49 protein-coding genes (1 of these 49 only partly in view) are annotated in these 55856 nt (G+C 75.5%); 22 read left to right on the top strand and 27 right to left on the bottom strand.

What is annotated here, in order from left to right; all coding sequences use genetic code 11:
- Positions 1–94 precede the first annotated feature (94 nt).
- On the top strand, positions 95–796 hold the full coding sequence (locus ACIQBJ_RS31755; protein WP_400717560.1) for a DUF899 domain-containing protein: 702 nt from the start codon (positions 95–97) through the stop codon (positions 794–796).
- A gap of 101 nt (positions 797–897) precedes the next feature.
- Here ACIQBJ_RS31755 and ACIQBJ_RS31750 read toward each other — a convergent pair whose 3' ends face one another.
- The gene (locus ACIQBJ_RS31750) at positions 898–1779 is read right to left on the bottom strand and encodes an alpha/beta fold hydrolase (RefSeq protein WP_400717557.1); all 882 of its coding nucleotides are present in this window, start codon (positions 1777–1779) and stop codon (positions 898–900) included.
- Between the two features lie 243 nt (positions 1780–2022).
- Positions 2023–3429 (bottom strand): MFS transporter, encoded by a 1407-nt coding sequence (locus ACIQBJ_RS31745; RefSeq protein WP_400717554.1) that lies wholly within the window; start codon positions 3427–3429, stop codon positions 2023–2025.
- Positions 3430–3532: 103 nt separating this feature from the next.
- Here ACIQBJ_RS31745 and ACIQBJ_RS31740 point away from each other — a divergent pair, with 103 nt between their 5' ends.
- From ACIQBJ_RS31740 to ACIQBJ_RS31730, 3 genes are all read left to right on the top strand, one after another.
- The gene (locus ACIQBJ_RS31740; protein WP_400717551.1) at positions 3533–4378 is read left to right on the top strand and encodes a helix-turn-helix transcriptional regulator; all 846 of its coding nucleotides are present in this window, start codon (positions 3533–3535) and stop codon (positions 4376–4378) included.
- A 223-nt stretch (positions 4379–4601) separates the two neighbouring features.
- Complete coding sequence (locus ACIQBJ_RS31735) at positions 4602–5900, top strand: cytochrome P450 (RefSeq protein ID WP_400717626.1); 1299 nt, start codon at positions 4602–4604, stop codon at positions 5898–5900.
- A 421-nt stretch (positions 5901–6321) separates the two neighbouring features.
- Positions 6322–6726 carry a hypothetical protein gene (locus ACIQBJ_RS31730; RefSeq protein WP_400717548.1) on the top strand — a complete coding sequence of 135 codons (405 nt, stop codon included), beginning with the start codon at positions 6322–6324 and terminating at the stop codon, positions 6724–6726.
- 41 nt (positions 6727–6767) lie between these two features.
- On the opposite strand, the gene ACIQBJ_RS31725 is transcribed toward ACIQBJ_RS31730, so the two are convergent.
- Positions 6768–7961, bottom strand: coding sequence for an aminotransferase class V-fold PLP-dependent enzyme (locus tag ACIQBJ_RS31725; RefSeq protein WP_400717546.1), 1194 nt, complete (start codon positions 7959–7961; stop codon positions 6768–6770).
- Between the two features lie 143 nt (positions 7962–8104).
- On the opposite strand from ACIQBJ_RS31725, the gene ACIQBJ_RS31720 reads away from it, so the two are divergent.
- Positions 8105–8326, top strand: coding sequence for a hypothetical protein (locus ACIQBJ_RS31720; protein ID WP_400717544.1), 222 nt, complete (start codon positions 8105–8107; stop codon positions 8324–8326).
- 13 nt (positions 8327–8339) lie between these two features.
- On the opposite strand, the gene ACIQBJ_RS31715 is transcribed toward ACIQBJ_RS31720, so the two are convergent.
- Positions 8340–9506, bottom strand: coding sequence for a hypothetical protein (locus tag ACIQBJ_RS31715; protein WP_400717541.1), 1167 nt, complete (start codon positions 9504–9506; stop codon positions 8340–8342).
- A 226-nt stretch (positions 9507–9732) separates the two neighbouring features.
- On the opposite strand from ACIQBJ_RS31715, the gene ACIQBJ_RS31710 reads away from it, so the two are divergent.
- From ACIQBJ_RS31710 to ACIQBJ_RS31695, 4 genes are read left to right on the top strand one after another with little or no spacing between them, the layout of a single operon-like run.
- The gene (locus tag ACIQBJ_RS31710; protein WP_400717539.1) at positions 9733–12333 is read left to right on the top strand and encodes a HAMP domain-containing protein; all 2601 of its coding nucleotides are present in this window, start codon (positions 9733–9735) and stop codon (positions 12331–12333) included.
- Positions 12334–12352: 19 nt separating this feature from the next.
- The gene (pgsB, locus tag ACIQBJ_RS31705; protein WP_400717536.1) at positions 12353–13753 is read left to right on the top strand and encodes a poly-gamma-glutamate synthase PgsB; all 1401 of its coding nucleotides are present in this window, start codon (positions 12353–12355) and stop codon (positions 13751–13753) included.
- Entirely contained in the window at positions 13750–14232 is a 483-nt protein-coding gene (locus ACIQBJ_RS31700) for a poly-gamma-glutamate biosynthesis protein PgsC/CapC (RefSeq protein WP_400717534.1), read from the top strand. The genes pgsB and ACIQBJ_RS31700 overlap by 4 nt, the downstream gene beginning before the upstream one ends.
- A gap of 49 nt (positions 14233–14281) precedes the next feature.
- Positions 14282–15361 (top strand): C40 family peptidase, encoded by a 1080-nt coding sequence (locus tag ACIQBJ_RS31695; protein ID WP_400717532.1) that lies wholly within the window; start codon positions 14282–14284, stop codon positions 15359–15361.
- A 33-nt stretch (positions 15362–15394) separates the two neighbouring features.
- Here the strand turns inward: ACIQBJ_RS31695 and ACIQBJ_RS31690 are convergent, their stop codons facing one another.
- Genes ACIQBJ_RS31690 through ACIQBJ_RS31680 form a run of 3 tightly spaced genes read right to left on the bottom strand, consistent with a single transcriptional unit; the run spans position 15395 to position 17927 of the window.
- On the bottom strand, positions 15395–17062 hold the full coding sequence (locus ACIQBJ_RS31690; RefSeq protein WP_400717529.1) for a dolichyl-phosphate-mannose--protein mannosyltransferase: 1668 nt from the start codon (positions 17060–17062) through the stop codon (positions 15395–15397).
- The gene (locus tag ACIQBJ_RS31685; RefSeq protein ID WP_400717527.1) at positions 17059–17400 is read right to left on the bottom strand and encodes a hypothetical protein; all 342 of its coding nucleotides are present in this window, start codon (positions 17398–17400) and stop codon (positions 17059–17061) included. The genes ACIQBJ_RS31690 and ACIQBJ_RS31685 overlap by 4 nt, the downstream gene beginning before the upstream one ends.
- A gap of 11 nt (positions 17401–17411) precedes the next feature.
- Positions 17412–17927, bottom strand: coding sequence for a SigE family RNA polymerase sigma factor (locus ACIQBJ_RS31680; protein ID WP_400717524.1), 516 nt, complete (start codon positions 17925–17927; stop codon positions 17412–17414).
- Positions 17928–18220: 293 nt separating this feature from the next.
- On the opposite strand from ACIQBJ_RS31680, the gene ACIQBJ_RS31675 reads away from it, so the two are divergent.
- Positions 18221–19498, top strand: a complete 1278-nt coding sequence (locus tag ACIQBJ_RS31675) for an MFS transporter (protein WP_400717522.1) — start codon at positions 18221–18223, stop codon at positions 19496–19498.
- Between the two features lie 53 nt (positions 19499–19551).
- Here ACIQBJ_RS31675 and ACIQBJ_RS31670 read toward each other — a convergent pair whose 3' ends face one another.
- The 3 genes from ACIQBJ_RS31670 to ACIQBJ_RS31660 all read right to left on the bottom strand — a co-directional run bounded on the left by ACIQBJ_RS31670 (position 19552) and on the right by ACIQBJ_RS31660 (position 22734).
- Positions 19552–20322: an NPP1 family protein gene (locus ACIQBJ_RS31670; protein WP_400717519.1), complete on the bottom strand. Its 771-nt coding sequence runs from the start codon at positions 20320–20322 to the stop codon at positions 19552–19554.
- 110 nt (positions 20323–20432) lie between these two features.
- On the bottom strand, positions 20433–21362 hold the full coding sequence (locus ACIQBJ_RS31665; protein WP_400717516.1) for a hypothetical protein: 930 nt from the start codon (positions 21360–21362) through the stop codon (positions 20433–20435).
- 79 nt (positions 21363–21441) lie between these two features.
- On the bottom strand, positions 21442–22734 hold the full coding sequence (locus ACIQBJ_RS31660) for a YncE family protein (RefSeq protein WP_400717514.1): 1293 nt from the start codon (positions 22732–22734) through the stop codon (positions 21442–21444).
- Between the two features lie 188 nt (positions 22735–22922).
- Between ACIQBJ_RS31660 and ACIQBJ_RS31655 the strand changes: the two genes are divergently transcribed.
- The 3 genes from ACIQBJ_RS31655 to ACIQBJ_RS31645 all read left to right on the top strand — a co-directional run bounded on the left by ACIQBJ_RS31655 (position 22923) and on the right by ACIQBJ_RS31645 (position 27453).
- On the top strand, positions 22923–23582 hold the full coding sequence (locus tag ACIQBJ_RS31655) for a TetR/AcrR family transcriptional regulator (RefSeq protein ID WP_400717511.1): 660 nt from the start codon (positions 22923–22925) through the stop codon (positions 23580–23582).
- Positions 23583–23752: 170 nt separating this feature from the next.
- A complete protein-coding gene (locus ACIQBJ_RS31650) occupies positions 23753–24385 on the top strand; it encodes a hypothetical protein (protein WP_400717508.1) in 633 nt (210 codons plus the stop codon).
- A 140-nt stretch (positions 24386–24525) separates the two neighbouring features.
- The gene (locus tag ACIQBJ_RS31645; protein WP_400717506.1) at positions 24526–27453 is read left to right on the top strand and encodes a hypothetical protein; all 2928 of its coding nucleotides are present in this window, start codon (positions 24526–24528) and stop codon (positions 27451–27453) included.
- Positions 27454–27460: 7 nt separating this feature from the next.
- Here ACIQBJ_RS31645 and ACIQBJ_RS31640 read toward each other — a convergent pair whose 3' ends face one another.
- A complete protein-coding gene (locus ACIQBJ_RS31640) occupies positions 27461–27871 on the bottom strand; it encodes an SSI family serine proteinase inhibitor (RefSeq protein WP_400717502.1) in 411 nt (136 codons plus the stop codon).
- 158 nt (positions 27872–28029) lie between these two features.
- On the opposite strand from ACIQBJ_RS31640, the gene ACIQBJ_RS31635 reads away from it, so the two are divergent.
- On the top strand, positions 28030–28725 hold the full coding sequence (locus ACIQBJ_RS31635; RefSeq protein WP_400717500.1) for a 2-phosphosulfolactate phosphatase: 696 nt from the start codon (positions 28030–28032) through the stop codon (positions 28723–28725).
- A 7-nt stretch (positions 28726–28732) separates the two neighbouring features.
- On the opposite strand, the gene ACIQBJ_RS31630 is transcribed toward ACIQBJ_RS31635, so the two are convergent.
- Together ACIQBJ_RS31630 and ACIQBJ_RS31625 are read right to left on the bottom strand one after the other, a co-directional pair.
- A complete protein-coding gene (locus tag ACIQBJ_RS31630; RefSeq protein ID WP_400717498.1) occupies positions 28733–30049 on the bottom strand; it encodes an MFS transporter in 1317 nt (438 codons plus the stop codon).
- Positions 30050–30139: 90 nt separating this feature from the next.
- Positions 30140–30805 (bottom strand): peptidylprolyl isomerase, encoded by a 666-nt coding sequence (locus ACIQBJ_RS31625; protein WP_400717496.1) that lies wholly within the window; start codon positions 30803–30805, stop codon positions 30140–30142.
- A 255-nt stretch (positions 30806–31060) separates the two neighbouring features.
- Between ACIQBJ_RS31625 and ACIQBJ_RS31620 the strand changes: the two genes are divergently transcribed.
- The 3 genes from ACIQBJ_RS31620 (at position 31061) to ACIQBJ_RS31610 (ending at position 38104) form a co-directional block, all read left to right on the top strand.
- Positions 31061–34330 (top strand): FtsX-like permease family protein, encoded by a 3270-nt coding sequence (locus tag ACIQBJ_RS31620; protein ID WP_400717494.1) that lies wholly within the window; start codon positions 31061–31063, stop codon positions 34328–34330.
- Positions 34327–37044 (top strand): hypothetical protein, encoded by a 2718-nt coding sequence (locus tag ACIQBJ_RS31615; RefSeq protein WP_400717492.1) that lies wholly within the window; start codon positions 34327–34329, stop codon positions 37042–37044. Before ACIQBJ_RS31620 ends, ACIQBJ_RS31615 begins: the two co-directional genes overlap by 4 nt.
- Before the next feature lie 76 nt (positions 37045–37120).
- Positions 37121–38104, top strand: a complete 984-nt coding sequence (locus ACIQBJ_RS31610; RefSeq protein WP_400717489.1) for an ABC transporter ATP-binding protein — start codon at positions 37121–37123, stop codon at positions 38102–38104.
- 55 nt (positions 38105–38159) lie between these two features.
- Here ACIQBJ_RS31610 and ACIQBJ_RS31605 read toward each other — a convergent pair whose 3' ends face one another.
- The 3 genes from ACIQBJ_RS31605 to ACIQBJ_RS31595 all read right to left on the bottom strand — a co-directional run bounded on the left by ACIQBJ_RS31605 (position 38160) and on the right by ACIQBJ_RS31595 (position 39947).
- Positions 38160–38732: a hypothetical protein gene (locus ACIQBJ_RS31605; RefSeq protein ID WP_400717488.1), complete on the bottom strand. Its 573-nt coding sequence runs from the start codon at positions 38730–38732 to the stop codon at positions 38160–38162.
- Positions 38733–38937: 205 nt separating this feature from the next.
- Complete coding sequence (locus tag ACIQBJ_RS31600; protein WP_400717486.1) at positions 38938–39468, bottom strand: peptidase inhibitor family I36 protein; 531 nt, start codon at positions 39466–39468, stop codon at positions 38938–38940.
- Positions 39456–39947, bottom strand: a complete 492-nt coding sequence (locus ACIQBJ_RS31595) for a hypothetical protein (protein WP_400717484.1) — start codon at positions 39945–39947, stop codon at positions 39456–39458. Before ACIQBJ_RS31595 ends, ACIQBJ_RS31600 begins: the two co-directional genes overlap by 13 nt.
- A gap of 392 nt (positions 39948–40339) precedes the next feature.
- Here ACIQBJ_RS31595 and ACIQBJ_RS31590 point away from each other — a divergent pair, with 392 nt between their 5' ends.
- Positions 40340–40792 (top strand): hypothetical protein, encoded by a 453-nt coding sequence (locus tag ACIQBJ_RS31590; RefSeq protein WP_400717481.1) that lies wholly within the window; start codon positions 40340–40342, stop codon positions 40790–40792.
- An 80-nt stretch (positions 40793–40872) separates the two neighbouring features.
- Here ACIQBJ_RS31590 and ACIQBJ_RS31585 read toward each other — a convergent pair whose 3' ends face one another.
- The 6 genes from ACIQBJ_RS31585 to ACIQBJ_RS31560 form a co-directional block, all read right to left on the bottom strand.
- A complete protein-coding gene (locus ACIQBJ_RS31585; protein ID WP_400717479.1) occupies positions 40873–41151 on the bottom strand; it encodes an NUDIX domain-containing protein in 279 nt (92 codons plus the stop codon).
- Between the two features lie 113 nt (positions 41152–41264).
- The gene (locus tag ACIQBJ_RS31580) at positions 41265–42722 is read right to left on the bottom strand and encodes a cellulose binding domain-containing protein (protein WP_400717477.1); all 1458 of its coding nucleotides are present in this window, start codon (positions 42720–42722) and stop codon (positions 41265–41267) included.
- 101 nt (positions 42723–42823) lie between these two features.
- Entirely contained in the window at positions 42824–44344 is a 1521-nt protein-coding gene (locus ACIQBJ_RS31575; RefSeq protein WP_400717475.1) for a beta-N-acetylhexosaminidase, read from the bottom strand.
- Between the two features lie 81 nt (positions 44345–44425).
- On the bottom strand, positions 44426–45286 hold the full coding sequence (locus ACIQBJ_RS31570; protein ID WP_400717473.1) for a carbohydrate ABC transporter permease: 861 nt from the start codon (positions 45284–45286) through the stop codon (positions 44426–44428).
- Positions 45283–46200, bottom strand: a complete 918-nt coding sequence (locus ACIQBJ_RS31565) for a carbohydrate ABC transporter permease (protein WP_400717471.1) — start codon at positions 46198–46200, stop codon at positions 45283–45285. The genes ACIQBJ_RS31570 and ACIQBJ_RS31565 overlap by 4 nt, the downstream gene beginning before the upstream one ends.
- 50 nt (positions 46201–46250) lie before the next feature.
- Positions 46251–47525: an extracellular solute-binding protein gene (locus ACIQBJ_RS31560; RefSeq protein ID WP_400717469.1), complete on the bottom strand. Its 1275-nt coding sequence runs from the start codon at positions 47523–47525 to the stop codon at positions 46251–46253.
- A 255-nt stretch (positions 47526–47780) separates the two neighbouring features.
- Here ACIQBJ_RS31560 and ACIQBJ_RS31555 point away from each other — a divergent pair, with 255 nt between their 5' ends.
- Positions 47781–48620 (top strand): GntR family transcriptional regulator, encoded by an 840-nt coding sequence (locus ACIQBJ_RS31555; protein WP_400717467.1) that lies wholly within the window; start codon positions 47781–47783, stop codon positions 48618–48620.
- A 178-nt stretch (positions 48621–48798) separates the two neighbouring features.
- Here ACIQBJ_RS31555 and ACIQBJ_RS31550 read toward each other — a convergent pair whose 3' ends face one another.
- Positions 48799–49719, bottom strand: coding sequence for a LysR family transcriptional regulator (locus ACIQBJ_RS31550; protein WP_400717465.1), 921 nt, complete (start codon positions 49717–49719; stop codon positions 48799–48801).
- 147 nt (positions 49720–49866) lie between these two features.
- Here ACIQBJ_RS31550 and ACIQBJ_RS31545 point away from each other — a divergent pair, with 147 nt between their 5' ends.
- Both ACIQBJ_RS31545 and ACIQBJ_RS31540 read left to right on the top strand, forming a co-directional pair.
- Positions 49867–51285 (top strand): MFS transporter, encoded by a 1419-nt coding sequence (locus tag ACIQBJ_RS31545; protein ID WP_400717462.1) that lies wholly within the window; start codon positions 49867–49869, stop codon positions 51283–51285.
- Between the two features lie 117 nt (positions 51286–51402).
- Positions 51403–52746: an MFS transporter gene (locus ACIQBJ_RS31540; protein ID WP_400717460.1), complete on the top strand. Its 1344-nt coding sequence runs from the start codon at positions 51403–51405 to the stop codon at positions 52744–52746.
- Here the strand turns inward: ACIQBJ_RS31540 and ACIQBJ_RS31535 are convergent.
- The 3 genes from ACIQBJ_RS31535 to ACIQBJ_RS31525 all read right to left on the bottom strand — a co-directional run bounded on the left by ACIQBJ_RS31535 (position 52736) and on the right by ACIQBJ_RS31525 (position 55055).
- Entirely contained in the window at positions 52736–53356 is a 621-nt protein-coding gene (locus ACIQBJ_RS31535; protein ID WP_400717457.1) for an isochorismatase family protein, read from the bottom strand. The genes ACIQBJ_RS31540 and ACIQBJ_RS31535 overlap by 11 nt on opposite strands.
- 76 nt (positions 53357–53432) lie before the next feature.
- The gene (locus ACIQBJ_RS31530; RefSeq protein WP_400717454.1) at positions 53433–54419 is read right to left on the bottom strand and encodes a GlxA family transcriptional regulator; all 987 of its coding nucleotides are present in this window, start codon (positions 54417–54419) and stop codon (positions 53433–53435) included.
- A 78-nt stretch (positions 54420–54497) separates the two neighbouring features.
- Positions 54498–55055: a DUF4262 domain-containing protein gene (locus ACIQBJ_RS31525; protein ID WP_400717451.1), complete on the bottom strand. Its 558-nt coding sequence runs from the start codon at positions 55053–55055 to the stop codon at positions 54498–54500.
- A gap of 53 nt (positions 55056–55108) precedes the next feature.
- On the opposite strand from ACIQBJ_RS31525, the gene ACIQBJ_RS31520 reads away from it, so the two are divergent.
- On the top strand, positions 55109–55768 hold the full coding sequence (locus ACIQBJ_RS31520; RefSeq protein WP_400717449.1) for a class I SAM-dependent methyltransferase: 660 nt from the start codon (positions 55109–55111) through the stop codon (positions 55766–55768).
- Positions 55769–55837: 69 nt separating this feature from the next.
- On the opposite strand, the gene ACIQBJ_RS31515 is transcribed toward ACIQBJ_RS31520, so the two are convergent.
- Positions 55838–55856: the final stretch of an arsenate reductase ArsC gene (locus tag ACIQBJ_RS31515; protein WP_400717447.1), read on the bottom strand. Its footprint extends 416 nt past the window's final position; the window shows 19 of its 435 coding nt (coding positions 417–435); its start codon lies beyond the right edge, outside the window — the gene reads right to left on this strand; its stop codon occupies positions 55838–55840.

Below are 55856 nucleotides of genomic sequence, written 5' to 3'. Positions count from 1 at the left end.
AAATCCGCGGCGGCGGCGCGTGCCAGCCTGGCACGAGCACCCTTTCCGCCCGCCGCCGTCCGTGGTGGCGGGCGCCGTACGCCAGGAGGCAAGTGTGGAACTGTCGCCCATCGTGACCAAGGAGGAGTGGCTCGCCGCCCGCAAGGAGCTGCTGGAGCAGGAGAAGGAGGTCACCCGGGCCCGCGACGCGCTCTCGGCGGCCCGGCGGGCCCTGCCGCGGGTGCTGATCCAGAAGGACTACACCTTCGAGTCGCCCCAGGGCACGCTGACCCTGCTGGACCTCTTCCAGGGGCGCCGGCAGCTGATCGTCCGTCACTTCATGTTCGCCCCGGAGGCGGAGGCGGGCTGCCCGGGCTGCTCGATGCAGGCCGACTCGGTGGGGCACCTGGCCCACCTGCACAACCGCGACACCTCGTTCGTGATGGTGGCGCTGGCGCCGATCGCCAAGATCGAGGCGTTCCGGGCCCGGATGGGCTGGGACCTTCCCTTCGTGTCGTCCTTCGGGACGGAGTTCAACCGCGACTTCCAGGTCTCCACCGACCGGGGCGAGATCCCGGGCATCAGCTCCTTCATCCGGGAGGGCGACGCGGTGTACCACACCAACTCGGTGTACGACCGGGGCGGCGAGGTCACCCTGAACACCTACAACTACCTGGAGATGACGCTGCTGGGCCGGCAGGAGGAGGGGCTGGAGCGCCCCTGGGACTGGTGGCGCCTGCACGACAGCTACGAGGACGCGAACGCCAAGGGGCCGGGCGAGAACTGGTGGAACGGGCAGGACAAGTTCCGTTCCTGACGCTCCGTCCGCGCGTACGGAACAGCCCGGGTGGTCGACCACCCGGGCTGTTCCGTACGTGCGGCGGGCTCGGAGCGCGACGGGCCCGGAGCGCGGTGGGCTCAGAGTTCGCCGGCCAGGAAGGCCAGGACGAGGCGGTTGACCTCGGCGGGCCGCTCGACCAGGCCGACGTGGCCGGCGCCGGGGACCACCGCGGCGTGCGAGCCCGCGGGCAGGGTGGCGCGGACGGCGGCCAGCGCCTCGTCGGTGATGACGAAGCTGGGGTCCTCGGAGCCGAACAGGTTGAGGGTGGGGCAGTTCGGCGGGGCGCCCCAGACGGCGGCGTGCTCCTGGGCCCACTCGGGGGTGCCGAAGCGGTCGGGCGGGAAGGCCGTCCGGTAGAGGGCGAGGGCCGCGGCCAGGTTCTCGGGGGCGCGCAGGGCGTCCTTGGCGTGCTTGAGGTCCTCGGTGGCGTCGAAGCCGTCGGCGGTGAACTTCCGGTAGATCCAGTCGAGGTAGGCGAGGTCGTCGGCGGCGACGACCTGTTCGGCCACCGCGGTCTGGAAGAACCAGAAGTGGCTGAGCGCGTCGGTGCCGCGGGGGGTCAGGACCATCGGTCCGAAGACCGCGAACGGCGGCACGTCGCAGATCACGGCCTTCGCCCAGCGCCCGGCGTCCTGGGCGGCGCCCCAGGCGGCGGGGGCGCTGAAGTCGTGGCCGACCAGGACGGCGTCGCCGTCGCCGCCCAGCGCGTCGTGCAGGCCGTTCATGTCGGCCACCAGGTCGGCGATCGCGTAGGAGCCGTCCGGGGCGAGCCCGGAGGGGGCGAAGCCGCGCAGGTGGGGGGCGACGGCGCGGTAGCCGGCGGCGGCGAGCGCGGGCATCAGGTGGCGGTAGGTCGCCGGGGACATCGGGAATCCGTGCATCAGGAGGGCCAGCGGCCCTTCGCCCTGTTCCAGGTAGGCGAATTCGATGCCGTTGACGGTGGTTCTCTTCGCTTCCACTGCCGGGTCCGTTTCTCGGGTCGGGAGGGGGAATGCGCGCGGCGGCCGGATCGGAATTCGGCGGCGCGGCACGGCGACGGTGGAGCGGCCGGCGGGATGTCCCGTCGGCCGCTCCGTCGATCGCTCTCCGATGATCCCGGGGTTGCTCCCGGGCATCTTCTCCCTGGCTGCCGTGTTCGGTCGGCGGCGGTCCGGCGGGCCGTCAGTGGCCGTCAGTGGCCGTCAGTGGCCGCCGACGGGCCGTCAGTGGCTGGCGGCGGCCTGCGGGGCGGGGGCGGCGCTGTCCTCGGGGACCGGCTCGACCCGGGGGCGCAGGCCGATCCAGATCAGGCCGACCGCGACCAGGGTGACGGCCACGTCGACGGCGAGCGCGAGCCGGATGCCGTCGAGCTGGACGGCGCGGGTGGCGGCGACGGCGCTGAGGATCGGGATGCCGATGGTGACGGCGACCTGCTGGCTGAGCGCGGTGAGGCCGGTGGCGAGGCCCTGCTCGGAGTCGGGCAGGCCGGAGGTGGCGGTGACGGTGTAGGCGACGATCGAGGTGACGTGGCCGAAGAAGCTGATGAACAGGGCGGGCAGCAGCACGGCCAGCATGATCCGGTCGGTGCCGAGCAGGATCAGCGGGGCGGTGGCGAGGCCCTGGACGGACAGGCCGACGGTGAGCACGGCGCGGGTGCCGAAGCGGCCGATCATCCGGCCGGCGATGATGCCGGCGGCGACGGCGGCGAGGCCGGGGACGCCGAAGATCAGGCCGGTGATCAGCGGCGCGTAGTGCAGCACGTCCTGCAGGTAGAGGGTCATCAGGAAGATGAGCGCGCTCTCCATGGTGAAGACGACCAGGCCGGCGAAGTTGCCCCACTTGACGGTGGGCCGCTTGAGGATGCGCACCGAGGCGAGCGGGGCGGGGGCGCGCAGTTCGATCGCCCAGAAGACGCCGAGCAGCAGGACGCCGGCGGCGGCGATCAGCAGGCTGCGGTCGATGATGCCGTAGATGAAGGCGAGCAGGCCGGCGGTGACGGAGACGGCGCCGGGGACGTCGAGCCGGACCTTCTCGGGGGCGCGGCTGTCGGCGATCAGCCGGGGCGTGGCGATCAGGATGGCGATGGCCACCGGGACGTTGATCAGGAACGCCCAGCGCCAGCTGAGCAGGCCGACCAGGGTGCCGCCGACCAGCGCGCCGACGGTGAAGCCGCCGGACAGCAGGGCGCCGTTGAGGCCGAGGACCCGGTCGCGCATCGCGCCCTCGGAGAACGAGGTGGTCAGCAGGGAGAGGGCGGCGGGGGCGGCCATCGCGGTCGACAGGCCCTGCAGGACGCGGGCGGTGAGCAGCGGGGCGCCGCTGTCGGCCATGCCGCCGAGCACCGAGGCGAGGGTGAGCAGGGTGATGCCGGCCAGGAAGAGCCGGCGGCGGCCGAAGAGGTCGGCGATCCGGCCGAACAGCAGGGTGAAGCCGGCGGCGGGCAGGGCGTAGGCCGACGCTATCCACGGGAGCTCGTCGGCGGATATCCCGACCCCCGAACCGATCTGGGGCAGTGCGACGTTGAGGATCGAGAAGTCGACGGACAGCATGAACTGGGCGCCGAGCAGGACGAACATGGTCAGTCGCAGCCGGGTGGTCATGCGGTTCGACGCGTCGGGAGGCGTGGTCATGCGAGCAAGGGTGGGAGATCGTCCGCCGGTTAGCCAGACACCTGTTGTTCGTCCCACTGGGAAGGCTAGGCTTGCCAGTGCTCGCTTCAGCATAATGAGGCGCATGGATGAGCTCGGAAAATTCCTCAAGTCCCGTCGGGCCAGGCTTCTTCCGGCGGATGCCGGTCTCGGGCACTACGGGGAGCGCCGGCGGGTTCCGGGGCTGCGCCGGGAGGAGCTCGCCCAGTTGGCCGGGGTCAGTGCCTCCTACTACGCCCGGCTGGAGCAGGGGTTGGGGCAGAACGTGTCGGACGGCGTGCTGGATTCGCTGTCCCGGGCGCTGCGGCTGGACGAGACGGAGCACGCGCACCTGGTCGCGCTGGCCCGGCCGAACCGGGCGGCGGCCGGGCGGGTGCGCCGGGTGCCGCGTCAACTCCCGGTGGGGTTACGTCGGTTGATGGCGATGATGGACGAGGTGCCGGTGATGGCGCTCTCCCCGACGTCGGACGTGCTGGCCTGGAACCCGCTGGCGCGCGCGGTGTTCGGGCAGCAGGTGGAGGGTCTGCCGAACATGACGCGGCTGATCTTCCTCGATCCGCCGACCCGGGCGCTGTTCGCGAACTGGGAGGTGAAGGCGCGCTCGGTGGTGGCGCACCTGCGGATGGTGGCGGCGCGCTTCCCGGCGGACGGCCGGGTGCAGGCGCTGGTGGCCGAACTGTCGGCGGCCAGTGGCGAGTTCGGGGCGCTGTGGGAGGACCACTCGGTGGCGAACTGCGACTCGTTCACCAATGTGCTGCGGCATCCGCAGGTGGGTGAGCTGACGCTGTTCCAGGAGGTGCTGCGGACGGAGGAGCCGGAGCTGATGCTGGTGGCCTTCACGGTGGAGCCCGGTTCGCCCTCGGAGTCGGCGCTGCGGCTGCTGGGGGCGCTGGCCGCGGAGCGGGCGGACCGGCGGGTGGTGGTCTCCTGAGCCTGCCGTTTCCCAACTCGCACTGTTTCGACTGCTGTTGACGGTGTGTCAGGAAGACGGGGGCGCGGCCGGGGGCGCGCCGGGGGCATGCGGGGGCCGGAGCAGTGCGCGGTCGACAAGTGACGGACGGTCACTCATTCTCGAACACACGTGCGTTGCCGTTGTGTCGACCCGTGTGAAGGAGCCTCTCGTGGAGCGTCAGTCGGAGAACCGTCCGGCCCCGCTGAACCGCCCCCTGACGTGCCCGTTCGCCCAGCCCGCGCTCGTCCTGGACCCGACCGGTCGGTCCCGGGGCGCCGAGACCGCCGAACTGATCGCGCGCGGGCCCGTCTCGCCCGTCGACGTCCTGGGCGTGCGGGCCTGGTCCGTGTCCGACCCCGAACTGCTGGAGTCCCTGCTCAAGGACCCGAGGATCGCCAAGAACGCCCCGCTGCACTGGCCCGACTACGAGGCGGTGGCGGCCGGTTGGCCGCTGGCGCTGTGGGTGGCGGCCCGCAACATGTCCACCACCGACGCCGACCACCACCGCCGGCTGCGCCGCCTGGTCAGCGGGGTGCTGACGCCCCGTCGGGTCGCCGCGATGGCCGGGCGGGTGGAGGGGATGACGGCCGGGCTGCTCGACCGGGTCGCCGCCGCCGGGGCCGACGGGGCGCCGGTGGACCTGCGGCGGCTGCTGGCCCGGGCGCTGCCGATCCTGGTCGTCTCGGACCTGCTCGGGCTGCCGGAGGAACTGCGCGAGGACTTCGGCCGATACGTCGAGGGGGTCTTCGACACCACCCTCTCCCCCGAGCGGTCGCAGGCCAACAGCGTGGCCCTGTACACGGTGATCGCGGAACTGGTGGCGGGCCTGCGCGAGCGGCCCGGCGACGACATGACCTCGCTGCTGATCTCCGCCCGCGACACCGAGGGCGACGGCGGCGCCCTCACCGAGGACGAACTGCTCGACACCGTCATGCTGGTGGTCGCCGCCGGCTACGAGACCACCGTCAACCTGATCGACCACACCGTCGCCCTGCTGCTCGCCCACCCCGACCAGCTCGACCTGGTCCGGGCCGGCAAGGCGGACTGGGACGACGCGGTCGAGGAGGCGCTGCGCCTGGAGTCGCCGCTGGCCCACGTGCCGATGCGCTACGCCCTGGCGGACCTCGACCTGCCGGGCGGGGTGACGGTGCACCGGGGCGAGCCGGTGCTGGCCTCCTACGGGGCGGCGGGCCGCCACCCGGACCGGTACGGGGCCGACGCCGCGGAGTTCGACGTCACCCGGGAGGCCAAGGACCACCTCGCCTTCGGCCACGGCCCGCACTTCTGCCTGGGCGCCCCGCTCGCCCGCCTGGAGGCCCGCACCGCGGTGCGGGCCCTGTTCGAGCGCTTCCCGCGCCTGGCCCTCGTCCCGGGCACCGTGCTGGAGCCGGTCGACTCGCTGATCTCCAACGGGCACCGCGCCCTGCCGGTCCTGCTGGACGGCGACGGGGCCGGGGCCGGGGCCGGCGGGGACGGCGGGGACGAGGGCGGGGTCCGCTAGACGCCGCGCAGCACGATGTCCACGGCTGCCCGGCCCGGGGCGGGCGGCGAGACGGGGCAGGCGGGCCTTCCCCCAACCTCGTTGGCCCGCAGGACCGTTGACTGCTCGTGACCGGTCGGGCGGCGGTTTCCGACCGGTTCGGGCGGCGGGCGGGGAGTGGTGGGCGGGGCGGCGTTTGCGGACGGCGGGCGGATGGGTACACGCCCGGTGATCGAGGAGATGAGGTGGCAACCATGGCCGGGACCAGAATCGTCCGACGACCCGCACCGCAGCGCCCGCTTCCGCCGCTCGACCTGCGCACCCCTTCGGGGCGCCCGCTGCCGTACTGACACCGCACCGACGCCGTACCGGGCCGACCGCACCGGGGCGGGCCCCCGCCCCGGTGTCGGGGGGCTCCGCGGGGTGCTGACAGGATGGCCGGATGGACGACGACACCGTTCCCACCAGGGCCGAGCTGGTCCGGTTCTACCTCGACACGCTGGCCGCCCGGATGGAGCCGGAGGAGTTCCGGCTGCTGGGGCGACTGGTCCGGCGGGCCGTCGTCTCGCTGGCCGACCCCGACGAGGAGCACCTGATCGAGGTCCCGGCCGAGGACGCCGCCCGCCTCACCCCCGAGGTGCAGAACGAGCTGCTCGCCGTGCTGTCCATCGTCGCCACCGGCACCATGGAGCACCAGCTGGTGGACCTGGGCGACGGCGCGACCACCGTGCTGGACACGGCCGCCGCCAACGATCCGGAGATGGTCGGGCGGATGCGCGAGTGGAACGCCCGCCGCCGTGCTGCCGGGCGGGCCCGGGCGGAGGAAGCGGCGGCACAGGGCGGGTGATGTCCCGTCGGTGCTGCGGTCCGCTCAGCCTTGCGGTCCGCTCAGCCCTGCGGTCTGCCACCGCCGGGCGCGGGGAGGGCTCCGGCCAGGCGGTCGAGCTCGTCCTCGGTGTTGTAGTAGTGCACGGAGGCGCGGACCACCTGGTCGAGCCCGCGCTCCTCGAAGTCCCAGCGCGCGGAGTGGACGGTGGAGACGGAGACGTTGACGCCGTCGGCCCGGAGGCCGCGGGCGACGTCCTCGCTGCGGTGGCCCTCGACGGTGAAGGTGACGATGCCGCACCGGCGCGCGCCCCGGTCGTGCACCCGTACGCCGGGCAGCGACCGCAGGCGGGTGCGCAGTTCCGTCGCCAGGTGGGTGATCCGCTCCTCGATCGCGTCCAGGCCGAGGGCGAGGGCGTAGTCCGCGGCGACGCCGAGGCCGATCCGGCCGGCGCAGTTGCTCTCCCAGTTCTCGAACCGGCGGGCGTCGGCGCGGACCCGGTAGTCGTCGGCGGCGGTCCAGCTGGCGGCGTGCAGGTCCAGGAACGGGGGTTCGAGTTCGGCGCGGACCCGGGGCGAGCAGTACAGGAAGCCGGTGCCGCGCGGGCCGCGGAGGAACTTGCGGCCGGTCGCGCTGAGCAGGTCGCAGCCGATCTCGCCGACGTCGACCGGGAGTTGGCCGACGGACTGGCAGGCGTCCAGCAGGTAGACCACGCCGGCCTCGCGGGCCACCCGGCCGACCTCGGCGGCGGGGTTGACCAGGCCGCCCTGGGTGGGCACGTGGGTGAGCGCGATCAGCCGGACCCGCTCGTCGACCGCCGCGCGCAGCGCGTCCACGTCGATCTGGCCGTGCGCGTCGTCGGGGACGACCTCGACCCGGACGCCGTGGCGGCGGGCGGCCTGCAGGAAGGAGATGGCGTTGCTGGCGTACTCGGCCCGGGAGGTCAGGATGCGGTCGCCGGCCTGCCAGGGCAGGGAGTGGAAGGCCAGGTCCCAGGCCTGGGTGGCGTTCTCCACCAGCGCGATGTCGTCCCGGCCGGCGCCGATCAGGCGGGCCAGCGCGTCGTAGGTGTGCTCGACCCGCCCGGCCCGGGCGTCCGCGGCCTCGTACCCGCCGGTCTCCTCCTCCAGGCGGAGGTGTTCGATCACGGCCTCGACGACCGGGCGCGGCGGCAGGGCCGCGCCCGCGTTGTTGAGGTGCACCACCTTGGCGACCCCGGCCGTCTCCCGGCGGACCCGCTCGACGTCGATCGGCATGCTCTTCCCTCTCCGGTCGGACCCTGCTGCGGTGTGCGGCACCCCTACTGAGGGAGAGGTTCCGGTGGTAACCATGAACGATGAAGCCGGAATTTCGCACGAGGGACAACCGTACTGTTCGTTTCGGGGACCACGTCTGGGCGGTGAACGGTGACGGTCCGTTCGTCATCACGGGGTGGCTCCCGCACAGCAACCGCAGCCACCTGCAGTTGAACCTGGTGGGCGGCGGGCCGAGCGGCTCCATGATGGTCCACACCCCGGAGGACATCACGTTCTACTACTTCGCGGTCGAGCCCAGCGCGGCCGAGAGCGACAACGCCCTCGCCGAGATCCGGAAGCGGGCGATGCGGAACCTCGGACTGTAGCCCCGGGGCGCGGTCACGGCCGGGGCGGGGCGGCCGTCCAGGAGCGGGCGGTGGCGGCGAGGGTCGCGGCGACCCGGCCGCGCAGGTCGGGTTCGGTGCGCAGCCGGGTGGCGAGTTCGACGTGCAGCCAGGGGACGCCGAGGCCGGCGGCGAACCGGCCCTCCACGTTGGTGGTGCCCTCCAGTTGGCCGCAACTGTCCTTCCAGGCGCGGCAGATGTTCCAGCCGTCGGCGGCCAGGCCGGCGGCGGTCAGTTCGGCGGCCGGGCCGGCCGGGGCGGTGCCGGTGGAGACGACGGAGTCCTGTCCGGCGAGGCTGGCCTCGTCGAAGCCGTGCACCTGGATGCCGGGCAGGCCGCGGGTGGCGAGTCCTTCGAGGACCGCGGCGAAGACGGTGTCGGCGCGGTGCGCCGGGTCGGAGGCGCCGTCCGGGTCGGCCCGGCGGTGGGAGCCGGCCAGCACCATGATCCCGCCGGGGGCGGCCCGGAAGACCTCCACGCCGAGGTTCTCGGTCCGGGAGTCGGCGACGGGGTGCGGCACCTGGAGCGTCCAGGACGGGTGGGGCACGGACAGGTCGATGTAGACCCGGCCCCAGCCGCGCCGGCCCTCGGACTGCGGGGCGGCGTCGGCGATCTCGGCGGTCCGTCGGCCGGTGGCGCTGTCGGTGAGTTCGGTGATCCGGTAGTCGGCCTTGGCCAGTTCGGCGGTGGCCTCCTCGGTCCGGCCCTGGGCGGCGAGGGCGACGCCGTCGGCGACGGCGCGGCGTTGGGCGGCGGTCGGGGCGCGGTACCCCGTGCCCGCGACGAAGGGCGAGGTGAAGGCCGACACCCGGGCTTCGAGGTCGGTGCCCCGGCCGCTCGGCGCGGTGTCGCCGCCGGTGGCGGCGGGGCCGGCCGGGGCGGGTCCGCCGCCCCGGGCGAGCAGGGTGAGCACGAGGGCGAGGGCGACGAGGGCCGCGAGTCCGCCGCCGGCGGCGAGCGCGAACCGCCGGGCGCGGCGCTGTTCCTGCTGCTCCGGCCGCTGTTCCTGCTGCGGGCCCCGGGGGTCGGCGGAGTGGGACGGCGGGAAGGCGGGCGGCGGCGGGTACGCCTGCGGCGGGACCGCGGCGGGGGGCGGGAAGGTGCTGCCGCCATGGCCGGGTCCTGGGCGTGCGCCCCCGACGGGGGTGTCCTCGGCGTCCATGCCGGAGAACCTATCGCGTCCGGTGGCTGGTTCCTGACGGTTCGCCATGCCCAGATCAAGGCTCTTTCCCCGCTCGGGACATCTGCTTTACCCGATCTACACCTTCCTGTAACCGATGAATTTCCGTTCACACGAAAGCAGCACATACGATCATCGGGTTTTCAGACAAGCCAGTGGCCGAGTTACGGGGGTACCTCACGGCCGCGCGACCCCGATATGAGGCCGTGTGAGTGCCCCCAGTCCCCCGCGCCAGCACCGGTACCGCCGACGGGCCGACATGCCGCTGCTCGGTGGCATCCGCCCGCCGATCGTGCTGCTGCTGATCCTGCTCACGGCCGTCTCGGCGGTCACCGCCCTCGCGGTCGGGGGCCTGCGGGTGGACGAGACCCCGCTGGCGGTCCGCGAGGCGCACCAGTACACCGCCGAGGACACCGCGTCGGTGCTGCACTCCCGGGTCCGGGAGAGCGTCGCCGACCTCGGCCGGGCCGCCGCCCGCTACGACGACGAACCCGGCGAGCCGGCCGCCGTCGTGGCCTCGCTCGGCCGGGCGTACCAGAAGTGGCGCGGCCTCGTCCTGGTCCGGCCCGCCGACGGCCGGCTGCTGGCCGCCCGCGGCGAGACCGTGCCGCTGGCCGGGCTCGACCTCGGCACGATCACCGACACCGCCCCCGCGCCGATCGTCGTCCCGTCCGCCAACGGGAACCGGTTGCTGACCTTCGCGCTGGTCTCCACCACCGCCGACGGGGCGTCCGGCGGCACGAAGAACACCGCGACCGGCACCCCGACCGGCGGCGGGACGGGCAGCACCGCGGGGACGGGCGGCACCGCCACCGGCGGCGCGGCGGACGGCCGGGCCGGCGGCAAGGCGCTGCTGATCGCCTCCGACACGCTGCGGCTGTCCGGCACCTCCGCCCGCAAGGACCAGACCGTCGAGGTGCTCGACCGTTCCGGCGCCGTCCTGGACAGCACCGGTACCCCGCTGACCGCTGCCGGCGACAAGCAGATCGTGGCCCTCGCCGTGCACCGGGCCGCCGGGCGGCCCGCCCCCGGCGCGGTCGTCTCCGGCCACCTGGACGGGCCGTCCGAGACCGCCGGGGCCCGCCGCCTGGTCGGCTACGCCTCGCTGACCAGCGCCGACGACCGCGACCCGGTCAACGCGCTCGGCCTCACCGTCGTCTCGACCTCCACCGCGACCGGCAAGCCCGGCACGCTGCGCCACCCCGCCCTCGGCTTCGCCGCCGCGGGGGCGCTGCTGCTGCTCGCCCTGCTGCTGCTCCGGTTCCTGCTGCGCACCGTCCAGCGCCCGCTGCTGCGGCTGTACGGCGAGGCCCGCCGATTGGACCGGGGCGAGCTGGACGCCCCGGTGTCCGGCCCCACCCGCGGCGAGGCCGGGCGGATCGCCCGCGCGCTGGAGGAGGTGCGGCTGCAGCTGCGCGACCCGTCCCGCCCCGCCCCGCCGCGGCCGCCCCGCCGTCGGCGGCCGGGCCTGGCCCTACCGCTGGGGCTCTGCGCCGCACTGATCCTCGGCTGGTGCGTGCCGCTGATGACGCTGGGCGGCGACCGCACCACCGCGCGCGTCCCGGACCAGGTGCTGGAGGGGCAGCGCGACCGCACCGACGACACCGCCGACCGGGTCCGCCAGGCGCTGAACGAGAGCCGGGCCGACCTGCGCGCCGCGGCCCCCGCCGTGGCCGCCGCCCTGGACGCCGGGCAGACCGCCCGGGCGACCGCGCTGCTGCGCGCCACCCTCGACTCGCACGAGCGCTACCGCTCGCTCTACGTCCTCGACGCGCAGGGCCGGGCCCTCGCGGTCGCGGGCGAGGCCCCGCACCGCACCGGCCCCGAGGCGGTCGGCCCCGGCGGCGTGCTGCTGCTGAACAGCTCCGGCAAGGAGCCGCGGGTGGCCGCCCGGGTGCGCCTGGACGGCGCGGACGAGTCCGCGGACGACCCGGCCGCGCCCGCCGCTCCGGCGGGCACCTCGGCGAGCCCCGCCCCCGGGGCCCCGGCCGCCGGCGCCGCCGCGAGCCCGTCGCCCGCCGCCACGGCGCACCCGTCGGCGGGTCCGTCCGCGCACCCGTCCGCCACGGCGGGCGCGACCCCGAACGCGACCGCCGGTGCGGCCACCGGTCCGGCCAACGGCACGGCCAGCGGCACGGCCGCCGACGCGAGCGCCGGTCCGGCCGGGCCGCTGCTGGTCGGCGAGTTGCGTTCCGACGTGCTGACCGGCCTGCTCAGCCGCAACGGGCTGGGCCGGGTCTGGCTGGTCGACGACCGCCGCCGCGTGATCGCCGCGAACGAGGCGTTCGTCTCCTTCGGCGACCTCCCGGACGGCCGGGCCGCCAAGCTGGTGGACCGGGCCGACAAGAAGGGCGTCGGCGACGTGGTCCGGGACGGCGGCGACCCGGTCGTGCTGGCCGCCGCCCCGCTGGCCGCCGCCGGCAACCTGCGGGCGCTGAACTGGTCGGTGGTGACCGCGCACCCGGTCTCCTGGCTGCACCTGGACCAGAACCGGGCCGACCGGCGCGCGGTGCTGTCCGGGATGCTCGGCCTGACCGCGGCCGCGCTCTGCCTGGGCTGGCTGTTCATCGTGGTCGGGCTGCCGCTGCGCCGGCTCGCGGACGGCGCGGAGGCGCTGGCCGCCGGCGACCGCCGCACCGTGCTGTACCCCGTGCACCACGACGAGGTCGGCGCGGTGGCCCGCAGCCTGGAACTGCTCCGCCAGGACCTGGAGTACGCCGCCCGCCGCCCCGCCGGCCCGGCGCCGTCCTCCCCCTCCCCCGTCTCCGCCCCCGCTCCGACCGGCGCCCGCGCCGGGCACGGCCACTGACCCCGCCGAGGGACCACGCGTGCTCTTCCTCTACCTCGTCCTGCTGGCCTGCTGCGCCGTGCTGCTGGTCGCCGGGATCGTCGAACAGCGGCGGCACTTCGCCTCGCTGGAGCAGATCCCCACCCGGGTGCTGGTCAACGGCATCCGCGGCAAGAGTTCCATCACCCGCCTGTGCGCGGGCGCGCTGCGCGGCGGCGGGCTGGTCACGGTCGCCAAGACCACCGGCACCGCGGCCCGGTTCATCCACCCGGACGCCACCGAGGAGCCGGTCTACCGCAAGTTCGGCATCGCCAACGTGGTCGAGCAGATCGGCATCGTCCGGCGGGCCGCCGCGTACCGTCCGCACGCGCTGGTGATCGAGTGCATGGCCGTCATGCCCGCGCTCCAGGAGGTCAACCAGACCAAGCTGATCCGCTCGACCATCGGCGTGCTGTGCAACGTCCGCGAGGACCACCTCGCCGAGATGGGCCCGACCCTGGACGACGTCGCCCGCTCGCTGTCGCGGTCGATGCCGATCGGCGGCGTGGTCGTCACCGCCGAGCAGGAGCGCGCCCACATCCTGCGCGAGGAGGCGGCGAAGCGGAACTGCGAGCTGATCGTGGTCGACCCGGAGACGGTCAGCGACGAGGAGCTGCGCGGCTTCTCCTGGTTCACCTTCAAGGAGAACGTGGCGATCGCGCTGGCCGTCGCCGAACTGGTCGGCATCGACCGGCAGACCGCGCTGCAGGGCATGTGGCAGGCCCCGCCGGACCCCGGTGTGCTCTCGGTCGAGCGCTACCGCACCGAGGACGGCAAGCGGCTGCGCTTCGCCAACGTCTTCGCGGCGAACGACCCGGAGTCGACGCTGATGAACGTCGCCCAGTTGGAGGGCCTCGGCGCGATCCACCGGCCGCTGAACGTCGTCGTCAACTGCCGCCCGGACCGGGTCGAGCGCAACGGGCAGATGGGCCAGATCGTCCCCGACCTGGCCCCGGACACCGTCTTTCTGATCGGGCACCCCACCAAGAGCGCCCGCGACGGGATTCCCGCCGACTGGCGGGGCCGGATCGTCGACCTCGGCGGCGACCGCCGCGACCCGGCCGAGCTGACCGCCGCCCTGCTCGCCGAACTCGGCCCGGACTCCTCGCTGGTGGCGATCGGCAACATCCACGGCCAGGGCGAGCTGTTCCTGGAGGAGCTGGCCCGGCTCGCCCCCGACGACGCCCCCGACGACACCCCCACCCCCGCCGCCGAGGAGTACGGCGAGTACGGCGAGTACCGCGGGCAGCCAGAGCAGCACGTGTACGACGAGCACGGCGGGCGGTTCGTCCAGCAGCAGGACCCGCCGACCGTGGGCCTGCGGGTCCCCCGGCCCGTCCACCCCCAGCACGAGCAGTACCCCCACCAGCAGCAGTACCGGCCCTACGGAGACCAGCCGTGATCCCCACCGTCCTCACCCCGGACATCGCCGCGATCGGCATCGCGCTGGGTCTGGTGTTCTCCCTGGTCTGCTACCTGACCACCAACCTGTCCCCGGGCGGCATGATCACCCCGGGCTGGCTGGCCCTCACCCTGGTCGAGGACCTCACCCGGGTGGCCATCGTGATCGGTGTCACGGTGATCGCCTTCTTCGCCACCAAGCTGCTGCAGAAGCTGGTGATCCTGTACGGGAAGCGGCTGTTCGCGGCGGTCGTGCTGACCGGCGTGCTGCTCCAGGCCACCGCCACCCTGCTGCTGCGCCAGGAGCTGCCGACCCTGTACGCCAACCAGACGCTGGGCTTCATCGTGCCGGGCCTGATCACCTACCAGCTGGTCCGCCAGCCCAAGGCGGCGACCCTGATGTCGACCTCCACGGTGACCCTGGCCACGTACGTGGTGCTCACCGCCGGCGTGCTGCTGGGCGCCCTGCCCGGCACCTGAGCCGACCCGACCCCCGCCTCCGCCCCCACCCCTCGCCAGGACGTCGCCCATGCCCCGTTCGACCGTGCTCAACACCGCGCTCGTCGCGGTGCTGCTGGCCACCAGCACCTACCTGACCGTGGAACTGCGCGCGCAGGGGCGGTCCGAGGGGGCGGGGAAGCTCCCGACCCTCACCCTGGTCCAGCCCCCGGCCGCCGCCGCGGCGGCCGCGCCGACCGCCGCCGCCTATCAGTACGAGCGGCTGACCTCGCCGGGCCGCACCGTGGTCCGCGGGCCGGGCGGCGCGATCCTGGCCACCCTCACCGACGGCGCCCGCACCGCGACCCTGGCCGGTCCGGGCCGGACCTTCAGCGAGCCGGGCACCACGGACGCGAAGGTGGTCACCGACGCCTGGGTCCGGCTGCTGCCGCAGAACTGGCAGGCCGGGGCGGAGTCCCAGGAGTGGTTCCGGACCTGGCTGGGCAAGCAGCTCGGCTCCACCGAGGACGACGTGCTGGCGGTGGCCGTGCAGTACCTGACCGGGGCCCCGGCCGCCAAGGACGGCAAGGGGGTGCGGTTCCGGGGCGACGCCTCGTTCGGACCGCTCAACCCGAACGGCTCGGAGGGCAACGACCTGCGCCTGGAGCAGACCGACTTCTTCGACTACCTCGGCGTGCCGTACACCTTCGCCGACAAGGTCACCCGCAAGCCCGACAAGGTCCGCTACGGGGCCTTCGACTGCTCGGGCTTCGTCCGCATGGTGTACGGCTACCGCTCCGGCTTCCCGATGCTCAGCGCCGACGTCGCGGGCCCGGGCCTGGCCCGCACCGCGAACGGCCTGGCCCGGCTCGGCCCGGGCGTCCCGGTGCTGCCGCTGACCACCCTGCCCGGCTCGGAGACCACCGTGCGCCCGGCCTCGATCGACCCGCTGCTCCCCGGCGACCTGGTGTTCTTCGAGATCGACGCCCGGACCGGCGCCCGGCTCGACCACGTCGGCATCTACCTCGGCCTCGACACCGACGGCCACCCGCGCTACATCTCCAGCCGCGAGGAGGCGGACGGCCCGACCTTCGGCGACAAGGGCGGCACCGCCCGCCTCGACGACAACGGCTACTACGCCCGCGGCCTGCGCAGCGCCAAGCGGCTCTGAGCGCCCCGGCCCGCGGGCGACGGGGCGGGCGGGTCAGAACCAGGTGCCGAGCCAGAGGTGGGAGCGCCAGTCGGTGTAGGGGATCGTCCGCGCCGTCCAGAGCGGGAGGAAGTCGGCGAAGTTCCAGCCGATCAGCAGGACGAGCGCCGCCGCGGCGGCCGTGCCCCGCAGGCGGCGGGTGGCGGTGGCGCCCGGCGGTCCCGGCAGGGCGGCCAGGGCGGCGGTCAGGGCGAGGCAGAGGAAGGGCACCAGGACGACGGCGTAGAAGGAGAAGACCGTCCGGTCCTGGTACAGGAACCAGGGCAGGTAGCCGGCCGCCGCCCCGCACAGGACCGCGCCCGAGCGCCAGTCGCGCCGCAGGGCCCAGCGGTACAGCAGGTAGCCGGACGCGGCGCAGGCCGACCACCACAGCAGCGGCGTCCCGAGGGCCAGGACCGTCTGCACGCAGCCGTCCGGGCCGGGGCAGTCGGCCGTGCCCGCCGGCACCTGGACGTGGTGGAACAGCACGGGGCGGCCGAGGACGGGCCAGCTCCACGGGTTCGACTGGTAGGAGTGCGGGGAGTGCAGGCCGATGTTGAACCGGTACACCTCCGCCTCGTAGTGCCACAGGCTGCGCAGCGGGGCCGGTATCCACGACCAGGGGCCGCCGCGGCCGTCCGCCCAGTGCCGTCCGTAGGCGAGGTCGGAGCGGAACCAGCCGGTCCAGGTCGCCAGGTAGGTCAGCGCGGCGACGGCGAGGAGGGCGGCGGCCGACGGGGTGTCCCGGCGCAGCACGGCCCGGTAGGGGTGGCGGGCGCCCGCGGTGCGGCGGGCTCCGGCGTCCCAGAGCAGGGTGAGGAGCAGGAAGGCGGCGAGGAAGTAGAGGCCGTTCCACTTGACCGAGGCGGACAGGCCGAGGAACGCTCCGGCCGCGAGCCGCCAGGGGCGCGGGCCGGTCCCGGCCCGGTCGGCGGACGGGGGCGAGGGCGGGGAGGCGGTCGGGGCAGCGGGGCGGTCGGCGAGGGTTGCGGCGAGGCGGGCCCGGGTCCGGTCGCGGTCGAGGAGCAGCGAGCCGAACGCCGCGAGGGCGAAGACCATCACGAAGAGGTCGAGCAGCGCGGTCCGGCTGAGCACCAGGTGCAGGCCGTCCACCGCCATCAGCGCCCCGGCCAGGCAGCCCAGCAGGGTGGAGCGGAACAGGCGGCGGCCGATCCGGCAGAGCATCAGGACCGAGAGGGTGCCGAGCGCCGCGGCCGCGAAGCGCCAGCCGAACGGGCCGAGTCCGAACATCCACTCGCCGAGGGCGATCACCCACTTCCCGGCCGGCGGGTGCGCGACGAACGCCCCCGGGTCGGACAGCGGGACGGTCTGCGGGTCGGCGAGGATCTGCGGGTCGGCGACCGTCCGGTCCGGCCAGCTGCCCTCGTAGCCGAGCCGCAGCATCGACCAGGCGTCCTTGGCGTAGTACGTCTCGTCGAAGACCAGTGCGCGCGGGGTGTCCAGCCGCCAGAAGCGCGGCAGCCCGGCGAACAGCGCGACCAGCAGCGCGGGTACCCATCCGGAGCGGCGCGTCGTCCGGTCCGGCCAGGGCGCGACCAGCCGCTCGTGCACGGAGGTCCGCAGGGGCGCGACGTATCCGGCGCGGCGCAGCCGGACGGCCCACGGGAGGGGCGGCTGCCCGGCGGGCGGGCGGGGGGCGGTGGTGGTGTTCTCGCGGCTCACGGGGTGGCACAGCTCCCGGTCGACGGGCAGGGGGTGCGGTGGTCGGGGGCCACCGCCGTAGCCGTGGTCGCCGTGGTGGCGGCCGTCGCTCCGGCGGAGGCGAGCGGGTGGGGGACGGGGGCGGCGGGGGCGCCCGGGGAGAGCGGGCCGGTGGCGAGCAGCAGGGCGGCGCAGAGTCCGGCGGCCGCGAGGCCGGTGCCGACGGCCGCCCGGGTCGCGGCGGTCCGGTGGCGGGCGCGGACCCCGGCGCGCAGCCGGTCCCGGTGGCGGTCCTGGTAGGGCGTGTCCTCCCGGGTGTCGCGCATCATCCGGGCGAGTTCCTGCTCGAAGCGGTCCACGGTTTCCTTCCTCAGCTCTCGACCGGGGCGGCCGTCCCGGCCAGCAGGTGCCGGAGCCGGGCGACGCCGCGGGCCGTCAGTGACCTGGCGGTGCCCAGCGGGCATCCCAGCGCCTCGGCGACCTGACGTTCCGGCAGGTCCTGGTAGTAGCGCAGCACCACGGCGGCGCGCTGCCGGGCCGGGAGCAGGGCGAGTGCCGCCTCCAGCCGGGTCCGCTCGTCGACGGCGGCGGCCTCGTCGGCCGGTCCGGGCGGGTCGGGCAGCCGTTCGACGGGCCGTTCGCCCCACCAGCGCCGCCGGGCCGAGCGGGCGGCGGCCCGGGCCAGCACCGTGCGGAGGTACGCCTCGGGGGCCTGCTCGCCGATCCGGGGCCAGGCGAACCACAGCTTGACCAGGGCTTCCTGCAGCAGGTCCTCGGCCCGGTGGCGGTCGCCGCCGACGAGCAGCCGCGCCAGGTGGAGCAGTGTCGGCCAGCGGTCCGCCACGAAGCGGTCGAACCCGTCGCCGCGTGCCTCTCCTCCCCGCACTCCCGCCCCTCTCCCCCGCCGGTTCCCCGTCGGTCCCGTTGCTCTGCCGCGCCGCGCCGCCGGGGTGCCGGAGCGCCTGCACCCTGTTCAAGGCCCTGGGGTCCGCGCGGCTATCCACTCCACTGCCGTGACCTGTGTCACACCGCGGGCGGGGTGGTGCGGGAACGGTCCTCCCCGCAGCGGATTGACGGCTCGACAGGTGCGGCGGGGGCGGGCATCCTCTCCCGGGGCGATCTTGCCCCCGGCCGTGATCGACCCCCGATCGGCCTCCGATCGACCTCCTGGAGTACCGCGTGAGCCGGAGCAGCACCCTGTCCCCCGACGTCCCTCCGGAGGCCGCCGCCCCGGACGGCCGGTCCTGGGCGGTGCGGCGGGGGCTGCTCCTGGAGTCCGGTCCGCGGCGCCGGCTGGCTCTCGGCGGCTTCGTCAACCAGCTCGGCACCGCGGCCTTCCTGGCGACGGCTCCGCTGTACGCGATGCGGGTGATCGGCCTGTCCGTCGGTCAGGTCGGGGTCGGGCTCGGGGTCGCCGGGCTGGTCGGCCTGCTCGCCGGTCCGCCCGTCGGGCACCTCGCCGACCGGCGCGGCCCGAACGGCGTCTTCCTGGTGACCCTGCTGGTGCAGGCGGCGGCCATGGTGTCGCTGCTGTTCGCCCACTCGTTCGTGGCGTTCATGCCGGCGGTGGCGGTGACCGATCTGGCCGGCGCCTCGGGGGGTGCGGCGCGCGGTCCGATGATCCGCCGGTTCGGCGGTGACGAGGTGCCGAGGTTCCGCGCCTACCTGCGTTCGCTCGCCTTCCTGGCCAGTACTTTCGGCGCGCTGGCCGCCGGTGCGGTGATCCAGTGGGACTCGGCCTCCGTCTACCGGGCGCTGATCCTGGCCAACGCCCTGACCTTCGTCGGCTGCGCGGCCGTCGTGCTCCGGCTGCCCCGGCTGGAGCCGCTGCCCGCCTCGCCCGGGTCGGACCGCCGGCTCGCGCTGAAGGACCGGCCCTACCTGGCGTTCGTCGTGCTGGACGGTTTCCTGTGGGTCCAGGGCGAGGTGATCACCTACGCGCTGCCGCTGTGGGTGGTCCTGCACACCGGTGCGCCGCGCTGGTTCACGGGTGTCGCGCTCGCCGTCAACACCGTGCTGGTGGTGCTCCTCCAGGTCCGCACCGGCCGCGGCGTCACGGGCGGCCGGGCCGCGGGCCGGGCCACCCGCCGCGCCGGGGTGGCCTTCCTGGTCGGCATGGCGGTGATCGCGGTGGCCCCGGGCCTGCCGGGCTGGGCCGCCGCCGCGGTCATGACGGCGGGTGTCGCGGTCCACACGGTGGGCTCGCTCTGGCACGCGGCCGGGTCGATGGAGCTGCGGTTCCGGCTGGCCCCCGCGCACGCGCAGGGGCAGTACTCCGGCGTGTTCGGCGTCGGCATGGGCCTGTGCTACACCGTCGCCCCCGCCCTGCTCGGCCTGCTCTGCCTGGGCTGGGGCGCCCCGGGCTGGCTGGTCGTGGGCGGGCTGTTCGTCGCGGCGGGCGCCGCCATGCCGTTCGTGGTCCGCTGGGCCGGCCGGTCCCGGGAGCTCGGCGGCTGAGCCCCCGTCGGGCGTTTGGGGGTCGGAGCCGTCGGGCGTGGGGATCGGAGCCGTCAGGCGTTGGGGTCGAAGGGGAGGCCCGCGGGCATGGAGTGGGCCAGGGCGTACTGGAAGGGGCCGTCGCCGATCTTGATGGTGGCGGCGCCGAAGTCGGCCGCCAGCAGCTTGTCGCGGTAGCCGGCGGGGTAGCCGTCCCAGCCGACCAGGCGGGGGGAGAACCAGGCGCCGGTGGCGTTCTCGGGCGGTTCGTCGTTGGTGTTGGCGAACCGGAAGTCGTGGGTGGAGACGCCGTCCTTGTGGTAGACGATCTTCGGGTGGGTGCCGTCGAAGCGGATCGCCGAACGGGCGGCCACCTGGTAGCCGCTGTGCTGGGAGACCGAGACGTACTGGACGGTGTCGTCCTTGATCCAGACCACCACGTGCTCCCAGTCGTGGCGGTGCCCGATCGCGGCGGGGCCGAGGGTGGCCTGGTCCTTCTCGAAGTAGCTGGCGTACACGACGGCGCACCAGCCGTTGTTGCACTTGGCCCGCGAGTAGGTGTTGGAGTCGGCGAGCTGGGCGTAGTCGTGGCAGTGGCCGTTGACGTCGCCGCCGAGCTTCAGCCCGGGGTTGAGGGTGCCGTCGAGGCCGATCGCGGCGGTGGCGTAGCAGCCGTCCTTGTCGTAGTCGTAGGCCGGGGAGAAGGTCTGGTCGAGGCCCGGGGCGTTCTGCGGCAGCCTGGTCAGCACGGCGGCGTCGGCGGTGGCGGGGACGGCGACGACGAGTGTCAGGGCGCCGGCCAGGCCGAGCAGGGTCCTGACGGGGGCGCTCGGTGTGCGCTTCATGGTTCCTCACTCGGTCCGGGTGGGGCGGGGAGGGTGGCGCGGGCCCGACGGCCCGGGCGCAATCTAGAAGCGCCGCATGCTCGCGTCAAGCCTGGAAGAAAGTCCCCGGATCACCAGGAGCCCCGGACGTCCTCGAAGCTCTCGAAGTCCTCGAAGCTCTCGAAGAAGTGGCGGTCCGTCAGGTGGCTGGGCTCGAAGCCGAGTCCGACCTCGGTGAGCATCCGGGCGAGGAACTCGGCCGGCCCGCAGTCGAAGCGCCGCCACGCGCCGGTGTGGCCCGCGCGGACCAGCACGGGCCAGTCGGCCGGGTCGGGCGCGCCGGTCCGCCAGGTGAAGTCGGTCTCCTGCTCGGAGGCGCCCCAGCGGAGCAGTCCGCCGGGTGCCGGGAAGGCCGGGTGCGGGGCGAACAGGTCGGCGGGCATCCCGGTGGCCCAGCGCAGGAGGTCCAGGCCGTCGGCGCCCGGGGTGAGCAGGTCGACGTAGCCGTCGAAGCCGCCGGGGCCGAAGGTCTCGACGAGTTCCCGGTAGTCGGGCGGCAGGGCGGTGCCCAGCGCGGCCTCCACCGCCGGCCAGTCGACGGCGGGGCGGGGCCGCGGCGTCCACTCCGTCAGCGCGGCCAGGCACTCGACCCAGCTGCTGGTCTCGGGGAGGCCGGCCCGGGCGGGGTCGGGGCGGTCCGCGACGACCAGCACCGGCCCGCTGCCGGTGGCGGTGGCGGTCCGGCCCAGGCCGATCCAGTGCGCCCGGTGTCCCCAGGCGGAGAGGTCGAGCAGTTCCCCGCCGAACGGTTCCAGCAGCGCGCCGCCCCGTTCCCGGGTGGCGTCCGGGGCGACGGCGCCGTCCCGGGCCAGGCTCCGGGGCCGGCCGGCCCGCTCCCCCAGCGCGTCCCGGAGGGCGGCCAGTTCGGCCGGGTCGGTGTCCGCGGGGAGCGGGTGGGCGACGGGGCGCTCCCGGCGCTCGGTGCGGTGACCGCCCGTCAACTCCTCCAGGAGCGCGAGGAGGTCGACGGGCGGCCCGGCGGGGTGCGGCGGGGTCGGCATCGGGCCAGTCAACCAGGCCCCCTGCCGCCGCGGCCGGTCCGCCCCGGGGCGGGGAGGGCGGCCGAGGGGTGACGGCCCGTCAGCCCGCCTGCGGGCCGGTCCAGTCGGCGGGGACGTGGCCGAGGCGGACCCGCTGGGGGTGGTCGCCGACGGGGACGGAGGAGGTGACCCGGCCGGTGGCGAAGTCGATGGCGGTGACCCGGTCGGCGCCGCTCTCCGAGATGACGCAGGAGGCGCCGTCGCCGCTGACCGTCGCCCAGTAGGGCTTGACGGCGGGTACCAGCGGCCCTTCCTGGAGGGTGGCGCGGTCGACCACGGTGGCGTAGTCGTCCATCGTCCCGGCCACGCAGAGCCGGTCGCCGGCGGGGCTCATCGCCAGGCCGTGGTGGCGGGAGTCGTTGACCCAGGTGGTGCGGTCCTCGCTGGTGGCGGGGTTCTTCGGGAGGGTCTTGACCCGGGTGACGCGGTCGGTGGCGACGTCGTACTCGACGAAGCCGTTGAAGAACGAGACCTGGAAGTACAGCGTCGAGCCGTCGGGGCTGAACGCGGCGGGGCGCACCGCGTTCGACAGGTCGGGGCGGCCGAAGGCGTCCAGCCGTTGGCGCATGTCGATGGTGCGCACCGTCCGGAAGGTGTCGGCGTCGACGACGGTGATGTGCCGGTCGCCCTTGGTCCAGTCGAGCCACGGGGCGTCGAGGGCGGTGGTGACGTCGCCGATCGACATGTTCCAGATCTGCCGGCCGCCGTCGGTGAACAGGTTCTCGTGCGGTTTGTCGCCGGTGGCGAAGGAGCCGAGTGGGCGGCCGGTGGCGACGTCCAGCACGTGCACGGTGTTGGCGGTGGAGGCGGAGACCGCGACCCGGGTGCCGTCGGGCGACAGGGCCATGTGGTCGGAGCGGTAACCGGCCACCGGGAAGCGCCAGTTGATCCGTCCGGTGGCGAGGTCGAGGGAGACCACGTCGGCGAAGCTGGGGCGGGAGACCACCACGGCGGTGCCGTCGGGGGTGGCGTACATGTCGTCGACGAACTGGTCGTGGCCCTCCCCGGGGCCGAGCCGGACGCCGAGGAAGTAGCCGAGCTTGACGGGGTTCAGGTAGATCTCGGCGAGCCGCTGGTCCTTGTCGGGGATCACGTTGATCCGTCCGATCCGGGACAGCGCGCCGCGCGAGGTGATCACGTCGGCGGTGCCGTCCCAGTTGTTGCCGACGAACATCACCTCGCGCAGCGGGGTGGCGGAGGCGGCGGTCGGGGCGGCGGGGGCGGCCTCGGCGCGGGCGGCGCCGGCCGTGCCGGGCAGGGCGAGGGCCAGCACGGCGGCGGTCGCGGCGAGTTGCCGGAGCCGGCGGGTCCGCCCGGCGGGGGTTCGGGGCATCGGGACTCCTTCCCGGGTGCGCGGCGCGGCGCGGCACGGCGCCGGGGCGCACGCAGTCTGAAACGACGGGTAGTCAGATCGGTGCTACTCGACGGTAGGGAGGCTCCGGCGGCCCTGACAAGACGTCGGTGGGCGACAATCGGGGCGCGGGGCACCACCCGCCGTGCCGGGCGGGGCGAGGGGGACGGATGGGGCGGGCCGGAACGGACGGCGACGGCGGCGGGACGTACGGCGGGCGCTCGGCGCGGGAGCGGCGGGAGGAGCGGCGCGAGCGCTTCCTGGCGGCCGGGCTCGCCCAGTTCGGCGACCGCCCGGGCTACCGGCGCGCCTCGGTGGCGGGGCTGTGCGAGGCGGCGGGGCTGTCGACCCGTCAGTTCTACGAGGAGTTCCGCAACCTGGAGGAGGTGCTGGCCCGGCTGCACCTGGCGGTGAACGACCAGCAGGAGCAGGCCGTGCTGCGCGCCCTGGCCGGGGCCGCCGGGCTCCCCTTCGAGCAGCGGATCGCGGCCGTGCTGCGCGGCTACGTCACGGCCGTCGCCGAGGACCCGCGCCGGCTGCGGATCACCTTCGTCGAGATCGTCGGCGTCAGCGCGGAGCTGGAGCGGCAGCGGCTGGTCCGCCGGGCCCGCTGGGTGGACCTGCTGCTGGCCGAGGCGGCGGCGGCGGCCGACCGGGGCGAGCTGGCCCCGCGCGACTTCCGGATCGCCGCGACCGCCTTCATCGGCGCCGTCAACGGCCTGCTCCACGACTGGATCGCCGGCCAGGTCGAGGCCACCCCGGACCGGATCGTCGCCGAACTCACCGCCCTCCTGCTCGGCGCCGTCCGCCGGCCCGGGCCCGCTTCCTGATCCCGCGCCGACCCGCACCGGGCCCGCTGCCGGATGCCGAATGCCCGCTGCCCGCTGCCCGGCGCCGCCCATCGCGCCGCCGCCTTCCTGATGTCTCGTCAACTCACCCTGAAAAAAGGAGGGTTGATCAAGCCGGGCGGCGGACATGGACGGTGAGGGGGTGGTGGTCCGTGGATTTCGTGGACGTCCTCGGTCAGGTGGCGGTGGCGTTGTTGGCCGGGTCGTCGGTGGTGCGGGTGTGGGTGCGGGAGGGGCCCCGGCCGGGTGACGTGTTCTCGGGTTTCCTGTGGTCGGCCGCGGCCGTGGCGCTGGGGTGGGGCGACGGGCCGCTCTGGCTGTCGGTGCTGGGGTGGACGGGGGCGGGGCTGACCGTGCTGGCGCTGCTGGTGCCGGTGATCGGGGCGGCGGTGAGCCGGCCGCTGGTCGAGGTGGACCCGGTGGAGTTCCGGGCCCGGCTGCTGGCGCTCGGGGACGGGGCGGGGCCGCCGGACGCGGTGCTGCTGGGGGTCGGGCCGGACGGCACGGTGACGGTGTGGGGGCTGGAGGCGCACGGTGTGCCGCGCCACCGGCACCGGCCGGGGCCGGGGTGCGCGACCTGCTTCCTGGAGGGCGTGGTGGCCGAGCTCGCGGACAACGGCCCGGAGGTGGTCGAGGAGTACCGCGTCCTGCTGCGGCACCGCGCGAACCAGCTGTTCCTGCTGGAGCGCGGCGTCATCTCGGGCCGGTGGACGGCGGGGCTGCGCCCGGTGCGGGGGCTCAGGGCCCCGTTCGAGCACTCCCCCTGCTCCGTGCACCGGCTCTGACGGCGCCCCGGAACCCCCAACGGTCCTTCCGCGTCCCTGTGTTCGGTGTCGGGACGCGGGTCTACACTCGCGGTCTGACGTCGGATCAGGCCCGGCGCGGCGCCTGCCGCGGGGGTGGTGGCTGCTGCGGGGGGTGGCTGGTGACTTCGGGCTCGGTGCGGGGCGGCGCGGGGATCGGCGGGGTGCGGACCACCGCCAAGTACGAGGTGGACGCGCTGGTGCAGGACCTGGTGGCGCAGTTCAGCGGCGCCCGGCTGCCGATGCCGGTGGTGGTGCTGTACGCGGAGGACGACGACCCGGTGCTGGACGCCGAGGTGCGGGCGGTGGTCCGCTCGGTCCAGGAGGCGCAGGAGGCCGGCGACCTGCCGCACCGGACGGTGCCGCACACGGCGGGCGGCGATCCGCACGAGAACGCGGTCGGCATCCTGGACGGGCTGGCGAAGGGCCCGTGGGCGCGGCGCGGCCCGTCCTGGTACCGGGGGTACCCGGCGCCGCGGTCCCGGCTGGTGGCGGCGATCGAGGCGGCGGTCCGGCACGTGCTGGACGATCCGGCGGCCGGTCCGGCGGCGGGGCGGGCGCCGGAGGACCTGGTGGAGCCGGTGCTGGCCCGGCTGCGCGACCTGCACTGGCGGCCGGAGCCGCGGACGGCGGGCGGCGAGTTGCAGCGGCTGCTGTCGCCGGTGCTGAACTCGACCACGCTGATCGGCGCGTTCGTGCTGGCGGCGCTCACCAGCCTGCTGACGCAGGCGACCTGGCAGCTCGTCACGGCGGTGCTGCTGGTCGCGCTGGCGGTGCTGGGCGCCAGCGGCTGGGTGCGGCGCAACACGGCGCCGCTGTCCTGGCTGGGGTCGGCCAGCCGCTGGTTCGCCACCACGACCTTCCTGGCGGCCTCGGGGCGGCAGGCGGCGGCCTGGTCGCTGTGGCGGCCCCGGATGTCCTGGGACGTGACGCAGGCCCGGGCCCGCGAGGTGGCCGGGGAGATCCTGAAGGCCCGGCTGCCGGGCACGCCGCCGGAGGAGCGGGACCGGGCGCAGCAGTTCCACCTGCAGTTGCGCACGCTGGCGCTGCTGGAGGACCTGCGCTGGGCGCACCGTTCCTGGGCGCCGGACGCGCGGGGCCGCAAGCGGCGGGTGCCGCCGGTGGTGTTCGTGCCGCGGGCGGACGCGGACGGCGGGGCGCTGCGGGTGCTGGGCGCGATCTCGGACGTCCGCAGCCGGCGCAGCGAGCAGGACCCGCTGCTGGTGCTGGCGGCGGTGGCGCACGCGGACGTGGCGGCCTGGCTGCTGGACGAGCGGACGGCGCCGGTGAACGTGCACGCGGTGGGGGCGCGGCGCGGCCCGTACGAGGACTGGGTGAGCGACCTGCGGATCCGTCAGGCGCCGAGCCGGGGGCGGGCGTTGGCGTGGACGCTGCCGGTGCGGCTGACCAGGCTGCAGTTGCAGGCGGGCGAGACGACCCGGCTGGCGCCGGTGCCGGTGCGCGGGTCGGGGTGGTTCCTGTGGTCGCGCTGGACGCTGCTGCTGGTGATGGTGCTGCTGGCGGGGGCGGCGGGGCTGCGGGTGCAGCAGTTGGGCGGGCAGTTCTGCGAGGCCCGGCTGGTCGGCTCGAACCCGGACGCGGTGTGGCGCACCGACCCGGGCGGCACCCGGGAGTGCGTGGGCGTGGCGACCGGGTCGGTGGGGTTCGGCACGGACGGCGGCATCCGGTTGAACGGGGAGCTGCCGGGGACGGCGTCGGACCGGACGGGGGCCGGGGTCGGGGTGGGGTCGCTGGAGGAGGCGGTCCGGCGGGAGAACGAGCGGGTGGCGGCGCTGCCGGACGTCCGGTTCGTGACGGTGGTGTACGCGGGGTCGCTGACCACGGCGGCGGGGCAGCAGGGGCGGGCGCTGAACAGCCTGAAGGAGCTGGCGGGGGTGTACCTGGCGCAGGTGCGCAACAACGCCGGCGACCCGTTGAAGATCAAGGTGCTGGTGGCCAACGGCGGCCAGGACATGTACTTCCAGGCCGACATGGTGCGGCGGATCGTCGACCTGGCGGCCCGCGACCGCTCGATCGCGGGGGTGGTGGGCCTGGGCCGGGACACGGCGGACAGCGGCAGCACCCTGACGCTGCTGCAGCAGGCGGGGCTGGCGGTGGTCAGCACCACCAATTCGGCCAGCTACCTGGCCCGCGACCACGTCAACTACTTCGGTCTGGCGGCCACCGACGAGGAGGAGGCGGCGGCGCTGCGGCTGATCGTGGACGGGCTGGCGACGCCGCCGGACGACCGCTGGGCGGCGGTGCTGACCAGGGTGCCCACGCCGGACGACCGGTACAGCGCGGAGCAGGCCCGGTACGGTTCGGCGATGCTGACGGGCGCGGGCTACCGGCTGATCACCGGCGGCCCGATCGAGTACGGCCTGACCAGCAACGGCGATCCGGACTACGAGAGCGCGCTGGCCGCGACCTGCCACGGCGGGCACCCGCCGGCGGTGCTGTACCTGGCGGGCCGGGCCGACGACGTCAACCAGCTGATGCGGCGGCTGTCCGACGACAAGGGCTGCGCGGGGAAGCTGGCGGTGCTGACGGGCGACGACCTGACGAAGGCCCAGTTCCGCACCGGCGGCACCGGGATCGCCCCGCAGGCGACGCTGTACTACACGGCGCTGTCGGACCCGGCGACCACGGCCCGCGGCTCGGACCTGGCGGACACCGCGGCGAGCGTGCTGGGCCTGGCGCCGCGCGGGGCGGGCGGCAACCCGTACGAGGACGACGTCTTCTCGGACGGTTCGCTGGCGCTGGCCTACGACGCGACGGCGGCGCTGCAGGCGGGCGCGGCGAAGGCGGGGGCGTCCCAGCTGAACGGGACGGGGTCGGTGATGGCGGCGCTGCGGGCCGTGCAGTTGAACAACCGGGCCACGGGGACGGTCGACCTGCGCGAGGCCGCCCCGCTGGCGACCGGGACGCAGCCGGGGCACGGCATCCACATCATCCGGGTCCGCCGCGACCCGCAGGGCGTCCCGGTCACCGAGCACCTGTGCGGGCGGCCGGCGGGCGAGACGGCCCCGCTGGGCGGCTGCGTGCCCTGACGGGCCGTCAGCGCTGGTCGGGCAGGACGGGGACCAGGTGGTCCCAGCGGGCGCTCTGGCAGCCGTCGGCCCGGCCGTAGGAGGCGTCGACGGGGCGGCCCTGCCAGCGGCCGGTGACGTGGGCCCGGGCGGGGCCGCCGTAGCGCATCGAGCAGATCTCGTCGGCGGGGGGCGGCGCGAACGGGTCGCCGCCCTGCCGGGTCAGCGCGTCCAGCCGGGCGCAGGCCCGCCGGGCCTCGGGGTGGCTGCCCCCGGCGGGGTGGCACTGCAGGACGGACGTGCCGTCCCCGTCCCGGCCGTCGGTCACCGTGACGGTGAGCCGGTCCCCGACCCTTCCGGCGGCGGCCGCGGGCAGCACGGACGGGCAGAGGGCGACGGCGGCGAGCGCCAGGACGACGGCGGAGCGGCGGAACGCCATGGGGGGCACCTCTCGGGCGGGCGGACGGGCGCGGACCGTAGGCCCAACGCGCCGCGCCCGCCCGGGTCACGCCCGCGGGGCCGAACGGGGGACGGCCGGGGGCGGACCGGCCGCAAAACGGGGTGCGGCGCGGACGGGCCGGGCCCGATCATGGGCGGATGGATGCGCGTTTCCTCGGGATGCCCGAGCTGGCCGAAGTCCCTCCGGTGGCAGTGGTGGTGGACGTCATGCGGGCGTACACCGTGGCGGCGTGGGCGTTCGCGCGGGGGGCGGAGCGGATCGTGCTGGCCGCGTCGCTGGAGGAGGCGCTGGCCCTGAAGGAGCGTCACCCCGACTGGGTCGCGCTCAAGGACGGCGCGCCCGCGCCCGGGTTCGACGCGGTCAACTCCCCCGCCCTGCTGCGCGGGGCGGACCTCGCCGGGCGGACGGTCGTGCAGAAGACCACGGCGGGCACGGTCGGGGCGCTCGCCGTCCGGGACGCCCCGCTGGTGCTCTGCGCCTCCTTCGTGGTGGCCGGGGCCACCGCCGCGGTGCTGCGCGAACGCGGCTGCGAGAGCGTCACGTTCGTGGTGACGGGCGAGGACGGCCGGGCCGAGGAGGACCTCGCCTGCGCCGAGTACGTGGCCCTGCGGGCCGCCGGTGCCGCGCCGGACCCGGCGGGTTTCCTCCGCCGGGGCGCGGAGTCCCGGGCCGCCGCCGAACTGGCGGCGGGCGTCCGGGCGGGGTCGCACCCCGAGGACGTCGCGCTCTGCCTGGAGCTCGACCGCTTCCCCTTCGCGATGGCCGCGACCCCGGAGCCCGCCCCGGACGGCTCCCCGCTCATGGTGCTGCGCCCGTACCGGCCGACGGCCTGACGCCCCGTCACTCGGGGACCGCGGGCGCCTCGTCCGTCCGCGCCCGCGGAACGGCGGCGGCCGTCCCCTCCTCCGGTTCCCGCTCGCCGCGCCGGAGCCGGGGCGTGCTCGCGGCCACGGCGGCGACCGCGGCGAGGCAGAGCAGGCCGCCGGTGACCAGGGCGGTGGTGCCGGAGGTCGCGCCGGCGACCAGGCCGGCCCGGAGGTTGCCGAGTTGCGGGCCGGCCTGGCCGACGACGGTCTCGGCGGCGGTGACCCGGCCGAGCAGGGCGTCGGGGGTGCGGGTCTGCACGAGGGTGGTGCGGCAGAGCACGGCGATCGAGTCGGCGGCGCCGGCCGCGGCGAGCAGCGCGAGCCCGGTCCAGGCGGAGCGGGTGAGGCCGAAGGCGGCGAGCGCGGCGCCCCAGAGCGCGGCGGAGCCGAGCATCACGGGGCCGGGGCGGCCGAGCCGGGTGACGGGGCCGGAGAAGGCGGTGGCGAGGACGCCGCCGACGGCGAGCGCGGACAGGAACAGGCCGAGGGTGCGCGGGTTGCCGCCGAAGCGTTCGTCGTTGACCAGCGGGAACAGTCCGGCGGGCATCGCGAGCAGGGTGGCGGCGAGGTCGGTGAGCAGCGCGCCGCGCACCACCCGGTGGCCGCCGAGGAAGCGCAGCCCGTCGAGGACGCCGCCGAGGCCGGGGCGGGCCCGGCCGCCCTCGGGGGGCATCGCGGGGAGCGCGAAGGCGGCGGCGAAGGAGACGCCGAAGCTGAGCGCGTCCAGCAGGTAGCAGGTGCCGACGCCCCAGCGGCCGAGGACGAGTCCGGCGGCGGCGGGGCCGAGCAGCATCATGGCCTGGCCGGTGGCCTGGTTGAGGGCGAGCGCAGCGGCGACCTGCTCCTCGGGGACCAGGCGGGGGACGAAGACGCCGGCGGCGGGGGCGCCGAGCGCGCCGAAGCCGGACTGGGCGGCGACCAGGGCGAGCACGGCGGCGACCGGGACGTGGCCGGTGAAGCCCTGGACGGCGAGCAGCGCGGAGCACGTCGCCTGGCCGGCGTTGGCGAGCAGGTAGGCGCGGCGGCGGTCGGTGCGGTCGGCCCAGGAGCCGGCGAACAGGCCGATGCCGATCATCGGGAGGGCCTGGGCGAGGCCGACGGCGCCGCTCCAGGCCGGGCTGCGGGTGGTCTCCCAGACCTGGTACATGACGGTGACCATGGTCATGAAGGAGCCGAGGGTGGAGACCGTCCGGCCGATCAGCAGGCGGCGGAACGGCGGGGAGCTGCGCAGCGGCCGGACGTCGATCAGGGAGCCGGTCAGGGAGCCGGTCAGCGACCGGAGGGGCTTCACGAGCGGGTGCGGGAGGCGGGCATCCGCAGACCCTAGCGCACCCGGGCCGGGCCCGGCCCCCGCCGCCGGTGGCGGGGGCCGGGCGGGCGGTCAGTGCTTGGAGAGCGAGACGTTGCGGATGTTCACGGGCAGCGTCGGGTAGCCGTCGCCGGGGCCGTTCTGGTCGTCCTCGCCGCCGGCGGCGATCTTCTGCAGGACGTCGAGTCCGGCGGTGATCCGGCCGAAGGGGGTGTAGTTCGGGGAGAGCTTGGTGTCCTTCCAGACGATGAAGAACTGGCTGCCGTTGGTGTTCGGGCCGGCGTTGGCCATGGCGACGGTGCCGGCGGGGTAGGTGGCGCCGGTCAGGTTCTCGTCGGGGAAGGAGTAGCCGGGGCCGCCGCTGCCGGTTCCGGTGGGGTCGCCGCACTGCAGGACGTAGAGCCGCTGGGTGGTGAGGCGGTGGCAGTGCGTGCGGTCGTAGTAGTCGTGTTCGGCGAGGAAGCGGAACGAGAAGGTGGTGCAGGGGGCCTGGTCGGTGAGGGCCTGGAAGGTGATGTTGCCCTGGCCGGTGCGCAGCGTGGCGCTGTAGGGCTTGGCGGCCTTCTTGGCGTCGAACACCGGAATGCCCTTGAAGTTGTCGGCGGGCACGGCCGGGGTGTAGGCGCAGTTCACGGCGGGTGCGGCGGCGGGTGCGGCGGCCGCGGTGCCGGTGGTGGCGAGGGCGAGCGGCAGGGTGCAGGCCGCGGCGGTGAGCAGGGCCCAGGTCTTTCGGTGCATTCGACGGCTCCCGGAATTCGGTCCGAATTGGCAAGGACCTGCCATGCATGCCCGTCCGGACGCTTTCCACACGCCTTCCGCCCCTCGCCCTCCCCTTGTTCCGGCCCGAAACACCGTGCGCGCGAATGCGCGGAACCGGCTGCCGGAAACATCCTTCGCGCAAGACCCTTTCCGTAAACCCATTCGATCTGACAACATCGTCCGCTATCCGGTGATCAACGGGGCCGGGGAACAGAACAACGGGGGAAGGTACCGATGATCGGCTTCGTCGTGCGCCGACTGCGCGGGCGACTGCCGCTGGCAACTGCTGCCCTGCTCACGGTGTTGATCACCACCTCGGTGCTGACCGCACTGGTGGCGTTCGACCGGGGGGCGGAAGAGGCGGGCCTGCGGCGCTCACTGGAAGGGTCGGGGCTGTCCCGGACCACCGCGCTGGTGACCGGGGACCGGGCCCTGGGCGACCGGGCGAAGGACGACGCCGCGGTCGCGGACTTCGCCCGCGAACTGTACGGCGGCCTCCCGACCGCGGTGTCGAGCGTCGCCCGCAGCCGTTCCTACGGCCTGCCGCAGGCCCCGGGGCAGTCCCAGCCGGACCTGACCGTGCTGGCCGCGGTGGACCGGGAGCACACCTCGCTGCTGTCCGGCGCCTGGCCGAAGGCCCCGTCCGGCGGCGCGGCCGGCGGCGCGGCCGGAGCGGTGGAGGCCGCGGTGCCGCAGAACGCGCTGCCCGGCCTGCACCTGGAGGCGGGCGCGCTGCCCGCGCAGCTGAAGCTGACGGACCGTTTCACCAACAAGCCGCTGACCGTGACGGTCACCGGCGTCTACCGGGTCGACGACCAGTCCGACCCGTACTGGCGCACCGACCCGTCGGCGGGCCGCGGTGTGCAGGTGCTGGCGTACACCACGTACGGCCCGCTGCTGGTCGACGACGCCGTCTTCACCTCGGGCGCGGTGGCGCAGGGCGCCCGCAGCTGGCTGGTGCGGCCCGACCTGTCGGCGGTGACGCCGGAGCGCGCCGCGGAGCTGCGCGACGGGGCGGCCGGCGCGGTCGACGCCCTGCAGCAGCGGACCTCGGTGCTGGCGACCACGGACTTCCCCGCGCTGCTGGACGAGCTGGCCTCGGACGCCCGGGTGGCCCGCTCGACCCTGCTGGTCGGCGCGCTGCAGCTGGTGGTGCTGGCCGGCGCGGCGATGCTGCTGGTGGTGCACCTGCTGGCGGACCGTCAGGCGGCCGAGAACCAGCTGCTGGCGGCGCGCGGCGCCTCCCGGCGGCGGGTGGGCGGCTTCGCGGCGGCCGAGGCGGTGCTGCTGGCGCTGCCCGCGGCGGTGCTGGCGCCGCTGCTGAGCCCGCTGCTGCTGCGGCTGCTGGCCGGTGACGGCCCGCTGGCCGACGCCGGGCTGGCGGCGGACTGGATCGTCTGGCCGGTCGCGCTGCTCTGCGCGGTGGGCTGCGTGGTGCTGACGGCGCTGCCCGCGCTGCTGCGCTCGGCGGGGTCGGCGGTGCTGCGCCGGGCCGGGCGCCGGCAGGCGGCGGTCTCCTCGGTGGTGCGCTCGGGCGGTGACGTGGCGCTGCTGGTGCTGGCGGTGGTCGCCTACCGGCAGATGGCGACGTACTCGGGCACCGGCGCCACCGACCGGGTCGACCCGATCCTGGTGGCCGCGCCGACGCTGGCGCTGTGCGCGGGCACCGTGCTGGTGCTGCGGCTGCTGCCGTTCGCCGCGAAGCTGGGCGAGCGGCTGGCCCGCCGGGTGACGGGCCTGGGCCCGGCGCTGGCGGGCTGGCAGTTCTCGCGCCGGCCGGGCCGGGCGGCGGGGCCGGTGCTGCTGCTGGTGCTGGCGGTGTCGATCGGCATGCTGGCGATCGGCCAGCACGCCTCGTGGACGGCCTCGCAGCAGGACCAGGCGTCCTTCAACACCGCGGGCGGCCTGCGGATCTCGTCCTCCTCGCTGCCCTCGGCGGGCCAGGGCGGCACGTACGCGGCGCTGCCGGGCGGCGACCGGCTGGTGCCGGTGGCGCGCCGGGACGTCCCGCTGCCGCACGGCGTGTCGGGGACGGCGCTGGTGCTGGACGCGAAGGGCGCGGCGGAACGGGTGACGGTCCGCCCGGACCTGCTCGGCGACCGGACGGCGCGGCAGGTGTTCGGCCCGATGGCCTGGACGCCGGGCGGCGGCCTGCCGCTGCCCGGCACGCCCCAGCGCCTGGAGTTGGACGTGCGCAGCACGCTGACCTCGGTGACGTACCACTCGGACGCGTTCGACAACAGTCCCTCGCGGGTGCCGCTGGCGATGTCGCTGCTGCTGCGGGACCGGTTCGGCGTGACCTACCGGGTGGTGGTGCCGGAGATCGCGGCGGGCGCGGCGCAGCGCGTGTCGGTGGATCTGACGACGCTGTCGGGCGCGCCGGCCGGCCGGCCGGCCGCCCCGCTGGTGCTGGTCGGGGTGATGCTGGACGCCTCGTGGGCCTCGGTGCACGAGTTGAGCGGCGAGTTCGTGCTCGACCGGGTCGCGGCCGCCGATGCGGCGGGCGCGCCGGCCGTGCCGGTGGCGGCCCCGGCGGGGCTGGGCTGGTCGGTGGCGCTGAAGGACAGCCGGGGGCGGCCCGTTCAGGCGGAGACCGGCTCGGCCGAATCGTCCGCGGGCGACGGGCACCTGTTGAAGGTGGCGTACCGGACCACTGCCCCGGGGGACCCCTCCTGGCGGTTCACGCTGGTGCCGACCGGCGGGGCGGGCCTCGGCGCCGCGCCGACGCTGACGGCGGTGGCGACCACCTCCTACCTGGAGGCGATCGGCGCCTCGGTCGGGCAGAGCATCCCGGTGCAGTTCGGGACGGCGAAGCTGGACGTCCGGGTGACGGCCGCGGTGGCGGCGCTGCCGACGGTGAGCGGTCCGGCGGTGGCGCTGGACCTGGCGTCGGTGAACCGGCTGATGGAGGCGCAGGGCGAGCCGGCCCTGACGGCGTCCGAGTGGTGGCTGCCGGCCTCCGGTCCGGGCGACGACACGCCGCGGCGGGCCGCGGCAGCGCTGAAGGACGTCCCGTACGCGCAGCAGTTGCTGGAACGGGACGCGCTGGCGGACACGCTGCGCGGCGACCCGCTGGGTTCGGCCCCGCAGTCGGCGCTGGCGGCGCTGGCGGTGGCGGCGGCGCTGCTGGCCGCGATCGGTTTCGCGGCGTCGGCGGTCGGCGCGGCGGCGGAGCGGGCCGGCGACTTCGCGGTGCTGATGGCGCTGGGTTCGCCGCGCCGGGTGCTGCTGCGGACGGTGGCCGCGGAGCAGGGGGTGCTGGCCCTGCTGGGGCTGGGCACCGGTCTGCTGCTCGGAACGCTGCTGGTGCACCTGGTGGTGCCGCTGGTGGTGCTGACCCCGACGGCGGCGAGGCCGCTGCCGGAGGTGCTGGTGCGGCTGCCGCTGGGCCAGGTGTCCCTGTTGGCGGCGGTGGTGGCGTTGGCCCTGGTGGTGCCGACGCTGCTGGCCGGCCGCCGCAACCGTGATCTGACGGCCCGTCTGCGGCACGTGGAGGAGATGTGAGTACCCCGGACACGGTCGCGCCCTGGGTTCCGACCCGGCTGCGGGCGACCCCGGCGGCGGCCTGGCTGGCGGCGGCGCTGGTCCTGGTGTCGGTGTTCCTGGCGGCGGCCCTGCCGCGCGCCCTGGACCGCAGCGCGGACAGCGCGCTGCGCGCGCACCTGCGGTCCGGCGACAAGGACGGCTCGGTGGTGTCGGCGGTCTCGATGCGGCTGGCGATGAGCCCGAAGGACGACTTCGCCGAGAAGCTGGACGTGTTCGCCCGGACCATGAGCGGCGCGGTGCAGGCTCCGCTGGTCATAGCACCCGGCGGGGCGGTCTACGGGACGAACACCGTGGACGGCCGCGACCTGGACAACCCGGAGCTGCCGCGTCCGATGGGCAAGTCCCCGGTGCTCGGCCTGAGCCACCTGCACGCGGTGGACGGGCAGGCCGCCCTGACGGCGGGCCGCTGGCCGGCGAAGGTCTCGGAGGGCGCGACGACCGACTTCGAGGTGGTGCTCTCGGAGCAGGTCGCGGCGAAGTTCGGCGTGTCCGTGGGCGCGGTGCTGGACGCGGGCGGGTCGTCGGCCACCCGGTTCCGGGCCACCGTGGTCGGCGTGTTCCGGCCCGCCGAGGCGGCCTCGTCGTTCTGGTCGGGCACCGACTGCCTGCTGTCGGCGTGCCTGGCCACCTCGGGGGTCGGCGGCGACAGCGTGGACTACTGGAAGGCCTCGGCGCTGATCGGCCCGGAGGAGATCGGGAACGTCCTCGGCACCTGGTCGGCGCGTCCGCCGCAGGACTTCGTCCGGGTGCCGATCGACGTGTCGGGGGCGCGGGCGGACCAGGTGCCGCAGCTGCGGAAGGCGCTGGGCACGCTGACCGGCGGTCCGAAGCTGACGGACCTGCAGAACGCCTCCGGCCGCCGGGACCTGGTGATGCGTTCGGGTCTGCCGACGCTGCTGGAGGAGGCGCAGCAGCGGCAGGAGGCGGTGGCGCCGCTGACGGTGCTGGGCCCGGCGGGCGCGGCCGGGGTGGCGCTGACGGTGCTGCTGCTGGCGGCGGCGCTGGCGGGTGAGCGGCGGGTCGGCGAGCTGGCCCTGCTGCGGGCCCGCGGCGGCTCCCGGTCCGGGGTGCTGCGGCGGCTGCTGGGCGAGAGCGCGGTGACGACGCTGCCGGCGGCGCTGGTGGCGACGGTGCTGGCGCTGGTGCTGCTGCCGACGCCGCGCTGGGGCGGGGCGCTGCTGTGCGCGGCGGTGGCGACGCTGGTGGCGCTGCTGGTGTTCCCGCTGCGGGCGGCGCTGTTCCCGGACGCCGGGCGGGCGGGCGGCCGCCGCCGGGTGGTGGCGGAGCTGCTGGTGGTGCTGCTGGCGGCCGCGGCCGCGGTGGCGGTGCGCCAGCGCGGGGTGGCGCCGGCCGGGGCGGGCGTGGACCTGCTGCTGGTGTCGGCCCCGCTGCTGATCGCGCTGGCGGGTGCGGTACTGCTGGCCCGGGTGCTGCCGGCGGTGGTGCGGCTGGCGGCCCGGGTGGCGGCGGGCCGGCGGGGGGCGGTGGGTTTCCTGGCGCTGACCCGGGCGGCGGGCCGCGGGGAGCGGCGTCCGACGCTGCTGCCGCTGCTGGCGCTGATGCTGGCGGTGACGACGGCGGGCTTCGGCGGGACGCTGCTGGACTCGGTGGACCAGGGCCGGCTGCGGGCGGTCCGGGCGGACGCGGGCGCGGACGCCCGGGTGCTGTCGGACTCCCCGCTGCCGGCCGGGTTCGCGGCGGCGGCGGAGCGGTTGCCGGGCGTGAGCGGCGGGCTGTCGGCGTGGACGGACCGGGAGGCCTCGGTCGGGACGGCGGACTCGGGTCTGCTGTCGAACGTGGCGGTGATCGTGGTCGATCCGGTGGAGTACGCGGAGCTGGCCGACCGCAACGGCCGCGGCGGGTTCGACCCGGCGCTGCTGGCGGGCGGCGGCCCGGACTGGGTGCCGGCGCTGGTGACGCCCGCGCTGGCCTCCCGGCTGGACGACGGGTCGCGGTCGCTGCACACCAATCCGTGGTCGCTGACGTTCCGCAAGGTCGGGACGATCACCGGCGGCCCGGCGCTGGGCCGGGGCGAGGCGGTCGTGGTGCCGGCCCGGCAGAGCATCGCGCTGGTGCCGCAGTTCGCGACGGCGAACCTGTGGCTGGGCACCGGCTCGGTGCACGCGGACGCGCTGCGGTCCCTGCTGCAGCAGTTGGACCCGCGCGCGGCCGAGAAGGGCGCGCACTACGGGGTCCGGTCCGCGCTGGACGAGGCGGCGGCGCTGGCGGACAACCCGATGCAGCACGCGGCGGCGAAGGTGTTCCTGTCGTCGGTGGCGGCGGCGGGCGGTTTCGCGGTGCTGGCGGTGCTGCTGACGCTGGTGCGCTCCGGTCCGGAGCGGGCCGCGCTGCTGGCGCGGCTGCGGACGATGGGCCTGCGGCCCCGGCAGGGGCTGGCGGTGATCCTGCTGGAGTCGCTGCCGACGGCGCTGGGCGCGGCGGTGGCGGGTGCGCTGCTGGCGCTGGGCGCGGTGCTGCTGCTGGGCCCGGCGGTCGACCTGTCGGCGCTGGTGGGCGTGGTGACCTCGGAGCGGATGGCGCCCTCGGTGCCGACGGTGCTGGGGCAGGCCCTGGTGCTGCTGGCGGTGTTCTCGGTCACGGTGGTGGCGGAGGCGCTGGTGTCGGGCCGTCGGCAGATCGCCGCCGAACTGCGGGCGGGGGACGAGCGGTGAGTCCCCGGTTCCGCGAAGAGCACGGATGTACCCCTGATTGCCCGTCGGGCACCGGATTGCGAGCGGGAGACCAGAGTTGAGCAGCGAGCGCGCGCCGGGCGGCGCACAGACCCCGACCCTGCAGGAGCTGCGGGACGCGGCGCTGGCGAAGGCTTCGCCGCGCCGGTACGGCGCGGACGCGGCGATCGCCTGCGACCGGGTGGTGAGGATCTTCAGCGCGGACAAGGTGGAGGTGCAGGCCCTGCAGGGCCTGGACCTGCTGGTCGACCGGGGCGACATGATCGCCCTGGTCGGCGCCTCGGGCAGCGGCAAGTCGACGCTGCTGAACATCCTGGCGGGCCTGGACGTGCCGACGGCGGGTTCGGCGACGGTGGACGGCTGCGACCTGCTGGCGATGTCGGCGAAGGAGCGGCTGCGCTACCGGCGGGACGTGGTGGGTTTCGTCTGGCAGCAGACGGCCCGCAACCTGCTGCCGTTCCTGACGGCGGCGCAGAACGTGGCGCTGCCGATGCAGTTGCGCGGCGAGCGGTCCACCCCGGCCGCGACCAGGCGCCGCAAGGCGCGGGTGGCGGAACTGCTGGAGGCGCTGGACATCGGCGAGCTGGCGCACCGCCGGCCGGCCCAGCTGTCGGGCGGCCAGCAGCAGCGGGTGGCGATCGCGGTGGCGATGGCCAACGACCCGACGGTGCTGCTGGCGGACGAGCCGACGGGTGAGCTGGACACCGAGACGGCGGCGGGTATCTTCGAGGCGTTCCGCACCGTCAACCGGGAGTTGGGCGCGACGGTGGTGATCGTCACGCACGACCCGATGGTGGCGGCGGAGGTCCGCCGGTCGGTGGCGATCCGGGACGGCCGGACCTCGTCCGAGGTGCTGCGCCGCACCGAGGTGGACGAGCACGGCGAGGAGCGGGTCAGCGAGCGCGAGTACGTGATGCTCGACCGCACCGGCCGGGTCCAGTTGCCGGCGTCGTTCCTGACCGCCCTGGGCATGGAGCACCGGGTCGCGGTCGACCTGGCCCCGGACCGGATCGAGGTCCGCCCGGACGACTCCGGCCACTGAGCGCGCCCGAGCGGCCCGGTCCCGTGCGGCACGGGGCCGGGCCGCTCGTCGTCGGTCAGGACTGCGGGGCGCCCGGGGCCTGCGGGGCGCGGGCGCGGACGGCGGCGACGTAGCGGACGGTGAAGACCATCGGGACGACGAAGCCGGCGATCTGCACGATCAGCGAGGCGGTGGAGTGGCCGTGGCCGCCCTTGGCGAGGATGCCGAGGACGACGGCGGTGACGGCGAAGGCGGCCGTCCAGACGGCGGTGATCAGGGTGTTGACCCGGATGAACGGCTTGAGGTTCCAGAACTCCTGCGGGGTGGTGCGCTTGGCGATGCCGAGCGTGAAGGGCTTGCCGATCAGCAGCGAGACGCCGGCGATCAGCGCGAGGACGGCGGAGGACAGCGTGGCCGAGTAGTCGCGGACGCCGGAGTGCGGGTCGGCGAAGGCGATCGCGGCCAGGGCGGCGAAGTACAGGGCCGAGCCGGTCTCGATGATCAGCGCGTCCCAGGCCGCGCCGGCGGCGCGCTGCTGGAGGGTGACGGCGGCGGCGACGACCAGGCCGGCCAGGGCGCCCCACTGCCATTGGGCGGACGGGATCAGTGCGAAGACGATCCAGGGCAGGAACGTGCGCAGGTACGACATGGGATTCGGCTTCCCCCTCGATGGTCGGCCGAGACTCCTTCCGGCCGTGCTGCCTGGAAGGATATCCACCGGGGGGTGCGGCCACACCGCCCTTGCGGTGGCCTGAACATGACGCCGGGTCAGCTGCTCCGGGGGTGGCCGGAAGCGGCCAGGGGCGGACAAATCGGGCGGCCGGTCGGGCGGTGCGGCGGGCGGTGCGGCGGTCTCAGCAGGGGCGCAGTGACGCGAGGGCGTCGTCGTGGGCGTTGCCGCGACTGTCGGGGGCCATCGGCATCGCGGTGCCGCCGAAGTCCCGTGCCGGGTACCAGCAGTAGGCGGCGGGCGAGTTGTTGACCCAGGCGGAGAAGCCCTGCCGGCCGGTGAACCGGGTGCCGTCGGGGAGGGCGAGCCGTCCGGTGTCGGGCAGCGCGGTGCCGGGGAGCAGGGCGACGGCGCCGTGGTCGTAGGCGGGGCCGTCGTAGAGGCAGATCCAGCCGGCCGGGCAGTCGACGTGCCGGGCGATCCTGCCGTCGGGCTGGAGCACGTGCACGCCGGGCGGGTTGACGGCGGCGGGCGGGGCGGCGGCGGGGGCCGGGGCCTCCCCCGCGTCGGCGGTGGCGCCGGGGGCGGCGGCGAGCAGCAGGGCGGCGGCGAGCGCGGCGGCGGCGCGGGTGGTGACGGCGCGGGCGGCACGGGCAGCACGGACGGCTCGCGCAGTGGCGGCGCGGTGGGCGGCGGCGCGGTTCAGGAGTTCCACGGCGTCCCCAGCAGGCGCAGGTCGGTGGCCCGGTCGGGGCCGTCGGCGGTCCACCAGACCTGGGCGTTCGATCCCCGGGCGACGGGGAAGTCGGCCGCGGCGCGCTGCCCGGGGGCGACCTGCTGCCAGGTGGCGGTGTGGGTGGCCCGGAGGGTGGCGGCGCACTTGGCGGCGTCCACGGCGGGGGCCCGGCCGCCCTCGCAGTCGTGGACGACCAGGGACAGGTCGGCGGGGGCGTGGCCGGTGTTGGTGAAGGCGAGCCGGCCGCCCTCGGCGCCGGGGCACCAGGTGACGGTGCCGCCGGTGACGGGCACGGCCGGCCCGGCGGGGCCGGTGCAGCCGGGGTCGGGGTCGTGGGCGGGCGGCGGCATCGCGGCACTGCCGGGGACGGGCGCGAGCGCGGTGAGGGCGAGGACGCCGGCGGGCACGGCGAGGGCCGCGAGCGGGCGGCGCCACCGGGCGGGGCGGGGGCGGGACATGCGTGCTCCTGGTCGGTCGGGGGGCGTCCGTGGGACCGGACGGATCAGGACGGAACGCGGTGCGGCGGGCGGGGACGCCCCGGAACGGGACGCGTTCGAACGGCCGCGCCGACGCTGGGGGCGCACCGGCGATTTGATCACGCTCAGTCATCACCGGCGCGGCGGCGCGCCGATCGCTTCGTCGACGCACTGCCACCCGGGCGGCGGGCATCCGGGGCCCTCCTGCGGCCGGAATCCCGCCGCCGGGGGTACCGAACCCGATCGTTTGGCTGGAATGTGGCATTCCGCTGCCGTTCGATTACCGAACGGGACCATAAATCACATATGACATTGCACAGCGGTCGGAACGCATCCCGGCCGCGCACGCACCGAGTCACTGGGAGTGAACGCACATGATCAAGCCCCTGGCCGCCCTGGCCGGCGCCGCAGCGCTGTCCCTGACCTTCGTGGTTCCCGCGACGGCCGCCACCACGGCCCAGGCCGGCACCACCGCCACCACCTCCACCACGGTCTGCGGCTCCACCGGCCTGCAGGCCGGCCGCAACACCAAGCTGTGCGCCGAGCGCAACGGCGACCAGGTCCGCCTCTACGGCGTGGTGAGCCTGGCCGGTCCGGTCTCCCCGGGCACCCCGTGGCCGCCGAGCCAGCAACTGTTCACCGTCATCACCGGCACCAGCCCGTCCGGCACGCTCTACGGCACCCCGGTCTACAACGCCTCCACCATCACGGTCGGCGACGTCACCGGCACCGTGGCCTGCGACGTCCCCGTCCAGGGCACCTTCTCGGTGGAGTCCTACGGGCTGCCGCCGCACCCGGTCTCGCTCAACGCGGTCGTGCCCTGCTGACACCCCGTCGGCCGGACGGCCCGCCCCCTTCCCCGGGGGCGGGCCGTCCGTCGTTCCGGGGGCGTCCGTCGTTGCGGGACCTACCGCCCCGTGCCGTGCCGGCGCAGGTGGTCGAGGACCTCGGCGTGGTGGCCGCCGACCTGCGGGAGGTCGTCGAGCGGGGCCCAGCGGTGGGCGTCGTGCTCGGTGAGGGTGACGGGCGTGCCGTCGGGGAACTCCCACAGCCCGCCGAACCGGTCCTCCGGGCGGCGGCGCACCATCAGCACCCGGCCCTGCCCGTCCAGCACCACGACCCCGACCAGGAACGCCTCGATGCCCTCGGCGCGCCCCTGCCGGACGAGTTCCTGAAAACGCGTCACGCCGCTCCCCCTCCGTCCGCTGCCTCCCCCGACCCTGGCCAGGCCCGCCGACAGCCCCCGCCCCCGGCCCGCGCCCACCGGAGCACCGGGGGCGCGGGTCGGGGGGCGGCCGGTCAGTTCACGGTGTCCTTGAAGGCGGTGCCGGCCGAGCGCAGGCCGGCGACGTTCGCGGCGACCTGGGCGGGGCTGAGCACCTGGTCCTTGACGAAGTACACGTAGTCGACCTGCTGGTCGTAGGAGCGCGGGGTGCTGGAGGTCTGGCCGTTGAGGTCGATCAGCCAGTGGTTGAAGTCGATGAACTGCGGGGTCTCGGGCAGGTAGGGCTCGCCGTGGGTGGCGACGACCTGGCCGTCGATCCAGTAGGTGACGTTGCTGTTGTCGATGGTGAACTGCAGCAGGTGCCAGCCGTCGTAGGACTGGCGCTGCTCGCCGTGGGTGTTGACGGCGTTCCACGGGTCCGGGTTGTAGGTCTCCCAGGTGGTCTCGTACATGATGTCGCTCTGCTCGCCCCAGCCGCCGTTGGGCAGGTACTCGAAGTCCTGCTCGCTGTAGTCAGGGTCCATCGGGGCGTTGAGCGGGGTGAAGGCGAAGAAGGTCTGGTTGACGTGGTCGCCGTCGGGGCCGCTGTTGGGGGCGTCGGCGAACTTGACCCGGGCGGCGTAGGTGCCGTTCTTGAACTTGCGCGCGGTGGTCTGGATCTCGGTCTCCCGGGTGCCGGCGGCCGTGCCGTCGGTGGTGAGCCGCAGGTTGAGCACCTTGCCGCCGCCGACGGTCGGGAAGGTGACGTCGGCCGGGGACCAGGTGGCGCCGGGCACACCGGGGCCGCCCTGGCCGGACTTGACGGTCCAGCCGTGCTGCTGGATCGCCGCGTCCGCGCTGGTGCTGTAGGAGAAGTCGTCGAACAGGACGGGGGCGTTCGGGTCGACCGGCGGGGTCGAGGTCGAGCCGGACGGGGACGGGCTGGGGGAGGAACTCCCGGACGGGGAGGGGTTGTTGCCGGCGGGGGCGGTGCCCCGGACCAGCGCGCCGTCCTCCTGGAGGGTGACCTTCTGCCAGTCGGCGTAGGAGGTCTGGGTGCCGCTGAAGGAGTAGTCGTCGGACTGGGTGAGGGTCTGCCAGTCGGCGCGGTAGAAGCGCAGCTGCATGTCGCCGGTGGACTGGCCGGGGGCGAGCGAGCCGGCGCCCGCGGTGAAGCCGATCTCCAGGTAGCGGTCGGCGGTGGCGGTGGGGTTGGCCAGGGTGCCGAAGGTGCCGGTGATGTTGGCGCAGCCCTTGACGGCCCAGGAGCAGGCGAAGCGGTAGGTGGTCGACGGGCCGTCGGACTTGAAGTAGTAGCGCAGGGTGAGCCGGTTGAGCGCGACGGTGGTGGTGCCGGTGTTGGTGATCTGCAGCCAGGGCTCGGACTGGTCGGCGGTCGCGCCGGTGGCGCTGGTGCGGTACTGGACGCTGAACGCGTCGGCGGCGGAGGCCGGGACGACGGTCAGCGCGGTGACGGCCAGGCCGGCCGCGGTGATCGCGGCGGCGGCGGCGAGGCGGGCGCGCCTGCTGGTGGTGCGGGGTCGTGCGGACACGTGGGTTCCTTCCGTGGGGGGCGGTGCGGAGAACGGTGCCTGTTGTTGCGGGTGGGTGCGGGCCGCGCTCGGGGTGCGGCCCGCACCCGGCCGGGGGGCCGTCAGACGTGTTCGGCGTGGTGGACGCCGAGCGCGGCGAGGCGGGGGCGGTGCGCGGCGAGCGCGGGCAGGAAGTCGCGGGCGTAGTCGCTGGCGGGGTTCCAGGCGCGGTCGGCGATGGCGCACAGGCGGGGGTAGGCGAGGTAGTCGAAGTGTTCGGCGGTGGTGACGAACTCGCTCCACAGCTGGGCCTGGGTGCCGAGGACCCGGGCCCGTTCGTCCTCGGTCCAGTGCGCGGGGGCGGCCAGGTGGGCGTGCGCGGTGGGCAGGTCGACCACGTACTCGGCCTGGCCGAGCGGTTCCCCGGGGCGGTCGGACTGCGGGTAGTCGAGGTAGGTGGCGCGGTGCGGGGCCATCACGATGTCGTGGCCGCGCCGGGCGGCCTCCCGGCCGTGCTCGGCGTCCCGCCAGGGCATCACGGTGAACTCGGCGGGCAGCGTGGCGCCGTCGGCCTCGGCCCAGCAGATCGGGGTGCGGCCGGCGTCCAGCAGGTGCCGGCCGACCTCGCCGAGGAACCAGCCGCGCAGCCGGGCCGGTTCGGCGAGGCCGAGTTCGGCGGCCCGGCGGCGGGCGGCGGGGGCCTGCTCCCACTCGGTGCTGGGGCACTCGTCGCCGCCGAGGTGCACGTACCGGGAGGGGAACAGCTCCATGGTCTCGTCGAGCACGGTGCGGCAGAACGCGAACACCTCCTCGTGCACGCCGAGCACGGTCTCGCACACGCCCCAGTCGGTCCACACGTCGAGCCGGCGTTCGGGGCGGTTGCCGAGGTGGGGGTAGGCGGCGAGCGCGGCCCGGGTGTGGCCGGGCATGTCGATCTCGGGGACGACGGTGACGCCGCGGTCGGCGGCGTAGCGGACCAGGTGCCGCAGTTCGGCCTTGGTGTAGGCGCCGTGGTGCGGGAGGCCGTCGTAGCGGGTGGAGCCGGCGTGGCCGACCATGCTGCTGCGGCGGCCGGCGCCGACCTCGGTGAGGCGGGGGTAGGCGTCGACGGGCAGCCGCCAGCCCTGGTCGTCGGTCAGGTGCAGGTGCAGCACGTTCAGCTTGTGCAGGGCCATCCGGTCGACGGCGGCGAGCAGCCGCTCGGGCGGCTGGAAGTGCCGGGCGGTGTCGATCATGAATCCGCGCCAGGCGTGCCGGGGGCGGTCGGTGATCCGGACGGCGGACAGCGTCCACTCGACGCCGGGGACGGGGCGGTCGGCGAGGGCCTCGGGGGGCAGGAGTTGACGGAGCGTCTGGACGGCGTGCCGCAGGCCGGCGGGCCGGGCGGCCAGCAGGACCACCTGGAACGGGTCGACGGTGAGCCGGTAGCCCTCCTCCCCCAGCGCGCGTTCGGCCGGGTCGAGGGCCAGCACCACGGTGCCGTCCGGGCCGGGGGCCAGCGGCAGGCCGGTCGCGGGGCGCAGCAGGGTGCGCAGCAGGTCGGCGACGGCGGCGGCCTCGCCGTCGGCCCGCACGGTGGTGCGCGCGGTCAGGGTGAACCGTCCGGCGGCGGGGACGAGGTCGACCGGGGTCGGCAGGATCACGGGGTGTTCTTCTTCCGGGTGAGGTGGGGTGGTCGGGAGTGGGACGGGAGTGGGGTGGGCGGGCCGCGGCCCTCGGGGGTGTCAGCCCTTGACGGCGCCGGCGGTCATGCCCGTGGTGACCTTGTTCTGCAGGACCAGGAAGACCAGCAGCACGGGGAGCATGAACAGGCTCGCGGCGGCCATCGTCGCGCCCCAGTCGGTGCCGAAGACGTTGGCGAAGGAGGAGAGCCAGACCGGGAGGGTGCGGGCGTCCTGGTTCTTGATGATGAGCGTGTTGGCGAAGGCGAACTCGTTCCAGGCGGTGATGAAGCCGAACAGCGAGGTGGCGAGCAGGCCGGGGGCGAGCAGCGGGAGGGTGATCCGGCGGAAGGCGGCGGCCCGGGTGCAGCCGTCGACCTGGGCGGCCTCCTCCAGTTCGGCGGGGACGGCGGCCAGGAAGCCGCGCAGGGTGACGATGGTGAAGGGGAGGGTGGTCATGAAGTAGACCAGGGTGAGCATGCCGAGGCTGTCCAGCATGTCGGTGTCGCGGGCGATCACGTACATCGGGATCAGCAGGGCCTCCCAGGGCGCCATCTGGGCGGTGAACACCAGCAGCAGGAAGGCCCGGCGCCCGCGCCAGCGGAGCCGGCCGACGGCGTACGCGGCGAGCAGCGCGACGAGCAGGGAGAGCAGGACGGCGCCGAGGGTGACCAGCAGGCTGTTGCGCCAGTAGCCGGCGAAGCCGGGGGCGTGCACGGCGGTGGCGAAGTGGTCGAGGGTGGGGTGCAGCGGGAGGAGGGCGGGGGTCTCGGCCTGGATCTCGGCGGTGGGCTTGAAGGCGGTGACGACCATCCAGTAGACGGGGAACGCGGCGGTGGCGAGGACGGCGAGCGCGGCCAGGTGGAGCGGCAGGCGGCGCAGCCGGCGGGGCGTCAGGAGGCCGGTGGCGGTGCGGGGGTTCATGCCTCGGCCCCTTCCTGGCGGTGCATCCGCCGCAGGGTGCTGACGAGGGCGGCGAGCAGGATCAGCACGGTGAGGGTGGAGGCGGCGGAGCCGAGGTCGTACTTGTGCAGGTTCTGGGCGATCTGGAAGGCGTAGACGGGCAGCGTGGTGGTGGCGCCGTCGGGGCCGCCCTGGCTGACCACCCAGATCTGGGCGAAGCACTTGAAGGTCCAGATCACTTCGAGCGAGGTGACCAGGGCGAACAGCGGGCGCAGCACGGGAACGGTGACCGTCCGGAAGGTCTGCCGGGCGTTCGCGCCGTCGATCCGGGCGGATTCGTAGAGTTCGGCGGGGATGGTGGTCAGGCCCCCGTAGAGGGTGAGCGCGGCGAACGGGACGGACTGCCAGACCACCAGCAGCACCAGGACGGTGAAGGTGGCGGCGGGGTGCGCGAACCAGGCGTAGTCGCGGTAGCCGTGCAGCCCCAACTGGTCAAGTGCCCAGTTGACCACTCCGAACCGGGACTGGAACAGCCACTGGAACACGGTGGTGGCGGCGATCACGGGGGTGGCCCAGACCAGCACCAGGGCGCTCATCACGGCCAGCCGCATCCGCTTCCCGAGCCGGACCAGCATCAGCGCGACCAGGGTGCCGAGGCCGGTGATCAGGACGGTGTTGAGCGCGGTCCAGCCGGCGGTGCGGGCGGTGACGGTCCAGAACCTGGGGTCGGTGAGCAGTTCGGCGTAGTTGTCGAGGCCGACGAACGGGGCGCCGCCGCGGATGAGTTCGGCCATCCGGAAGTGCTGGACGGAGATCACCAGGTTGCGGACGAACGGGTAGAGCAGCAGGTACGCCGCGCCCACCAGGGTCGGGGCGATGAGCAGGTACGGCCGGAGCCGGGTGCGGAGCGGCGGGGCGGGGGCGGGGGTGGGCACGGCGGGGTGTACTCCTGTCGGGGCCGGTGCGGGGGCGGGGCGGGGCCGCGTCAGTTGCCGCTGAGCGCCTTGGTGACGGCCGCGTCGGCGCTCCGGCCGGCGGTGGCCGGGTCGGTGCCGGTGAGCACCCGGGTCATGTACTGCTTGATCGGGTTGTCGGCCTCGACGGCGGCCCAGTTCGGCGAGTTGGGGGTGGCGTGGCCGTTGACGGCGCCGGCGGCCATCGCGGCGGCCCCCTCGTTGCCGGCCAGCGCGGGGGCGAGGGTGGTCCGGTTGGGGACGTAGCTCATCTCCTTGGCCATCTCGGTCTGCCACTTGTCGCCGCCGAGCGCCTTGACCACTTCGTAGGCGGCCTGCTGGTGCCGGGAGGACTCGGGGACGATCAGGTCCGAGCCGCCGGTGAAGACCGCGCCGGGCTTGTCGGCGCTCTTGCCGGGGATCGGGAAGAAGCCCAGCTTGTCCTTCAGCTCCGGGTTGGCCTTGAGGATCGCGCCGGCCCCGCCGGGGGTGGAGATCAGCTGCGCGGTGCGACCCTGGGCGAACACCTCGGCCTGCGGCGGCTTGGCCTCGTCGGCGTCCTTCGGGCCCTTCCCGAGCGCCTGGAGCCGCTGGTAGAAGCCGATGCCGGCCTGCGCCTGCGGGGTCTCCAGGGTGCCCTTCCACGTGCCGTCGGCGCCCTTGACGGCGAGGTCGCCGCCCTCGTCCCAGACGAAGCCGGCCAGCACGTACCAGGTCTGGCCGGCCAGGTAGATCCCCTCGGTGCCGCCGGTGTTGAGCTTCTCGGTGTCGGCGATCCACTCCTCGCGGGTCTTGGGCGGGGTGGTGATGCCGGCCTGGGCGAACAGGTCCTTGCGGTAGATCACCACGCGGTTGGCGGCGTACCAGGGGATGCCGTACTGCTTGCCGTCGACCTTCCCGGGGTCGGCGAGGCCGGGGATCCAGTGCGCGCCGTCGAGTTCGGCGGCCTTGTCGCTCAGGTCGTGCACGCCGCCGCTGGCCGCGTACTGGGCGACCTGGGTGTTGCCGACCTCGATCACGTCGGGCGCGTCCTTGCTGGCCAGCGCGCTGGTCACCTTCTGGCCGATGCCCTCCCACTCCTGGATCTGGACGTCCAGGGTGGTACCGGGGTGGCCGGCCTCGAAGTCGGCCTCGAACCGCTGCAGGAAGCCGTCGCTGACGCTGTCCTTCATGATCCAGACCGTCAGCTTCGCCGGTCCGGCCGCGTCCTGGGCCACCGGGCCGGAGGAGCAGGCGGCCAGGGTGGCCGCGCCGAGCACGAGCGCGAGCGCGGGGCGCAGGGTGGACAGGAGCGCGGGGGGTCTCACGTGGTGCCGCCTTGGGGGGAGTGGGGGTGCGGTGGAGGAGCCGACTGTTTACCAGTTGAGTGAACTGGTCCGGTCGGTGGTAAGAGAAGGTGGCACAGCCGGACCACCCCGTCAAGGCCGCCCACTCTCCTCCGCATACGCTCCCACCTGCGGAAAGATCCATTCCGTCGAGGCGTTCGGCGGCCGTCCGGCCACTGGTAACACCGGCGAACTGGTCTGGTATGGTCTGACCAGTAGGCGGCGAAGGGGTGAGCGATGGAGTCCGGGACGTCCGGCGGTACGGGCCTGAAGCGGGATCAGGTCCGGGAGTACCTGCGCGAGTTGGCCGAGTCGCTGACGCCCGGCGACCCGATCCCGTCCGAGCGGGCGCTCTGCGCCCGGCTCGGCGTCTCCCGTCCGACGCTGCGGGCCGGGGTGGACGAGCTGGTCGGCGCGGGGCTGCTGGTGCGCGAGCACGGGCGCGGCATGTTCGTCGCCCCCGCCAAGATCGTCCAGGAGCTGGCCCCGGCCGGTGGCGGCGATCCGGCGTTCACCGTCCCGCGCGCGGCGGGCAGTTGGACCAGCCGGGTGCTGGAGTTCACCCCGCTGCCGGCCGGGGCCGCGATCGGCCGCAAGCTGCGGCTCTCCCCCGCCGCCGGCATCCTGCACGTCGCCCTGCTCCGGCTGGTCGACGGCGAGCCGATGGCGATCGAGCACCTGCACGTCCCGGCGGAGGTCGTCCCCGGCCTCTCCCCCGCGGACCTGGAGAGCGGCGACTTCTACGAGTTGCTGGCCGCGCACGGGGTCCGGGTCCACGAGGCCGTCCAGGCCATCGAGCCGACGGTGGTCTCCGACCGCGAGGCCCGGGTGCTGGCCGTGCCGCCGCTCTCCCCCGCGCTGCGCTTCGAGCGGCTGACCACCGACGACGCCGGCCGCCCGGTCGAGTACGTGCACTCGCTCTACCGGGGCGACCGCTACCGGATCGTCTCCCGGATCTCGCTCGCCGACCCGTCCCCCACCGCCCCCGAGGGCCCGCGCCACCACCCCGGCATCCCCCCGGGCGACCTGACCACCCGCACCACCGTCACCACCGGCGACATCCAGCCGGTGCTCTGAGCCCCCGCCGGAGCGGTCAGGCCCCGGGCCCGATCGCGCGCGGGGCGTGGCGGCGGCGCGTCCGCTCGTGGTCGCCGATCAGCCGCTCCAGCGCGGGCCGCCCGGGAGCAGTGGGGGCGGAGCAGCGAGGACGTCGTGCCCCCGCAGTCTGCCGGCCCGGGGCCGCCCCGGCCGGGGTTCAGCGCGGGCCGGGCTCCGGGGCGGGCGGGAGGGTCGCGCCGACGGCGTAGAGGACCTCGCGGAGGCCGGGGAGGGTGGCGTCCTCGCCGTGGCGCCAGACCAGGCGGAGTCGGAGCGGGGCGGGCGGGTCGGCGAGGTGGAGGCGGGCGAGGGTGCCGGCGGCGAGCCGGTCGTGGACGGTGAACTCGGGCAGCAGGGCGACGCCGAGGCCGCGTTCGACGCAGGCGCGGGTGACGGCGGGGCCGCCGGTGCGCAGGCGTTCGAGGTGCGGGCCGAAGTGGCGGTGGCCGGCCAGGGTGAAGGAGCAGGCGGGGTCGCCGACCAGCAGGCGGGCGGGGCGGAGGTCGGCGGGGCGCAGCCCGGTGGTGCCGCGGTGGGGGTGGTCGGGGGCGGCGACCAGGGCGAGCGGGACGTCCTGGAGGTCGAGGTGGTCGAGGGCTGCGGGCGGGACGGGGAAGCCGAGTTCGCCGAGCGGTCCGGCGGTGTCGAGCAGCAGGACGGCGTCGAGGGTGCCGTCGGCGAGGGCGGCGAGCAGCGCGTCGCGGACCTGTCCGGTGTGCACCTCGGTCTGCAACCGCGGCCGCCGTTCGGCGAGTTCGGCGAGCAGGGCGGGGAGGTGGACGGCGCCCAGGGTCTCCAGGGCACCGAGCCGGACCAGGGGGTGGGCGGCGGTGGTCTCGCGCCGGGCCCGTTCGGCCTGTTCGCGCAGCCGGGCGGCCCAGGGCAGCAGGCGCCGTCCGGCGGGGGTGAGGGTCATGCCGCGCGGGTGGCGGTCGAACAGGGCGGTGCCGAGGGAGGTTTCGAGGGCGCGGACCTGTTCGGAGACCGAGGAGGGGGCCAGGCCGAGCGCACCGGCGGCCTCGGTGACGGTGCGGTGCGCGACGACCGCTTCGAAGGTCCGCAACTGCCGCAGCTCCATGGCCCGTTCCCTTTCCGGTGGGGCTGCCCAGGATACGCGTTCGGTTCTTCCGAACGCCGCGTTCGCCGCCGCCGGTGGATCAAGGTACGCCGCCGTCGGCAGGGTTGGGCTCGCATCGACGTCGAACTCCGCCAGGGGGAATGCCCAGTGTCCGGTACCGCCACTGCCGTCGCCGCTCCGCCGGGCGGGCGGGTCCGCGCCCGGAACCGGGTGCTGCTGGGGCTCGCGCTGTCCTATTTCGCGGTGCTGCTGGACACCACGGTGCTGGCGGTCGCGGAGCCCGATCTGGCCCGGGAGCCGGGGAGTTCGACGGCGGCGCTGCAGTGGGTGGTGTCGGCGTACCTGGTGGCGTTCGGGGCGGCGCTGCCGGCGGCGGGCGCGGCGGCGGACCGGTTCGGCGCGGACCGGCTGTTCCGGCTGGGCGCGGCGGCGTTCGGCGCGGTCTCGCTGGGGTGTGCGCTGGCGCCGGGGCTGTGGTCGCTGGTGGGGTTGCGGGCGCTGCTGGGGGTGGCGGCGGCGCTGTCGGTGCCGGCGGGGACGGCGCTGCTGGGGGTGCTGTTCCCGGCGGCGGCGGAGCGGGCCCGGGCGGTGTCGGTGTGGGCGGGGGTGAGCGGCGCCGCGATGGCCTGCGGGCCGGTGGTGGGCGGTGTGCTGGTGGGCCGGTTCGGCTGGCGGTCGGTGTTCTGGCTGAACCTGCCGCTGACCGTGCTGGTGCTGGTGCTGACGGCGGCCGGGGCGCTGACGGCGTCCGGGGTGCCGCGGGCGCCGCGTCGCGGGCGGCGGACGGACTGGTGGGCGCAGGGCGCGCTGGCGGCGGCGCTGGCGCTGCTGACGGACGCGCTGATCGCGGCGGGCGCGGGCGCGGGGGTGCGCGCGGCGCTGTCGGGGGCGGGCGCGCTGCTGGCGGGCGGCGGTTTCGCGCGCCGGGAGTTCCGGGAGCGGCGGGGTGGCGGCGGCGGGGGCGACGGGCCCGGGGAGTTGGCGCGGACGGTGCTGGCGCCGGGGATGCGGACGGCGCTGGCGGCGGGTGCGGCGGTGGGGTTCACGCTGCTGGGGGTGCTGTTCGTGCTGCCGCTGCTGTTCGTCCGGGTGTGGTCCTGGTCGGCGGCGGGCGCGGGGGCGGCGTTCCTGCCGATGACGCTGTCGCCGGCCTGCGTGCCGCTGCTGCTGACGGGTCGTCTGGTGGCGCGGCTGGGGCCGTGGCGTCCGGTGGCGGCGGGGCTGGTGCTGTTGGCGGCGGGGTGTGCGGGGGCGGCGGCCGCGGTGGGCGGCGGGGCGGCGTACCCGGTGCTGGCGGTGGCGCTGGGGGCGGTGGGGTTCGGGGTGGCGCTGGCGCTGCCGGCCCTGGTGGCGGCGGTGGTCGGGGCGGCTCCGGCGGGGTCGGCGGGGGCGGCGGGCGGTCTGCTGAACGCGGTCCGGCAGGTGGGGTCGTCGCTGGGGGTGGCGGTGCTGGGCGCGGCGATGGCGCCGCCGGACCGGGCGGGTGCGGCGCTGGCGCTGCTGCTGCCGGTGCCGGTGTGCGCGGGGGCGGCGGTGCTGGTCCGGCGGCGGCTGCGGGCGGGCTGATCCCGGGCCCGGACCGGCGGGAACGCCATCCTCTCGATATCAAGCATCTTGATATCAAGACATTTCTGCGGCAGAGTGCTCCCGTACACGGACGGACGGGTCGGAACGGGGAGCACCATGCACGGCAGCGGGGACGGGGACGAGGGCGGGCGGCGGACGGGGCTGCTGGCCCAGCTGCGGCGGCCGCCCGGCGGCCGGGCGGGGCGGATCATGCTGGTCTCCCTGTTCACCGACCGGACGGGCTCGGGCGTCTGGGCGGCGGCCTGCGTGCTGTACTTCACCGAGGTCGGCCACCTGACGGCGGGCCGGGTCGGGCTGCTGCTGGGCGCGGCCTCGGTCGCCGGGATCGCCGGGTCGCCGCTCGCGGGGCGGCTGGCCGCCTCGTTCGGGGTGCGGCCGGTGCTGATCGGCTGCCACCTGGCGCGGGTGGCGGCGCTGGTGGCCGTGCTGTTCTGCGACTCCTTCGCGCCGCTGCTGCTCGCGGTCGCGGTGAACGCGCTGGGCGACCGGGCGGCCCGGGCGATGGAGATGCTGTTCGCCACCGAGGTCGCGGGCGAGCGGCGCTCGGTCTACCGGGCGCTGTCCCGCACCGCGATGAACGCGGGCTACGCGGCGGGCGCCGGCCTGGCCGCGCTCGGCCTGGCGGTCGGCACCCCGACCGCGTACCGGGTGCTGCTGCTGGCCGACGTGGCCTCCTTCCTGGTCTCCACCGCGCTGGTCGCGGCGATCCGCGAGCCGCACCGGGACGGCCGGGCGCCCGCGGGCGGCGACCGGCCCGCGGCGGCGGACGCGGCGGACGGCCCCCGGCCCTCCCCGTGGCGGGACGGCGGCTACCTGCGCTTCGTCGTGCTGGACTGCGCGCTGACGATCGACGACGCGATCCTCAACGTCGGCCTGCCGCTGTGGCTGATCCACGCGACCGGCGCGCCGCACGCCCTGGTCCCGGCCTTCCTGGCGATCAACACGGTGCTGGTGGTGGTCAGCCAGCTCCGGGTCACGACCCTGGTCCGGACGCCCCGTCAGGCGGTGCGTGCCGTCCCGCTGTACGGGTTCGCGGTGCTCGGCGCCTGCGCGGCGATGGCCGCGGCCGCGCCGGCCGGGCCGCTCGGCGCCTCGCTGCTCCTGCTGCTGGCGGCCGTCCTGGTGACCTTCGCCGAGCTGCTGCGCTCGGTGGTGTCCTGGGAGCTGTCGGTCGCGCTCGCCCCGGAGCGGGCCCGGGCCGAGTACCTGGGCGTGGCGGGGATGGCGCAGTCCACCGAGAAGGCGGCGGGCCCGCTGCTGCTGACCGGCGCGGTGCTGGCCGCCGGCCCGGCGGGCTGGCTCGCCCTGGGCGCGGCGACCACGGCGGTGGCCTACCTGCAGCGCCGCTCGGCCGCCGCCCGGCTGGCGGCGCAGGCCGCGCCCGCGGCCGACGCGGGCGCGGGCGCCGACGCGGGCGCGGGCGCGGTGCTCAGCCGCTGAGTTCGGCGGCCGTCCGGACGACGGTGCCGAACAGGTCCCCGACGGTGGTCAGCGCCGCTTCGTGCAGCGCGGCCGCCGGTACGGTCGTCCCGTCGGGGCCGGGCAGCGCGCGGGTGGCGCAGCCCTCGGCGACCACCGTCGGGCGGTAGCCCTCCCGGAAGGCGCCCTGGGCGGTGAACTGCACGCACATGTGGGTCATGAACCCGGCGATCACCAGGTCGGGGCGGTCCGGTCCGGCCCCGGCCGCCGCCAGCGCCTCCGCCAGCGCGGTGCGGTGGAAGGCGTCCGGGAACTCCTTGACCACCACCGGCTCGCCCGCCGCCGGGGCCACCGGGTCGGCGATCGCCCCGATCGAGGTCCGGATGTCGTAGGGGGTGCCGGGGCCGCCGTCGTTCACCACGTGCACCACCGGGGTGCCGGCGGCGCGGGCCGCCGCGAGCAGCCGGGCCCCGGCGGCGAGCGCCTCCTCGGCGCCCGCCAGGGCCATCACGCCCTCGCGGTAGGTGTTCTGGTAGTCGATCAGGACCAGGGTGGCGTCGGCCAGCCGGGGCGGGGTGTCGTCCAGGCCGATCACCCGGCGCAGGGTGGCGGACGCTTCGGTCGTGCTCATGACAGTTCTCTCCTCGTGGTACAGGGGGGGTGTCGTTCCCGACCGTGGGTCGGAAGTCCTCGGGCGCCGGGGACGCTCAGGCGTCGGCGGTGCGGAAGCGGCGGCGGTACGCGGCGGGCGTGGTGCCCAGGCGGCGGCGCAGCGCGCGGTGCAGGGTCTCGACGGAGCCGAGGCCGCTGGCGGCGGCGACCCGGTCGAGCGGCTGGTCGGTGCCCTCCAGCAGGCGGCGGGCGGCCTCGACCCGGGCGGCCTCGACGTAGGCGGCGGGGGTGTCGCCGGTCTCCTGGCGGAACACCCGGGCGAAGTGGCGTTCGCTCAGGCACATCCGTTCGGCGAGCGCGGCGGCGGACAGGTCGGCGTCCAGGTGCTCGGCGACGTACAGGCGCAGTGCGTCGATGTCGCGGCGGGCGGTGGGCGGGCTGCTGAGCGGCACCGAGAACTGGCTCTGCCCGCCCTGCCGCTTGAGGTACATCACCAGCTGCCGGGCGACCGCGAGCGCCAGGTCCTCGCCGTGGTCCTCGGCCACCAGGGCGAGCGCCAGGTCCATGCAGGCGCTGATGCCGGCGCCGGTCCAGATCCGGCCGGACCGGACGAAGATCGGGTCGGGGTCGACGGTCACCGCGGGGTGGTCGGCGGCGAGCTGCGCGGCGGTGGACCAGTGCGTGGTGGCCGTCCGCCCGTCCAGCAGCCCGGCGGCGGCCAGCAGGTGCGCGCCCACGCAGACGGACGCCACCCGGCGGGCCCGCGGCGCGGCCGCGCGGACCCAGTCGACCACCTCGGCGTCGATCCGCGCCCGCGGCCCGTCCGGGCCGGGCTCCACCGCCCCGGGCACCAGCAGGGTGTCCAGCGGGCCCCGGACCTGGCGGAACGTCAGGTCGGCGAGCAGCCGCACCCCGGCCGAGGTGCGCACCGCCCCTTCGGCCGGTGCGGCCAGCTCCACCCGGTACCCGGCCCGGCCGCCGCTCTCGCGGTTCGCCAGCGCGAACACCTCGGCCGGCCCGGTCACGTCGAGCAGGTCGACGTCCGGGAAGACCGCGATCACCATCCGTCGCTCCGTCTCCATGCCCCCATCCTCGGCCGCGCCCGGTGCTGTCCGCAATGACGACGATCTGTCACATCCGGACGCGCCGGACGCGTGCGTTCAGTCCTCCGCCAGGGCGGTCCAGACCCCGCGCGGGTGCTCGGCGGGGGTCAGCCACAACTGCGGCTGGGCGTCCCGGCAGCCCGCATCGGCGTCCGGGTCCCCGGGGTAGTGGCCGCGGTGGTCGGGCCACACCACCTGCAGGACGGGGAACGGCGGGCGGCGGTGGAAGCCGATCGCCTGGCCGAAGAACGCCCGGTACCAGCGCAGGTCGGCCGTCCGCAGCAGCACCGGCCGGTCCGTCAGCAGCCCGTGCTGCTCCCGGCCCGCCGCGAGTTCCCCGTCCTCGCCGGCCCGGTCCCCGAGCGCGTTGAGCACCGTGTGCATCGCGTGGACGTCGGACAGCCCGAACATCGCCAGTTCGGGAACCCGGTGGGTGTGCCACAGCCCGACTGTGTACGCGAACCCCGGCCCCTCCTCGTCGGCGGGCACCATCACCACGCCCCAGCCGCGCCCCCGGACCTGCTCGACCGCCCAGCGCTCGGACCGGCCGGCCTCGGCCCGGTCCCCGTAGTCGTGGCAGAGGACGCACCGGCAGGCGGGCTGATCACTGGTCATGCCCCGTACGGTACCGGCGGTCCGTTGTCGGTCGGGTCCGCGACAATGCCGGGATGGACGACGAACTCCCCACCATCGCCGCGTACTGGGACGCCGCCGCGCCCGCCTTCGACCGGGAGCCCGACCACGGCCTGGGCGACGGGCGGACCGCCGCGGCCTGGGAGCGGCGGCTGGCCGCCTGGGTGCCGGACGGGCCCTCGGACGTGCTGGACGTCGGCTGCGGGACGGGGTCGCTGTCCCTGCTGCTGGCCCGGCGCGGCCACCGGGTGACGGGCGTCGACCTGGCCCCGCGGATGCTCGAACTGGCCGCCGCGAAGCTCGCCGCGGCGGGGCTGCCCGCCCGCTTCCTGCTCGGCGACGCCGCCGTCCCGCCCACCGGCCCGGACGGCTTCGACGTGCTGCTCTGCCGCCACCTGCTGTGGACGCTGCCCGACCCCGGGGCGGCCCTGCGGGAGTGGACGGCCCGGCTGCGGCCCGGCGGCGTCCTGGTCCTGGTCGAGGGCCGCTGGCGCGAGTCGGCGTCCCCGGCGGACGCGCCCTACGCCGCGGGCGCCGACCGCCTGCCGTGGAGCGGCGGCGTCGGCGCCGCGACCCTGACGGCGGCGCTCCGCCCGCTGGTCGCCGACCTCCGGGTCGAGCCCCTGGACGACGACCCGGACCTGTGGGGCCGCCCGGTCGACGACGAGCGCTACGCCGTCCTCGCCCGGGTCTGAGCCCGCGTCAGTTCCCCGGCCGCCCGGCCGACGCCGCGTCAGTTCCCCGGCCGCCCGGCCGACGCCGCGTCAGTTCCCCGGCCGCCCG

It is taken from the genome of Kitasatospora sp. NPDC088391, assembly GCF_044753345.1.
Lineage (GTDB): Bacteria > Actinomycetota > Actinomycetes > Streptomycetales > Streptomycetaceae > Kitasatospora.
The sequence above is the reverse complement of the archived record's forward strand: the minus strand, read 5'-3'. Positions and strand labels throughout refer to the sequence as shown.

Excerpts from the sequence above, each read along its gene's own strand:
- ACIQBJ_RS31620 (WP_400717494.1), top strand. The coding sequence starts at position 31,061 with ATGATCGGCTTCGTCGTGCGCCGACTGCGCGGGCGACTGCCGCTGGCA.
- ACIQBJ_RS31740 (WP_400717551.1), top strand. The coding sequence starts at position 3,533 with ATGGATGAGCTCGGAAAATTCCTCAAGTCCCGTCGGGCCAGGCTTCTT.
- ACIQBJ_RS31640 (WP_400717502.1), bottom strand. The coding sequence starts at position 27,871 with ATGGCGTTCCGCCGCTCCGCCGTCGTCCTGGCGCTCGCCGCCGTCGCC.
- ACIQBJ_RS31695 (WP_400717532.1), top strand. The coding sequence starts at position 14,282 with ATGCCCCGTTCGACCGTGCTCAACACCGCGCTCGTCGCGGTGCTGCTG.
- ACIQBJ_RS31590 (WP_400717481.1), top strand. The coding sequence starts at position 40,340 with ATGATCAAGCCCCTGGCCGCCCTGGCCGGCGCCGCAGCGCTGTCCCTG.
- ACIQBJ_RS31605 (WP_400717488.1), bottom strand. The coding sequence starts at position 38,732 with ATGTCGTACCTGCGCACGTTCCTGCCCTGGATCGTCTTCGCACTGATC.
- ACIQBJ_RS31520 (WP_400717449.1), top strand. The coding sequence starts at position 55,109 with ATGGACGACGAACTCCCCACCATCGCCGCGTACTGGGACGCCGCCGCG.
- ACIQBJ_RS31550 (WP_400717465.1), bottom strand. The coding sequence starts at position 49,719 with ATGGAGCTGCGGCAGTTGCGGACCTTCGAAGCGGTCGTCGCGCACCGC.
- ACIQBJ_RS31535 (WP_400717457.1), bottom strand. The coding sequence starts at position 53,356 with ATGAGCACGACCGAAGCGTCCGCCACCCTGCGCCGGGTGATCGGCCTG.
- ACIQBJ_RS31730 (WP_400717548.1), top strand. The coding sequence starts at position 6,322 with ATGGACGACGACACCGTTCCCACCAGGGCCGAGCTGGTCCGGTTCTAC.
- ACIQBJ_RS31595 (WP_400717484.1), bottom strand. The coding sequence starts at position 39,947 with ATGTCCCGCCCCCGCCCCGCCCGGTGGCGCCGCCCGCTCGCGGCCCTC.
- ACIQBJ_RS31525 (WP_400717451.1), bottom strand. The coding sequence starts at position 55,055 with ATGACCAGTGATCAGCCCGCCTGCCGGTGCGTCCTCTGCCACGACTAC.
- ACIQBJ_RS31725 (WP_400717546.1), bottom strand. The coding sequence starts at position 7,961 with ATGCCGATCGACGTCGAGCGGGTCCGCCGGGAGACGGCCGGGGTCGCC.
- ACIQBJ_RS31660 (WP_400717514.1), bottom strand. The coding sequence starts at position 22,734 with ATGCCCCGAACCCCCGCCGGGCGGACCCGCCGGCTCCGGCAACTCGCC.
- ACIQBJ_RS31635 (WP_400717500.1), top strand. The coding sequence starts at position 28,030 with ATGGATGCGCGTTTCCTCGGGATGCCCGAGCTGGCCGAAGTCCCTCCG.
- ACIQBJ_RS31540 (WP_400717460.1), top strand. The coding sequence starts at position 51,403 with ATGCACGGCAGCGGGGACGGGGACGAGGGCGGGCGGCGGACGGGGCTG.
- ACIQBJ_RS31555 (WP_400717467.1), top strand. The coding sequence starts at position 47,781 with ATGGAGTCCGGGACGTCCGGCGGTACGGGCCTGAAGCGGGATCAGGTC.
- ACIQBJ_RS31530 (WP_400717454.1), bottom strand. The coding sequence starts at position 54,419 with ATGGAGACGGAGCGACGGATGGTGATCGCGGTCTTCCCGGACGTCGAC.
- ACIQBJ_RS31670 (WP_400717519.1), bottom strand. The coding sequence starts at position 20,322 with ATGAAGCGCACACCGAGCGCCCCCGTCAGGACCCTGCTCGGCCTGGCC.
- ACIQBJ_RS31665 (WP_400717516.1), bottom strand. The coding sequence starts at position 21,362 with ATGCCGACCCCGCCGCACCCCGCCGGGCCGCCCGTCGACCTCCTCGCG.
- ACIQBJ_RS31570 (WP_400717473.1), bottom strand. The coding sequence starts at position 45,286 with ATGAACCCCCGCACCGCCACCGGCCTCCTGACGCCCCGCCGGCTGCGC.
- ACIQBJ_RS31715 (WP_400717541.1), bottom strand. The coding sequence starts at position 9,506 with ATGGACGCCGAGGACACCCCCGTCGGGGGCGCACGCCCAGGACCCGGC.
- ACIQBJ_RS31625 (WP_400717496.1), bottom strand. The coding sequence starts at position 30,805 with ATGCACCGAAAGACCTGGGCCCTGCTCACCGCCGCGGCCTGCACCCTG.
- ACIQBJ_RS31745 (WP_400717554.1), bottom strand. The coding sequence starts at position 3,429 with ATGACCACGCCTCCCGACGCGTCGAACCGCATGACCACCCGGCTGCGA.
- ACIQBJ_RS31655 (WP_400717511.1), top strand. The coding sequence starts at position 22,923 with ATGGGGCGGGCCGGAACGGACGGCGACGGCGGCGGGACGTACGGCGGG.